The organism is Vibrio sp. CK2-1, from assembly GCF_021726515.1.
Lineage (GTDB): Bacteria > Pseudomonadota > Gammaproteobacteria > Enterobacterales > Vibrionaceae > Vibrio.
The window spans coordinates 747,735-805,405 of sequence record NZ_JAKKCJ010000002.1; the positions used below are offsets into that span (position 1 = coordinate 747,735).

The 57,671-nt window shown below is 42.1% G+C and carries 54 protein-coding genes and 1 tRNA gene (2 of these 55 cut by a window edge); 34 read left to right on the top strand and 21 right to left on the bottom strand.

From position 1 onward, the window contains the following. On the bottom strand, positions 1-864 hold the 5' portion of the coding sequence (gene mnmC, locus L3V25_RS08370) for a bifunctional tRNA (5-methylaminomethyl-2-thiouridine)(34)-methyltransferase MnmD/FAD-dependent 5-carboxymethylaminomethyl-2-thiouridine(34) oxidoreductase MnmC (protein ID WP_237294913.1). Its footprint begins 1,221 nt before the window's first position; 864 of the gene's 2,085 nt are visible here — the first part of the coding sequence; the start codon lies at positions 862-864; its stop codon lies off the left edge, out of view. Between the two features lie 295 nt (positions 865-1,159). On the opposite strand from mnmC, the gene fabB reads away from it, so the two are divergent. From fabB to purF, 10 genes are all read left to right on the top strand, one after another. Beyond that, positions 1,160-2,383, top strand: coding sequence for a beta-ketoacyl-ACP synthase I (gene fabB / locus L3V25_RS08375; RefSeq protein ID WP_237294914.1), 1,224 nt, complete (start codon positions 1,160-1,162; stop codon positions 2,381-2,383). A gap of 92 nt (positions 2,384-2,475) precedes the next feature. Then, positions 2,476-3,642 carry a 4-phosphoerythronate dehydrogenase gene (locus L3V25_RS08380; protein ID WP_237294915.1) on the top strand — a complete coding sequence of 389 codons (1,167 nt, stop codon included), beginning with the start codon at positions 2,476-2,478 and terminating at the stop codon, positions 3,640-3,642. Between the two features lie 49 nt (positions 3,643-3,691). Continuing rightward, a complete protein-coding gene (locus L3V25_RS08385; RefSeq protein ID WP_237294916.1) occupies positions 3,692-4,705 on the top strand; it encodes an aspartate-semialdehyde dehydrogenase in 1,014 nt (337 codons plus the stop codon). Positions 4,706-4,947: 242 nt separating this feature from the next. Next, positions 4,948-6,609: a FimV/HubP family polar landmark protein gene (locus L3V25_RS08390; protein ID WP_237294917.1), complete on the top strand. Its 1,662-nt coding sequence runs from the start codon at positions 4,948-4,950 to the stop codon at positions 6,607-6,609. An 81-nt stretch (positions 6,610-6,690) separates the two neighbouring features. Next, a complete protein-coding gene (truA, locus tag L3V25_RS08395; RefSeq protein ID WP_237294918.1) occupies positions 6,691-7,479 on the top strand; it encodes a tRNA pseudouridine(38-40) synthase TruA in 789 nt (262 codons plus the stop codon). A gap of 287 nt (positions 7,480-7,766) precedes the next feature. After that, positions 7,767-8,681 (top strand): acetyl-CoA carboxylase, carboxyltransferase subunit beta, encoded by a 915-nt coding sequence (accD, locus tag L3V25_RS08400; RefSeq protein WP_237294919.1) that lies wholly within the window; start codon positions 7,767-7,769, stop codon positions 8,679-8,681. Positions 8,682-8,823: 142 nt separating this feature from the next. After that, positions 8,824-10,098: a bifunctional tetrahydrofolate synthase/dihydrofolate synthase gene (gene folC, locus L3V25_RS08405; RefSeq protein ID WP_237294920.1), complete on the top strand. Its 1,275-nt coding sequence runs from the start codon at positions 8,824-8,826 to the stop codon at positions 10,096-10,098. A gap of 20 nt (positions 10,099-10,118) precedes the next feature. Then, entirely contained in the window at positions 10,119-10,727 is a 609-nt protein-coding gene (locus tag L3V25_RS08410) for an SPOR domain-containing protein (RefSeq protein ID WP_237294921.1), read from the top strand. A gap of 61 nt (positions 10,728-10,788) precedes the next feature. Continuing rightward, on the top strand, positions 10,789-11,283 hold the full coding sequence (locus L3V25_RS08415; protein ID WP_237294922.1) for a CvpA family protein: 495 nt from the start codon (positions 10,789-10,791) through the stop codon (positions 11,281-11,283). Positions 11,284-11,326: 43 nt separating this feature from the next. Next, positions 11,327-12,844, top strand: a complete 1,518-nt coding sequence (purF, locus tag L3V25_RS08420) for an amidophosphoribosyltransferase (RefSeq protein WP_237294923.1) — start codon at positions 11,327-11,329, stop codon at positions 12,842-12,844. 92 nt (positions 12,845-12,936) lie between these two features. Here the strand turns inward: purF and L3V25_RS08425 are convergent, their stop codons facing one another. Then, on the bottom strand, positions 12,937-13,812 hold the full coding sequence (locus L3V25_RS08425; protein ID WP_237294924.1) for a LysR family transcriptional regulator: 876 nt from the start codon (positions 13,810-13,812) through the stop codon (positions 12,937-12,939). A 371-nt stretch (positions 13,813-14,183) separates the two neighbouring features. Here L3V25_RS08425 and L3V25_RS08430 point away from each other — a divergent pair, with 371 nt between their 5' ends. From L3V25_RS08430 to recR, 7 genes are all read left to right on the top strand, one after another. Further along, positions 14,184-15,299 (top strand): response regulator, encoded by a 1,116-nt coding sequence (locus L3V25_RS08430; RefSeq protein WP_237294925.1) that lies wholly within the window; start codon positions 14,184-14,186, stop codon positions 15,297-15,299. Positions 15,300-15,426: 127 nt separating this feature from the next. Further along, positions 15,427-15,549, top strand: a complete 123-nt coding sequence (locus L3V25_RS16510) for a hypothetical protein (protein WP_027697393.1) — start codon at positions 15,427-15,429, stop codon at positions 15,547-15,549. Between the two features lie 44 nt (positions 15,550-15,593). Then, positions 15,594-15,980, top strand: coding sequence for a YbaN family protein (locus tag L3V25_RS08435; RefSeq protein WP_144388551.1), 387 nt, complete (start codon positions 15,594-15,596; stop codon positions 15,978-15,980). A 113-nt stretch (positions 15,981-16,093) separates the two neighbouring features. Next, on the top strand, positions 16,094-16,639 hold the full coding sequence (gene apt / locus L3V25_RS08440; protein WP_089122601.1) for an adenine phosphoribosyltransferase: 546 nt from the start codon (positions 16,094-16,096) through the stop codon (positions 16,637-16,639). Between the two features lie 69 nt (positions 16,640-16,708). Continuing rightward, the gene (dnaX, locus tag L3V25_RS08445) at positions 16,709-18,883 is read left to right on the top strand and encodes a DNA polymerase III subunit gamma/tau (RefSeq protein ID WP_237294996.1); all 2,175 of its coding nucleotides are present in this window, start codon (positions 16,709-16,711) and stop codon (positions 18,881-18,883) included. Between the two features lie 132 nt (positions 18,884-19,015). Next, the gene (locus L3V25_RS08450; RefSeq protein WP_027697389.1) at positions 19,016-19,345 is read left to right on the top strand and encodes a YbaB/EbfC family nucleoid-associated protein; all 330 of its coding nucleotides are present in this window, start codon (positions 19,016-19,018) and stop codon (positions 19,343-19,345) included. Between the two features lie 22 nt (positions 19,346-19,367). Then, positions 19,368-19,967 carry a recombination mediator RecR gene (gene recR, locus L3V25_RS08455; protein WP_237294926.1) on the top strand — a complete coding sequence of 200 codons (600 nt, stop codon included), beginning with the start codon at positions 19,368-19,370 and terminating at the stop codon, positions 19,965-19,967. A 112-nt stretch (positions 19,968-20,079) separates the two neighbouring features. Here the strand turns inward: recR and L3V25_RS08460 are convergent, their stop codons facing one another. Beyond that, the gene (locus tag L3V25_RS08460) at positions 20,080-20,328 is read right to left on the bottom strand and encodes a YkgJ family cysteine cluster protein (RefSeq protein WP_144388549.1); all 249 of its coding nucleotides are present in this window, start codon (positions 20,326-20,328) and stop codon (positions 20,080-20,082) included. Between the two features lie 139 nt (positions 20,329-20,467). On the opposite strand from L3V25_RS08460, the gene L3V25_RS08465 reads away from it, so the two are divergent. Next, a complete protein-coding gene (locus L3V25_RS08465) occupies positions 20,468-20,905 on the top strand; it encodes a YcgN family cysteine cluster protein (RefSeq protein WP_237294927.1) in 438 nt (145 codons plus the stop codon). A 246-nt stretch (positions 20,906-21,151) separates the two neighbouring features. Beyond that, positions 21,152-22,465 carry a diguanylate cyclase gene (locus tag L3V25_RS08470; protein WP_237294928.1) on the top strand — a complete coding sequence of 438 codons (1,314 nt, stop codon included), beginning with the start codon at positions 21,152-21,154 and terminating at the stop codon, positions 22,463-22,465. A gap of 64 nt (positions 22,466-22,529) precedes the next feature. On the opposite strand, the gene L3V25_RS08475 is transcribed toward L3V25_RS08470, so the two are convergent. Beyond that, a complete protein-coding gene (locus L3V25_RS08475; protein WP_237294929.1) occupies positions 22,530-23,486 on the bottom strand; it encodes a ChaN family lipoprotein in 957 nt (318 codons plus the stop codon). A 169-nt stretch (positions 23,487-23,655) separates the two neighbouring features. Here L3V25_RS08475 and L3V25_RS08480 point away from each other — a divergent pair, with 169 nt between their 5' ends. Next, positions 23,656-24,405 carry an endonuclease gene (locus L3V25_RS08480; RefSeq protein ID WP_237294930.1) on the top strand — a complete coding sequence of 250 codons (750 nt, stop codon included), beginning with the start codon at positions 23,656-23,658 and terminating at the stop codon, positions 24,403-24,405. Positions 24,406-24,427: 22 nt separating this feature from the next. Here L3V25_RS08480 and rlmA read toward each other — a convergent pair whose 3' ends face one another. The 3 genes from rlmA to gap form a co-directional block, all read right to left on the bottom strand. Then, a complete protein-coding gene (gene rlmA / locus L3V25_RS08485; protein ID WP_237294931.1) occupies positions 24,428-25,255 on the bottom strand; it encodes a 23S rRNA (guanine(745)-N(1))-methyltransferase in 828 nt (275 codons plus the stop codon). 115 nt (positions 25,256-25,370) lie between these two features. Further along, positions 25,371-26,255, bottom strand: coding sequence for a D-hexose-6-phosphate mutarotase (locus tag L3V25_RS08490; RefSeq protein ID WP_237294932.1), 885 nt, complete (start codon positions 26,253-26,255; stop codon positions 25,371-25,373). 160 nt (positions 26,256-26,415) lie between these two features. After that, positions 26,416-27,411, bottom strand: coding sequence for a type I glyceraldehyde-3-phosphate dehydrogenase (gene gap / locus L3V25_RS08495; RefSeq protein ID WP_237294933.1), 996 nt, complete (start codon positions 27,409-27,411; stop codon positions 26,416-26,418). Positions 27,412-27,790: 379 nt separating this feature from the next. On the opposite strand from gap, the gene msrB reads away from it, so the two are divergent. Then, positions 27,791-28,174, top strand: coding sequence for a peptide-methionine (R)-S-oxide reductase MsrB (gene msrB / locus L3V25_RS08500; protein WP_237294934.1), 384 nt, complete (start codon positions 27,791-27,793; stop codon positions 28,172-28,174). A 59-nt stretch (positions 28,175-28,233) separates the two neighbouring features. Further along, positions 28,234-28,515, top strand: coding sequence for a DUF1315 family protein (locus tag L3V25_RS08505; protein ID WP_237294935.1), 282 nt, complete (start codon positions 28,234-28,236; stop codon positions 28,513-28,515). Positions 28,516-28,623: 108 nt separating this feature from the next. On the opposite strand, the gene ansA is transcribed toward L3V25_RS08505, so the two are convergent. Further along, complete coding sequence (gene ansA, locus L3V25_RS08510) at positions 28,624-29,637, bottom strand: asparaginase (protein ID WP_237294936.1); 1,014 nt, start codon at positions 29,635-29,637, stop codon at positions 28,624-28,626. Between the two features lie 32 nt (positions 29,638-29,669). Here ansA and L3V25_RS08515 point away from each other — a divergent pair, with 32 nt between their 5' ends. Then, positions 29,670-29,810 (top strand): hypothetical protein, encoded by a 141-nt coding sequence (locus L3V25_RS08515; RefSeq protein ID WP_237294937.1) that lies wholly within the window; start codon positions 29,670-29,672, stop codon positions 29,808-29,810. On the opposite strand, the gene sppA is transcribed toward L3V25_RS08515, so the two are convergent. After that, complete coding sequence (sppA, locus tag L3V25_RS08520) at positions 29,807-31,666, bottom strand: signal peptide peptidase SppA (protein WP_237294938.1); 1,860 nt, start codon at positions 31,664-31,666, stop codon at positions 29,807-29,809. The genes L3V25_RS08515 and sppA overlap by 4 nt on opposite strands. 270 nt (positions 31,667-31,936) lie before the next feature. On the opposite strand from sppA, the gene L3V25_RS08525 reads away from it, so the two are divergent. From L3V25_RS08525 to L3V25_RS08545, 5 genes are all read left to right on the top strand, one after another. Then, complete coding sequence (locus L3V25_RS08525) at positions 31,937-33,940, top strand: NADPH-dependent 2,4-dienoyl-CoA reductase (protein ID WP_237294939.1); 2,004 nt, start codon at positions 31,937-31,939, stop codon at positions 33,938-33,940. A 109-nt stretch (positions 33,941-34,049) separates the two neighbouring features. After that, positions 34,050-34,598 (top strand): NAD(P)H nitroreductase, encoded by a 549-nt coding sequence (locus L3V25_RS08530; protein ID WP_237294940.1) that lies wholly within the window; start codon positions 34,050-34,052, stop codon positions 34,596-34,598. A 100-nt stretch (positions 34,599-34,698) separates the two neighbouring features. Next, complete coding sequence (locus L3V25_RS08535) at positions 34,699-36,666, top strand: DNA topoisomerase III (RefSeq protein ID WP_237294997.1); 1,968 nt, start codon at positions 34,699-34,701, stop codon at positions 36,664-36,666. A 70-nt stretch (positions 36,667-36,736) separates the two neighbouring features. Next, entirely contained in the window at positions 36,737-37,717 is a 981-nt protein-coding gene (locus L3V25_RS08540; RefSeq protein ID WP_237294941.1) for a glycosyl transferase family protein, read from the top strand. 107 nt (positions 37,718-37,824) lie between these two features. Continuing rightward, on the top strand, positions 37,825-39,276 hold the full coding sequence (locus L3V25_RS08545; RefSeq protein ID WP_237294942.1) for an MDR family MFS transporter: 1,452 nt from the start codon (positions 37,825-37,827) through the stop codon (positions 39,274-39,276). Positions 39,277-39,473: 197 nt separating this feature from the next. On the opposite strand, the gene L3V25_RS08550 is transcribed toward L3V25_RS08545, so the two are convergent. The 3 genes from L3V25_RS08550 to aguB are packed head-to-tail and all read right to left on the bottom strand — an operon-like array spanning position 39,474 to position 42,860. Next, a complete protein-coding gene (locus tag L3V25_RS08550) occupies positions 39,474-40,877 on the bottom strand; it encodes an APC family permease (RefSeq protein WP_237294943.1) in 1,404 nt (467 codons plus the stop codon). 10 nt (positions 40,878-40,887) lie between these two features. Beyond that, the gene (gene aguA / locus L3V25_RS08555) at positions 40,888-41,970 is read right to left on the bottom strand and encodes an agmatine deiminase (RefSeq protein ID WP_237294944.1); all 1,083 of its coding nucleotides are present in this window, start codon (positions 41,968-41,970) and stop codon (positions 40,888-40,890) included. After that, positions 41,970-42,860, bottom strand: a complete 891-nt coding sequence (aguB, locus tag L3V25_RS08560) for an N-carbamoylputrescine amidase (protein ID WP_237294945.1) — start codon at positions 42,858-42,860, stop codon at positions 41,970-41,972. Before aguB ends, aguA begins: the two co-directional genes overlap by 1 nt. 101 nt (positions 42,861-42,961) lie before the next feature. On the opposite strand from aguB, the gene L3V25_RS16555 reads away from it, so the two are divergent. Beyond that, positions 42,962-43,858, top strand: a complete 897-nt coding sequence (locus L3V25_RS16555) for a LysR family transcriptional regulator (RefSeq protein WP_237294946.1) — start codon at positions 42,962-42,964, stop codon at positions 43,856-43,858. On the opposite strand, the gene L3V25_RS08570 is transcribed toward L3V25_RS16555, so the two are convergent. The 4 genes from L3V25_RS08570 to L3V25_RS08585 form a co-directional block, all read right to left on the bottom strand. Further along, on the bottom strand, positions 43,801-44,178 hold the full coding sequence (locus L3V25_RS08570; protein WP_237294947.1) for a hypothetical protein: 378 nt from the start codon (positions 44,176-44,178) through the stop codon (positions 43,801-43,803). The genes L3V25_RS16555 and L3V25_RS08570 overlap by 58 nt on opposite strands. Positions 44,179-44,254: 76 nt before the next feature. After that, a tRNA-Ser gene (locus L3V25_RS08575) sits at positions 44,255-44,345 on the bottom strand. 146 nt (positions 44,346-44,491) lie between these two features. Further along, positions 44,492-46,309, bottom strand: a complete 1,818-nt coding sequence (locus L3V25_RS08580) for a DUF3413 domain-containing protein (RefSeq protein WP_237294948.1) — start codon at positions 46,307-46,309, stop codon at positions 44,492-44,494. Between the two features lie 41 nt (positions 46,310-46,350). After that, on the bottom strand, positions 46,351-46,566 hold the full coding sequence (locus L3V25_RS08585; RefSeq protein WP_027697369.1) for a YejL family protein: 216 nt from the start codon (positions 46,564-46,566) through the stop codon (positions 46,351-46,353). 171 nt (positions 46,567-46,737) lie between these two features. Between L3V25_RS08585 and yejK the strand changes: the two genes are divergently transcribed. Further along, positions 46,738-47,739, top strand: a complete 1,002-nt coding sequence (gene yejK, locus L3V25_RS08590; RefSeq protein WP_237294949.1) for a nucleoid-associated protein YejK — start codon at positions 46,738-46,740, stop codon at positions 47,737-47,739. Between the two features lie 166 nt (positions 47,740-47,905). Next, complete coding sequence (gene asd, locus L3V25_RS08595; protein WP_237294950.1) at positions 47,906-49,021, top strand: aspartate-semialdehyde dehydrogenase; 1,116 nt, start codon at positions 47,906-47,908, stop codon at positions 49,019-49,021. A gap of 133 nt (positions 49,022-49,154) precedes the next feature. On the opposite strand, the gene L3V25_RS08600 is transcribed toward asd, so the two are convergent. Together L3V25_RS08600 and L3V25_RS08605 are read right to left on the bottom strand one after the other, a co-directional pair. Beyond that, a complete protein-coding gene (locus L3V25_RS08600) occupies positions 49,155-50,012 on the bottom strand; it encodes an ion transporter (protein WP_237294951.1) in 858 nt (285 codons plus the stop codon). A gap of 19 nt (positions 50,013-50,031) precedes the next feature. After that, positions 50,032-50,673 (bottom strand): YchE family NAAT transporter, encoded by a 642-nt coding sequence (locus L3V25_RS08605; protein ID WP_237294952.1) that lies wholly within the window; start codon positions 50,671-50,673, stop codon positions 50,032-50,034. A gap of 811 nt (positions 50,674-51,484) precedes the next feature. Here L3V25_RS08605 and adhE point away from each other — a divergent pair. After that, entirely contained in the window at positions 51,485-54,154 is a 2,670-nt protein-coding gene (gene adhE / locus L3V25_RS08610) for a bifunctional acetaldehyde-CoA/alcohol dehydrogenase (protein ID WP_237294953.1), read from the top strand. Between the two features lie 133 nt (positions 54,155-54,287). Here adhE and L3V25_RS08615 read toward each other — a convergent pair whose 3' ends face one another. Beyond that, the gene (locus L3V25_RS08615; protein WP_237294954.1) at positions 54,288-54,950 is read right to left on the bottom strand and encodes an SDR family oxidoreductase; all 663 of its coding nucleotides are present in this window, start codon (positions 54,948-54,950) and stop codon (positions 54,288-54,290) included. A 326-nt stretch (positions 54,951-55,276) separates the two neighbouring features. Then, positions 55,277-55,861 carry a superoxide dismutase [Fe] gene (gene sodB / locus L3V25_RS08620; protein WP_027697362.1) on the bottom strand — a complete coding sequence of 195 codons (585 nt, stop codon included), beginning with the start codon at positions 55,859-55,861 and terminating at the stop codon, positions 55,277-55,279. Positions 55,862-56,279: 418 nt separating this feature from the next. Between sodB and L3V25_RS08625 the strand changes: the two genes are divergently transcribed. Continuing rightward, the gene (locus L3V25_RS08625; RefSeq protein WP_027697361.1) at positions 56,280-56,615 is read left to right on the top strand and encodes a Grx4 family monothiol glutaredoxin; all 336 of its coding nucleotides are present in this window, start codon (positions 56,280-56,282) and stop codon (positions 56,613-56,615) included. A 72-nt stretch (positions 56,616-56,687) separates the two neighbouring features. Further along, positions 56,688-57,353, top strand: coding sequence for a DsbA family protein (locus L3V25_RS08630; RefSeq protein ID WP_237294998.1), 666 nt, complete (start codon positions 56,688-56,690; stop codon positions 57,351-57,353). Between the two features lie 80 nt (positions 57,354-57,433). Here the strand turns inward: L3V25_RS08630 and L3V25_RS08635 are convergent, their stop codons facing one another. Then, positions 57,434-57,671, bottom strand: the 3' end of a protein-coding gene (locus tag L3V25_RS08635; protein ID WP_237294955.1) for a Na+/H+ antiporter family protein. The gene runs 1,082 nt beyond the window's last position; the window shows 238 of its 1,320 coding nt (coding positions 1,083-1,320); its start codon lies off the right edge, out of view — the gene reads right to left on this strand; the stop codon is at positions 57,434-57,436.

Genomic DNA, 57,671 nt, shown 5'->3' on the forward strand with positions numbered 1-57,671 from the left:
ACTAGCGACCCCACCACCGATAATTGCGGTTGGTTTCTGGCGATCAAATTGCTCAATAGGGTAGCGTTGAAACCAAGGAGCAAAAGAGTTTTTGGTTAACGACTGTTGTTTGGCTAATGACGGCTGTAATGTACCAGCAATCATTTCACGTTTGGTGCCAAAGCCTTTGACTTTTTTCATGTCAAATCCAGCTTCAATTAACCCACGACGAACAAATCCTGCCGCCGTAAAGGTTGCACAAGTCCCTTCCGCTTTAGTTAAGCGTGCCATGTGTTGAAATAAGGCATCATTCCACATGTCTTGGTTTTTACTGGGCGCGAAGCCATCTAAGAACCAAGCATCCACAAGACCTGCTTCGGTTTGCGCCAGTTTCGGCAAGCTGTTATGAATATCACCAAACCATAAATCTAATGTGATCATGCCATCGGCGAGGACTAAACGATGACATTCTGGTACCGCAATCGGGTAGTGTGCTTGGAGTTGTTTTGCGTAATCAGCCAGTTCTGGCCAAGCGGCATGTGCTTTAATGAGATCATCAATATGCACAGGAAACTTTTCGAAACTAATAAAGTGCAATTGAGTTAATGGCGAGTCAGGCTGGCTTTGTTTAAATGTTTCAAACTCTTTCCAAACCGCGAGAAAATTCAGCCCAGTACCAAATCCGGTTTCAGCAATCACAAAACGAGATTGCGATGCTTGCTGCCAGCGCGTAGGTAGATGATTTTGCTGGATGAATACATAGCGGCTTTCTTCTAATCCATTGGCATTAGAGAAATAAACATCATCAAATTGGTGGGAAACGGGAGTACCGGATTCATTCCAATCCAGTTGGGCATTTTTGATCACGCGGATATTACCTGTCATTTTGTATCAATTTGGGGCTATTATATACCCAAGTGAGCTTAAAATGCAGAGTAGTTGGTGTTCTATTGATATAAGCAATGAAGCGTTGAGTTAAACTCAGCTTTCATCATGTCACGCTTTTCGTTAGCATGGCGATCAAGATCAATATACACCTTGAATCGGTTCGATAAGCTGAAAGTAATTTAACCGATAGTGAATAAATTTACTCACGAGAGTTAGGGTATCAAGGAAAGCTGACCACTTATTTTGTTAAGTCAGTTATCATTAAGCGATTTTTGAATTATAGGAACGTCACATGAAACGAGCCGTCATCACTGGCCTAGGCATTGTATCTAGTATTGGTAATAACGTAGAAGAAGTTTTAGCCTCTTTAAAAACAGGTAAATCTGGCATCACAGGTTCAGAGCAATTTAAAGAAGCGGGTCTACGCTCTCAAGTTTGGGGTGAATTAAAAATCAATCCAAGTGAGCATATCGATCGTAAACAAATGCGCTTTATGGGTGATACAGCCTCATTCGCCTACCTAGCTATGCAGCAAGCGATTGAAGATTCTAAGCTAACAGAAGAGCAAGTCTCAAATGACCGCACTGGTCTAGTTGCTGGTTCTGGTGGTATTTCTTCTCAAAACCAAGTGGTTTCTGTCGATACTCTGCGTGAAAAAGGCGTTAAGCGTATTGGTCCATACATGGTTCCACGCACCATGGCATCATCAGTTTCTGCATGTCTTGCTACACCATTTAAAATTCGCGGTGTTAACTACAGCATCAGTTCTGCTTGTGCGACATCAGCACACTGTATCGGTCACGCGATGGAGCTTATTCAATTGGGCAAACAAGATGTTGTGTTTGCTGGTGGTGGTGAAGAGCTTCACTGGTCATCTGCAATGATGTTTGATGCGATGGGCGCACTTTCTACTAAGTATAATGAAACACCAGATCGTGCTTCTCGTACTTATGATGCAGACCGCGATGGTTTTGTTATCTCTGGTGGCGGCGGTATGGTCGTTATCGAAGAATTAGAGCATGCACTTGCTCGTGGCGCAAAAATCTACGGCGAAATCGTAGGTTACGGTGCGACTTCTGATGGCTACGACATGGTAGCACCATCAGGTGAAGGCGCTGTACGTTGTATGAAAATGGCAATGCAAAATGTAGATGCTATCGATTACGTAAATACGCACGGCACTTCAACGCCAGTTGGTGATGTGAAAGAACTTGGCGCAATCCAAGAAGTATTTGGTAAAGACAGCGGCGGCAAATGCCCTGCGATTTCTGCAACCAAAGCAATGACGGGTCACGCACTAGGTGCGGCAGGCGTTCATGAAGCAATCTACTCAACGCTAATGCTTGAGAATAACTTCATTGCACCAAGCATTAACGTAGAAACGTTAGATCCAGCAGCGGAAGGTCTAGATATCGTAACTGCACCACGTGAGCAAGAGTTGAAGACAGTCATGTCAAACAGCTTTGGTTTCGGTGGTACTAACGCAACGCTAGTGATTAAAAAATACGAAGCTTAATTCGTTATTTTTAATCAAAGAATAAATAATCCTCGGCTTAGGTCGGGGATTTTTTTATCATTAAAGAAATTAGTTGTTTATGAGTGTAAAAAATGAAAATAGTCATTGATGAGAATATGCCTTACGCCGAAGCCTTGTTTAGCCAACTAGGGGAGGTTGAGATGAAATCTGGGCGCAATATAAGCGCTGATGATTTAATCGGGGTAGACGCATTAATGATTCGCTCTGTGACCAAAGTGAATGCTGCATTATTAGCCAAAGCGGATCGTTTGAAGTTTGTCGGCACCGCGACTGCTGGTATGGATCATGTAGACCAAGAATTGCTAGCTAGCAAAGGCATTACGTTCAGCGCGGCACCCGGTTGCAATAAAGTTGGGGTGGCAGAATATGTCATTAGTTCTTTATTGGTGATTGCTCAGCAACAAGGTTTCTCTGTATTCGATAAAACGGTAGGAATCATCGGTGCAGGTCAAGTGGGCAGTTATCTGGCGCAATGTCTGCAGGCTATTGGCATTAAAGTGCTACTCAATGATCCACCAAAACAAGCCCAAGGTGATGCGCGTGAGTTTGTTGATTTAGATACTATACTCGAACAATCTGATGTTATTTCACTTCATACCCCGATCACTCAAACGGGGCCGTGGCCAACACATCATCTTCTTGGTGAGCTAGAATTAAACCAATTACGTGGCGATCAAATTTTAATTAATGCTGCTCGTGGCCCCGTGGTGGATAACCAAGCTTTAAAAGTACGCTTGCAACAAGCCGATGGTTTTACCGCGGTTTTGGATGTGTTTGAACCAGAGCCGAATGTAGATCTAGAGCTGTTGCCTTTGCTGACTTTTGCGACCCCACACATTGCAGGCTATGGGCTGGAAGGGAAAGCGCGTGGCACCACGATGATCTTTAATCGTTTTTGCGAGTTTCTTGGGCTAAATAACCGAGCCAATCCAGATGAGTTATTACCAACTGCTCCAGTGCCTATGGTGAATTTATCAGCGGGCTGGACAGAAGAGGGTAAGAAAAACCAAGCATTACTGCACAATTTAACTCAGTTGATTTATGATGTGCGCCATGATGATGCGGTTTTTCGTCGAGAGATTGCTCAAGCCGATCCAGCAATACAGGCTCAAGCCTTTGATGCCATGAGAAAAGACTACTGGGATCGCCGCGAATACAGCGCGATAACGTTAGCTATGCATCAAGAATCGAACGTCGAACTGACGCCTTTTTATCATTTAGGGTTTAAACACGCTTAATTGAGTGTATTAAGCCTTCAATATGCTCCATATTTAAATTGAGGTTTTCATGAGTCAAGAATTTAACGTTGCTATCTTTGGTGCAACTGGTGCCGTTGGCGAAGCTATGCTTGAAGTATTACAAGAGCGTAAGTTTCCAGTAGGTGATCTTTATTTACTCGCCAGTGAGCGTAGTGAAGGGAAAACTTATCGCTTCAATGGTAAAACGATTCGCGTTCAAAATGTCGAAGACTTTGATTGGTCACAAGTGCATATCGCTTTATTTTCAGCCGGTGGTGAGTTATCAGCAAAATGGGCACCTATCGCAGCTGATGAAGGGGTTGTTGTGATTGATAACACTTCTGAGTTCCGTTATGAATTTGATGTACCACTTGTTGTGCCAGAAGTGAACCCTGAAGCGATTGCGGAATTTAGAAACCGTAATATTATTGCCAACCCGAACTGCTCTACTATCCAAATGTTAGTGGCGTTAAAGCCAATACATGATGCAGTTGGCATTGAGCGTATTAATGTTGCAACCTATCAGTCAGTTTCTGGTGCAGGTAAAAAAGGTATCGATGAATTGGCAGGCCAAACCGCTAAATTATTAAATGGTTTACCCGTTGAGAAAGATGCCTTCACTCAACAAATCGCGTTTAACTGTATCCCGCAAATTGATGTGATGATGGAAAATGGCTACACCAAAGAAGAAATGAAAATGGTGTGGGAAACGCAAAAAATCTTTAATGATCCATCTATTCAAGTGAACCCAACTTGTGTTCGCGTACCTGTATTTTATGGTCATGCTGAATCTCTACATATTGAAACTCAAGCACCAATTGATGCTGAGCAAGTGATGGATATGCTAGAGCAAATGGAAGGCGTAGAAGTATTCCGCGGGATCGACTACCCAACTCAAGTTCGTGATGCAGGTGGTAAAGACACGGTAATGATTGGACGTGTGCGCAATGATATCAGCCACCACAGTGGTATTAATATGTGGGTTGTTGCCGATAACGTACGTAAAGGTGCGGCAACCAACGCAGTACAAATTGCTGAAGTGCTGATTCGAGATTACTTCTAAGAGTGATACTCAAGTAATATCAAGGCACAACATTGAATTGAGCCCTATGCTGAGAAGTGTAGGGCTTTTTTGATCTCGCTATCAGTAATGTTCCTTTAATGCTTGAATTTGACCGTGAGATCATTTTATTCGATAAAAAACAGTAAGAAATGAAGGATTTTTATCAGCAACACTACCCGAATGGGGTTATTATCCTATATATTTAAATTTATTGATTAAACCTTTGGATTAGCCGAATTTTTATGCGCCGTACATTCAAACATTTCATCGCTCCCGTCACGCTACTTTTGGTAACCCCAATTTCGGTTGCTTGTGCTGATGACAGCAGAGTCACAATGGAGCCATCAAATCATGTACCTGCGCAATCCACTTCGGATGTAGCGGCATTTGAATCGACGGAAGATATCGCATCAATCTATGGCCCGACAGGCGAAGATGAAACCTTATGGTCAATTGCCAAAGGTTATCGTCCTAGCAAAACTGTTTCGGTCGCCCAAACCGTATTAGCGACGTATAAGCTGAACCAGAAAGCGTTTGAAGACCAAAATATACATGGCTTAATCCCTGGCAGTGTATTGCGTTTACCGACACTTGAGCTGATAGAAAAAGAGTCAACTCAAGAAGCAGTCGATATTATTCAGCGTGATAAGTTGCGACCAGTTCCATCACAAGTAGATGAATCGATCCAACCTCCAAAACCGGCAACATTAGCAGACTACCCATCAGCACAACCTTCTTCAGATTTATCTAATAGCGATAATGCGAAAACGTTGAATGAGAATAAGCAAGTAACCTCTGATGAACAATCAGAATCGACTGCTCCGGTTGATGCTCAAGCGAGCACTGAATCTCAACAGGGCACTGAATCACAGCAGGCTATTAACTCACAACAGACATTGGATATTCAAACGGATGCTGAGCAGGTTGAACTGACTCAAGTTGAAGCGATGAATGACCGCCTCACTTCAGAGTTAGATAAAATACAGCAACAGCTCAATGAACTGAAAACCTCGTTGAAAGCAGATGAGCAAAATCGTCTGCAAATTAATGAAGCAGAAGCGCAATCTACGTCCATTGATACTCCTCAAGCATTTATACGTATAGCCAATCAGCATCCGTGGTTGTGGTTCATTATTTTATTACCACTAGTGTTAATCCTATTTATTATTCGTCTATTGTTTACTCGCCAGCCTAAGCGTAGCGAGGAATTAGAGCGTCTAGTCGCACCGCAAGAAAAAATTGAACCAGCAAGGCTAGTGGTTGACACAGCACCGATACAACCACAAGTTTCCTCAGAAACAGAAACAGAAACAGAAACAGAAACAGAAACAGAAACAGAAACAGAAACAGAAACAGAAACAGAAACGTTTGAGTTTTCTGATGATGAATTACCTGAATATGGTGAGGAAGAAGCACGTCACGATGCAGATACAGAGCCCCAAGCTTTTGAAGCGGATATCCCGACCGTAGATGACCGTATTATTGAAGATGACATCGCTAACCATAAGTTCGACGATGTACTGGTGTTTGACCTTAATAGCGCTGAAGCGACCACTAGTGAAGATGACGCTGACGTAACTGAAAATAACCCTGTTGAAGCGGCAGTTTCTTCTCATGCAGAACACCAACCCGCACAAGATCTTGAACATATCGATTCAGAAAATATAGACCAACAAGAAGAGCCAGATCTTGATGTTGGGCTGGATGATTTCCCTGATGTACTCGGCGATGTGAATGATTTTGATGTTGATATCAATGCAGAAATGAATAGTAACCTTGATTTAGCCAAAGTCTTTCTTGAAATGGGTGATGAGCGCACCGCGATTAAGTTATTAAAAACGGTGATTTCAAAAGGTGATGAAGCATTGAAGGCTGAGGCAAATAAGCTGTTATCTTCAATTTAAGTAAAGTGATAAATTGCACCGGTAATAGGCTAGGGTATATACTTTGCGGCCGTTTTATTTGTGGATTAAGAGTGATTTCAGATGCGTATTGCGTTAGGTGTTGAATACGATGGCAGCAAGTTATTCGGCTGGCAAAGACAAAAAGATGTGCCTAGTGTGCAAGAGCATTTGGAAAAAGCGCTTTCGGTTGTCGCGAATCATCCTGTAGAAGTCCAATGTGCTGGCCGTACCGATGCTGGTGTTCATGGTACAGGGCAAGTTGTCCACTTTGATACTACAGCTTCAAGAAAGCTGGTCGCTTGGACGATGGGCGTTAATGCCAATCTACCTAGTAATATTGCGGTGAGATGGGCTCATGAAGTGTCTGATGACTTTCATGCGCGTTTTAGCGCTACGGCACGTCGTTACCGCTACATTATCTTTAATAACGCCTTTCGACCTGGAATCTTACATTCTGGAGTAAGCCATTATCACAATCCTCTAGATGAAGAAAAAATGCATCAAGCCGGTCAGTTTCTGCTGGGCGAAAATGACTTCACTTCTTTTAGAGCAGTTCATTGCCAGTCACGAAGTCCTTGGCGAAACGTGATGCATTTGAATGTATCTAGAATGGGCCAATATGTGATCGTCGATATTAAAGCCAATGCTTTTGTTCACCACATGGTACGTAATATTGTGGGTAGCTTAATCAAAGTGGGAACTGGTGATGAGAATCCTGAATGGATCGCTTGGCTACTTGAACAAAAAGATCGCAGCCTAGCAGGGGCAACCGCTAAAGCGGAAGGTTTGTATCTGGTCGATGTCGACTACCCTGAAAGCTTTAACTTACCTAATGTTGCCATTGGTCCGCTATTTTTACCGGCTGACTAACTATACTGGGGTATATACCAAGTAACCTCATATAGATTAGGGTGGATTTTTTTCACATTATTATTACACTAGCGTTAATCAGTACTTATATATTGATATCTTTAGTGCACAAAAGCTTGAATGCTTTAATTTTCATCAAAAGTTGATGCTTATTTCGGCGGCTAAATATAGGTACAACCAGTTTTTTATCTACAGTGCGGGTATTATGTGTTTTAATCTCCCCCGCATTTATTTCTCAAATTCTCATCCTTTGCATACAGCGAGGGATCTAGCTAAAAGGTCTTCCCATGAGTTGGCTTGAAAAAATTTTTACAACTACAAATATTGTTAATACACGTAAAGCGTCTATTCCTGAAGGGATCTGGACCAAATGTACTTCTTGTGAGCAAGTATTATATCAAGCGGAAGTAGAACGTAATTTAGAAGTTTGCCCGAAGTGTGACCATCATATGCGTATGAAAGGTCGCCGTCGTTTAGAGACATTTTTAGATCAAGGTACAACAGTTGAAATCGGCCAGGAATTTGAGCCGAAAGATAAACTGAAGTTTAAAGATTCTAAGCGTTATAAAGACCGTATCACTGCCGCTCAAAAATCAAGTGGCGAAACTGAAGCGTTAATTGCCATGAAAGGTGAGCTTTTAGGTATGCCTTTGGTTGCTTGTGCGTTTGAGTTCTCGTTTATGGGCGGCTCAATGGGTTCGGTTGTCGGTGCGCGTTTTGTTCGTGCGGTTGATGAAGCGATTGCGAATAACTGTGGTTTAGTGTGTTTTTCTGCCAGTGGTGGTGCCCGCATGCAAGAGGCATTAATGTCTTTGATGCAAATGGCAAAAACCAGTGCAGCACTTGAGCGTTTATCGCAAAAAGGCTTACCGTTTATTTCGGTAATGACTGACCCGACTTATGGTGGCGTATCAGCAAGTTTAGCCATGCTAGGTGATATTAATATCGGTGAGCCAAAAGCCATTATTGGTTTTGCTGGTCGTCGTGTTATCGAGCAAACTGTTCGTGAAAACTTACCTCAAGACTTCCAAACGAGTGAGTTCTTACTCGATCATGGCGCAATTGATATGATTGTTGATCGCCGTGAAATGCGTCAGCGCATCGCAGGTCTTGTTGCTAAGATGACAAATTATCAATCGCCATTAGTGGTTTCGGTTGATGATGAACCATCTTACGAAGTACCCGTTGCCGATAAGAAATAATCCTCATTAAGGTTACTGGTCTATACCCAAGTAACGTCAAGGTGCAATTAAATGGATTGCTGCCGATAGGTTTAGTGCCAAGGCAGCAAATAAATGATACCTTATCTTTACTTAAGTGAAGATGTAATGAGTCATGCGTTTAATGAGTAAACATAATTCTCCAGAAGCCACATCACCTTTGTCGATGTGGCTTCATTATTTAGAAAATATCCACACCAGTGCTATCGATCTTGGCCTAGATCGAGTAAGCAAAGTCGCTCAATCTGCAAATTTAACCAAACCTGCTCCTAAAGTTATCACCGTTGCTGGAACCAATGGCAAAGGGTCGACCTGTGCATTGATGGAAGCGATCTTACTTGATGCAGGCTATCGTGTTGGCGTCTACAGTTCTCCTCATCTCATCAATTATAATGAACGTGTACGCATTAACGGCCATGATGTGAGTGATGATCTCTTAACTCAATCCTTTGATTTTATTGAGCGCAGCCGCAAAGATATCAGCTTGAGCTTTTTTGAGTTTGGAACACTTGCCGCTTTGCGAGTTTTTCAAACTGAACAGGTCGATGTTGTCTTGCTTGAGGTAGGACTCGGTGGTCGATTAGATGCCACTAATGTGGTTGAGCATGATGTATCGGTGATCACTAGCTTAGCCATCGATCATGTTGATTGGTTAGGTAGTGATATTAACGTTATCGGCTTTGAGAAAGCAGGTATCTTCCGTTCTGGTAAACCGGCAATTTGTGGCCAGCCAAAATCACCTCCGACGGTTGCCGCGCATGCTGATGATATTGGTGCAGAGTTTTATCAAGTTGGATTACAGTTTAACTACCAAGTTACCGATGAAGCTCGTCAATTATGGCGTTGGCAATCGGGTGGCTTTGATTTGGATGAGTTGCCTGTTCCTTCTTTGCCGTTAGCCAATGCGGCGACCGCGTTAATGGCGCTGAGCGCATCGGGATTAGAATTAACGGATATCAATGTCGTTAATGGATTAAAGGCTGCCCGTCTAGCAGGTCGCATGCAATTATTGTCTTCGCAGCCAACCGTTTTATTGGATGTTGCGCATAATCCGCATTCTGCACAGTATCTAGTAGAGCAGCTAGCAAAACAGTATCCAGCTAAATCGGTACGAGCAGTCGTAGCGATGCTACACGATAAAGATATTACTAGCACATTGCAGACGCTGGCACCTGTGGTAAAACATTGGTATCCGGCTTCATTGCAAGGTCCTCGTGCCGCAACCGTAGATGAACTTATTGAGCATTTAGCTTGTTATGAAGGCCGCTATGAAACGCCTGTAGACGCTTTTATTCAAGCGTATGAACACGTTACAGAAGATGAAGTATTGCTTGTAGTCGGCTCTTTCCATACGGTAGGGGAAGTTCTTAATTACTGGCAACAAAAAAATGATAACTAAACAAATAAGAGGAAGTCAAAATGGCGAGTAAATTTCAAAGCCGTTTGATTGGTACCGTGATTCTTGTCGCGATTGGTGTCATTGTTTTGCCTGATGTTTTTGATGGGCAGAAAGAACATTATAAAGAAGAGTTTGCGGCAATTCCGATTAAACCTACTGATGATGTAAGTCAGGCTTCAGCTTCGCAAGATGTGAAAAAGCCGGTTGAACTTGATGTCGCTTTGCCGGAAGAGCCCGTGACGGTCACCGTCGATGAAGCGCCAAAATCAGAACCAATCAAATCTGTCACTGTACAAGCTGAGCCTGAAACTAAGCCACAGCCAGAAGTAAAACCGCAACCTAAGCCGGTAGTCACCAAGCCTGCGCCAGTTCGCGAGAAAAACCAATATAGCGATAGCGCATGGATCATTCAGCTGGTGGCGCTTAGTAATAAAGATAATGCCCAAAAGTTGGTGGCTGATTTACAAAAACGCGGATTTCAAGCACATCTAAAACAAGATGGTAAGCTATCTCGAGTGATTATTGGTCCTGATGTTTCTAAAGAAAAGATGGAACAACAGATTGATAAGCTGCAAGAAATTACAAGTTTAAAAGGTCAATTGCAGACTTTTAAGCCACTTAACCAATAAGAAAACGTTTGCGTCGCGCATTTTTCTGGTAAAATGCGCGCCAACTTAAGATGTAAATTTTATGATTTGGATAGATTTTGTCATTTTAGGGGTGATCGGCTTTTCCGCTTTGATCAGCTTAGTTCGTGGTTTCGTTAAAGAAGCTCTGTCTTTAGTGATTTGGTGTGGTGCATTTTATATCTCCACCCATTATTACCTAAAGCTTGCTGCGTACTTTACCAATATTGAAAATGACATGGTTCGAAATGGAGCCGCTCTAGGGGCTTTGTTTGTTGCGACACTGATTGTCGGAGCGGTAGTGAACTATGTTATTAGCCAACTTGTGGTGAAAACCGGTTTATCTGGTACTGATAGGGTATTAGGTGTGGTTTTTGGGGCATTGCGTGGCGTGTTGATCATTGCAGTCGTGTTATTTTTTATGGATGCGTTTACCGCGTTTCCAAATTCAGAGTGGTGGAAATCGTCGCAGTTGATCCCGCAATTTAGCCGAATCATTGCCCCGTTTTTTGATCACTTAAAACAGACTTCAAGCTTTTTATCTGGCGCGCCTTTGTAATTGAACTGGAGGCGCCAGTTCTCCACCAACCGAGGATTAAGACATGTGTGGTATTGTTGGAATCGTAGGTGTAACGCCTGTCAATCAATCGATTTATGATGCTTTAACGGTATTGCAGCATCGTGGCCAAGATGCCGCAGGTATTATTACCATAGATAGCAATCGTTTTCGTCTGCGTAAAGCCAATGGTTTAGTGAAGGATGTGTTTGAAATTAAACACATGAAACGACTACAAGGTAACGTTGGTATCGGCCATGTTCGTTACCCAACAGCAGGCAGTTCTAGCGCTTCAGAGGCTCAGCCATTTTATGTAAACTCACCTTATGGGATTACCTTGGCGCACAACGGTAACTTGACTAATGCTCACGACATTCGCCAATGGCTGTTTGAGCAAGGTCGTCGCCATATTAACACCACCTCCGATTCTGAAGTATTACTCAACATTCTTGCCCAAGAAATTGACCTTTCTGAAAACTATCCACTGACTCAAGCTGATGTGTTTGGCGCAATTAAAAAAGTGCACAAGATCGTTAAAGGTGCCTATGCGGTTGCTGCGATGATTATCGGTCATGGCATGGTGGCATTCCGTGATCCAAACGGTATTCGTCCATTATGTTTAGGTAAGCGTGAAGTCGAAGGTCGTACCGAATATATGGTGGCATCGGAATCCGTCGCTTTGGATGCAGTTGGTTTTGATTTTGTACGTGACGTTGCTCCCGGTGAAGCAATTTATGCCACTTTTGATGGACAGCTATTCAGTGAACAATGTGCTGAGCAGCCAACGTTGAATCCATGTATTTTTGAGTTTGTTTATTTTGCTCGCCCAGATTCATTTATCGATAAAATTTCGGTTTACAGTGCGCGTGTTGAAATGGGTAAAAAGCTAGGTGAAAAAATTAAACGTGAATGGGATGATCTTGATATCGATGTCGTGATCCCAATTCCTGAAACCTCGTGTGATATCGCCTTAGAAATCGCTCAGTTGATTGATAAGCCATATCGTCAAGGGTTTGTGAAAAACCGTTACGTTGGCCGTACCTTTATCATGCCAGGTCAGCAACAACGTAAGAAATCAGTACGTCGTAAACTGAATGCGATTCGTTCTGAATTTAAAGGCAAAAACGTACTGCTGGTTGATGATTCAATTGTTCGTGGTACTACGTCTGAACAAATCATCGAAATGGCTCGTGATTCTGGTGCTAAAAATGTTTATATGGTGTCGGCAGCGCCTGAAGTTCGATTCCCGAATGTTTATGGTATCGACATGCCAAGCGCCAATGAGTTAATTGCGCATGGCCGTGAAACCGATGAAATTTGTAAGATGATTGGCGCTGATGCTTTGATGTTCCAAGACCTTGAAGATTTGGTAGCTGCCGTTGGCCTAGGTAATCCTAGCATTACTGAGTTTGAAACCTCTGTGTTTAGTGGCCAGTATGTGACTGGTGATATTGACCAAGCATACCTAGATCATATCGATTCTTTACGTAATGATGACGCAAAATTAGAGCGTGATATGCAGGTTGATTTAGCTAACTTAGAAATGCATAACGAAGGCGCGTAAGCTTTTATTCGCTGTTGAAATTGAAAAGCCAGAGTTTTAATCAACTCTGGCTTTTTTACGACTAGTGTTATTGAGTGGCTGATAGTGCGGAGTTAAAGCACTTCATGTTGCGCGATAAAGTCGATTAATAAACGGACTTTTTCTGGCTGATGGTTCTTGTGATTATAAAGCATGTAGATATCGCGAGAATTGGCACTCCAATCATCAAGTACACGGACTAAACGACCCTCACGTAAATAAGCCTCAATCATCACATCCGGCATTAAACTGATACCTAAGCCATGGGTACAAGCTTTACGCACTACATTTAACTCACTCGCCTCTAAGCGGCCTTTTTCATTGATAGTGACCGTTTCACCTTGTGAGTTGGTTAATTGCCACTTCACCAGTGGTAAACCTTTCAACAAAGCATGGTGGCGTAAATCATCAGCATGGTGTAGATCGCCACAGTCTGCCAAGTATTTAGGGCTGGCGACGAGCACATCTTTGACTTCGTTGATTTTGCGAGCAATTAAGGTTGAATCACGCTGAGGGCCAACACGGAAAATAACATCCCATTCAGTTGGGTCCAGTCGATCAGCGTAGTTGGTCATTAATAACTCAATACGAATATCAGGGTACTTTGCCATGAACTCATTAAGCATTGGCATGATAATGCGTTTGGCGGTATTGGCTGGCGCTGAAATACGTAGCTTGCCTGATGCGCCTCGGCATTCATCAGAAATGGTCTCTGTGGTTTCTGTTAAGTGTTTCAGCAGTGGAGAACATTCATCGTAAAATCGCTGCCCAGCTTCGGTTAAAGAGAGCTTACGAGCATTACGGTTAAGTAGGCGTAGATTTAATCCTTCTTCCAAAGCTTGGATACGACGAGTAATTGTTGCCACAGGTATAGCTGTTTTACGGGAAGTAGCCGTGTAGCTACCATTATCCACAACCAGTCGGAATAAATTCAAATCATCAAGTTTCATTGTACGAGCACTTATTTATACTACGAGTAGAGGGTAGTGTAGCGGAACATTAAGTAAGATGGTTGTTTAACATCAAACATTATTGTTATTTGATATCACCATAACTTGTATTCATGTCAATTTCAGTAAATTTGTCTTCTTTCTTGAGGGGAGAGAGCTATCTATATTGATGGTTTGTAATTGTTTTTACAAAGAATATAGCTGAGTCATCGGAACCTTGTGAAAGTTCACCCGGAGATGGCGTTTTGGGATCAAGGCATAATATTCATCACAGTAATTTGAATTTAAAACTTTTAATAACTACCTTTTAAATGGTTTTATGATAAGTCACGTTGAATTCTTGCACTGAGTCGTATTAAGAGGTTCCCAATATGCATAAATCTGTTTCTCAAGTGCAGAACGTAAAAATGGCACTCGAAAGTGCAAGACAAACCATTATGTTGGTGGATGATGATCCTATTTTTCGCAGCATGATTGCCTCATATCTCAAAAAACTTAATTTTGAAGTCACCGAAGCGGAAGACGGGCTTGATGCGCTACGACTACTACGTCATCAAGTGCCTGATCTGATGATTTGCGACTTAAACATGCCGATCATGAGTGGCATTGAACTGGTTGAAGAAGTCAGCTGGCAGTTCCCTATGTTGCCAATGATTGTGGTGTCTGCCACTGAGGATATGGGAGATGTCGCGCGAGTACTACGCTTTGGCATTAAAGACTTTCTCACCAAACCGATTACCCATTTAGACCACTTTACTTCCGCTATAAAAAGTACCTTGGAAGAGTCGCAGGCGAACCCGAGTGTCGTGCGTGATTTTTCCAGCCAATGGTTTCAGTTAGATCATTCCGGTCAAGTTGATGAAGAGAAGGAATTATACTGGCACTTAAATCACCTCAAAGATAACGTCGTAACCTCACGAGATTTACTGCACGCCCTACAACCTGAGCGAGATACTCAGCAAGGGGACTGGAAATGCAGTTACCATGTTCTGCAACCATCAGAAATGATGCCACTGGTATTCGATTATGCTTGGTTGATGGACGGTCGTTTTGCTTTTTATCTTGTCGATTCATCGGATGGAGGCGAGAACGGTGTCGGGACCGCTTTGTTGATCCGAGCCTTGTTTAATGACTTTTTAAGAACCCGCAAGCGTTGCCACTCTGATTTGAAAGACTTAGCGGACGCAGTAGAGAAAGGCATTAGCTGCACAAAATGTTCAGAGCCGATTAATGCGTTATTTGGTATTGCCGATATGGTAGAAGGGACGATCTCTATTTTGCCGGCTGGCCTGAAAAGCAATTGGCTATTTGACCGCTCGACTAAAAATCACTCAACTCAAGCCATCGAGAAGGGCATTAAGCTAGGTGAAGGTTGTACTAAAAACTTTGTAACTAGTCACCTACCAATGAAGAAAGGTGGTGAGCTTGTATTAAGCGAACTAGGGGTGCGCAGTTTTAAATTAACGATTAAAAATGTGACGCAATAAAGTTCAGCTCTTTGATGTGAATTCTGTGAGCTACCTGACAGCTTTGTAATAACCTTGAGTTTTGTCGGTTTTTGTTTGTCCGACTTTCTCCTATATTTTGCCCTCAATTTTATACGAGGGACCGAAAATGGCAGATGAAAACTTTAATGAACCATTCAATCTATTTTACTTTTTAGGCGTGATTGTCGCTTTACTTTTACCTACTCTTCCTGCAACACTTACATGGATTAATCTTTTAAGCCAAAATTAGCGCTTAACCGTCTGTTGTAAGGAATCCAAACCATCATCCGTAAAATGTTACTCAATGCCGTTGGTGGTTTATCTCTGGTGCTCGGTGTGCTTGGGATCTTTCTTCCTTTACTTCCAACCACCCCATTTCTTCTGCTTGCTAGTGCATGTTTTATGCGTAGTAATGAGAAATTTCATTACTGGATCCATCACCATCCGCATTTAGGTCCAATTATTGATAACTGGAATCAGCATCGAGCAGTGAGTGCTGCTATGAAAAAAAGAGGCTATGTGCTATTAGCAATGAGTTTTACTTTCTCATTTGTGATGGTTCCACACTGGTGGCTCAAGCTAGGACTGGTGTTTGGCTTTGCGATTTTGTTTTTTTGCTTCCACCGCTTACCGGTTCATGAGCCAACTTCAAATGTTGCTGATCCTAGTGAAAATCACTAACATACTTGCCATATCCAGCAACGACTTTTTCTGCTGAAGTTATATTAATAATTACCCCAAGCTTTAGTGATGTTATTATCAAGCTAAAGTTTACCTAAGATAAGAATTCTATAATGACTACTGATACTCAATCACTTATTCAAGCGAGCATTAAAACCATTCCTGACTACCCTAAAAAAGGGATATTATTTCGTGACGTAACGAGTTTGATGGAAGACCCGCAAGCTTATCAAGCTACGATCCAGTTGTTGGTTGAAAAATATCAATCAATGGGTTTTACCAAAGTAGTAGGTACGGAAGCTCGAGGATTTTTATTTGGCGCCCCATTAGCGTTGGAGTTAGGTCTTGGTTTTGTGCCTGTTCGCAAACCAGGTAAATTGCCACGTGAAACCGTTTCTCAATCTTATGAGTTAGAGTATGGAACAGATGTTCTTGAAATTCATACCGATGCGATTAAAGCCGGCGATAAAGTATTAGTGGTTGATGATTTGCTTGCAACTGGCGGAACCATTGAGGCGACCGTTAAACTGATTCGCCAATTAGGTGGTGAAGTAACTGATGCAGCTTTTGTGATTAATTTGCCGGAAATCGGCGGTGAAGAAAAATTGAAAGCACTAGGCTTAAATGTGTATAGCATTTGTGAGTTTGCAGGTCACTAAAACCTGAGTGGGGAATATTCTTAATAAACCCACTATTTAACAGTCGGAATGATTGAACCGGAAGATTTGATGAGTTATTTAGCGTTAGCAAGAAAGTGGCGACCAACTAAGTTTGAAAATGTGGTTGGCCAAGGTCATGTAATTACTGCTTTAGAGAATGCCTTAAAGCAGAACCGACTGCATCACGCCTATTTATTCAGCGGAACTCGTGGTGTTGGTAAAACATCGATCGGCCGACTGTTTGCCAAAGGCTTGAATTGTGAAACCGGTATTACCGACAACCCATGTGGTGTGTGTGATAGCTGTGTTGAAATCGATCAAGGTCGTTATGTTGACCTATTGGAAATTGATGCGGCATCTCGTACTAAGGTAGAAGATACCCGTGAGTTACTCGATAACGTTCAATATAAGCCAGCACGTGGGCGCTTTAAAGTGTACCTGATTGATGAAGTACACATGTTATCTCGTCATAGTTTCAATGCATTATTAAAAACACTGGAAGAGCCGCCAGAGTACGTTAAATTCTTATTAGCAACGACCGATCCTCAGAAGCTACCAGTGACGATTCTTTCTCGTTGTTTGCAGTTCCATTTAAAACCGATTAGTTCAGATCAAATTCATGAACAATTAGATTTTGTGTTAGGTGAAGAAAACATCACCTCAGAACCTAGAGCATTAAGTTTGATTGCTCATGCGGCTGATGGAAGTATGCGTGATGCATTAAGTTTATCTGATCAGGCGATTGCCTTAGGAAATGGGCATATTGATAGTGCGACCGTTTCGAACATGCTAGGCACACTGGATACTGAACAAGCGATCTATTTACTTGAGGCGATCAGCAGTAAGCAACCACAAACAGCGATGAACTGCCTTGAGCAACTGGCCGAAAATGGTATTGATTGGGATGGCTTATTTAAAGAGTTAAGTAGTCAGTTACACCGCATTGCTATGTATCAAGCATTACCAGCAAGCTTAAATAAAGAGCAACCTGATGCGGAAAGAGTTGAGCTTTTGAGCCAATCTTTAACGCCTCAAGATGTACAACTTTACTACCAGATGACTTTGAAAGGTCGTCAAGATTTACCATTGTCTCCGAGCGAGAAAATGGCTGCGGAAATGTTAGTGTTGAGAATGCTGGCTTTTAGGCCGGTACAAGCGGCATCTGGTAATTCGATTGTGGCTCCAGCTGCGCAAGCGAAAAGCATTCCGGTGGTTGAATCTGCACCTAGAAATGTGAGTGGAGCACAACACTCTATACCTCAATCGACAACGGATCAGTCTGCGCGTAGTCAGCCAGTAAGCCCACCAGCAGCATCAAGTGTCCCTGTAGCAAATCAAATGGGGGATAGTGATCACTCCGCTGCCAGCCAACCAGCAGCGGAACAACCAAGATACCAACCATCAGGACATCCACAATCAGCCGTTGACAATACTGAGGCATCACAGCAAGCACCTCAAACTCAGCAGCAGTCAGCAGCATCCGCATCCGCTTCACCGTTAACCGGATTGAGACATCAGCTGCGTAGTAAACGTGAAAACTTACGCACTACGCCTACAACTGGGAATGTCCCAACAAAAAAGACTGAAGCGACGTCTGTTAAACCAGTGAAAACATCGGTACTTGACCGTATTGCAAGTAAGCATACGGCCGCCGCGGTTGAAGCTGTGCAGGGGTCGCCAATATCACCAAATGGTACGCCAATCTCTGGAGCTGCAAAACCAGACGATTCGAATGAACCCTATCAGTGGAAGCCAACTCAACCTCAGTCATCGCAGCAAGAAGGCCAAGAGCTAACGCCGACTCAAGTTAAGAAAGCGCTAGAGCATATTAAAACGCCAGAGATGGCAGAAAAACTATTGCATGAAAGTATTGAGCAAAATGAGTGGGCGGCGATCATCGATCAACTCAATACGGCGAAATTGGTACAGCAGCTGGCATTAAACTCCACTTATAGCAAAAATGATCATGTCATTACGTTAGGCTTACGTGCTGAGCAAGCACATTTGAATACCCCAAAGGCGCAAGAGGAGTTGACGGAAGTCTTGTCGCAACATTTTCAGCAAAGTTGCGAATTAGTTATCCAAAATAGCGCTGACGGTATTACGCCGCTTGAACTAAGGGAAAAGCTTTATCAAGAAAAGCTACAGCAAGCATTTGAAAGTCTAGATACTGATCCTAATATCCAATTCTTGCAAAAGCGTTTCGCAGCAGAAATAGATAAAGACAGCGTTAGGCCGATTTAGCGGTCAAATCATGTGCAATTAATTAACAAAACACATTATTAGCTAGAATAGCGAGTTGATTTTTTATCGGTTCGACCCAATAAACTAATAATATCCACAATCATTCTATTTAGATAACAAGCGAGAATAAGCATGTTTGGTAAAGGCGGAATGGGCAACATGATGAAGCAAGCCCAGCAGATGCAAGAGCGTATGCAAAAGCTTCAAGAAGAAATCGCAAATATGGAAATCACTGGTGAATCTGGTGCAGGCCTTGTAAAAGTGACCATTACTGGTAGCCACAGCGTGCGTCGTGTGGAAATCGATGAAAGCTTGATGGAAGACGATAAAGAAATGCTAGAAGATTTGATCGCAGCTGCATTTAATGATGCTGCTCGTCGTGTCGAAGAAACACAAAAAGAAAAAATGGCTTCAGTGACTGGCGGTATGCAATTACCACCAGGTATGAAAATGCCATTTTAATTGAACCAGTAGAGAGACATACATGCGCACAAGCAGTATGCTGGAACAATTAATGGAGGCCTTACGTTGCTTACCTGGGGTTGGCCCCAAGTCGGCTCAGCGTATGGCCTTTCATTTATTGCAGCGTAATAGAAAGGGCGGTTTGCAATTAGCCGAAGCTTTATCTCAAGCAATGACAGAGATCGGTCACTGCGATCAATGCCGAACTTTTACCGAGCAAGATACCTGCCATGTCTGTACCAATCCTAAGCGTCAAGCAAATGGGCAGATCTGTGTAGTAGAAACGCCTGCTGATATTGCTGCAATTGAAGCAACTGGACAATATTCTGGTCGTTATTTTGTTCTGATGGGGCACTTATCGCCACTTGATGGAATTGGACCTAGTGATATTGGTTTAGATTTGCTCGACTACCGCTTAAGTATCGGTGATGTTGAAGAAGTGATTCTTGCGACTAACCCGACTGTAGAAGGGGAAGCGACCGCACATTATATTGCTCAGTTGTGTAGGGCTCATGGCGTTAATGCTAGCCGCATTGCTCATGGTGTGCCTATGGGCGGTGAACTAGAGTTAGTCGATGGCACCACGCTATCTCACTCATTACTTGGTCGACAAAAGTTATAGATTAAATGTAATACTTAAATTCGAAGCTTGATTTTAATGTTGGTGATATCAATATTTTTCGAGTTTCGAGTTTCGAGTTTCGAGTTTCGAGTTTCGAGTTTCGAGTTTCGAGTTACGTCTGATGTTCTAATTCAGTGATAATCTGAAGTGCTTCTTGATTATCATTGCCACAAATCGATATCTCAGCTTTAAATGCATGACATACCTTAGGTCTTTCAGGTTTACCAAACAGCTTGCATAAATTATCTTCATTTAATTGAATACACCGAACACCAGCAGGTTTACCTTTCGGCATACCCGGGATAGGTGATGATATGCTAGGTGCAATGCAACAAGCACCACATCCAAGACGACATTCCATAAAATACATCTCTGTAGTTCAAAAATTGGTCGCAGATAGTAGCAAAATACCCATACAGAAAATAGCATAACTTGAATTTTGTCGGTGATCAGCGTATAAAACGCAGCCTAGATTCTATACAAGTTTAAGCAGGCATATTATGACAACTCCATTTTGGCAAACTAAGTCACTACAACAAATGAGTGAGCAAGAATGGGAGTCACTATGTGATGGTTGCGGTAAATGTTGCCTGCATAAGTTGATGGATGAAGATAGTGATGAAGTTTATTACACCAACGTTGCTTGCAGCTGGCTCAATAGTAAAACATGTGGTTGCAAAGATTACCCAAATCGTTTTGAGTCTGGAGAGGAATGCTTAAAGCTGACTCGTGACAAAATCGATGAGTTTAACTGGTTACCAGAAACCTGTTCATATCGCTTACTCGCAGAAAATAAACCTCTACCTGAGTGGCATCCACTTATTACCGGCTCGAAGTCTGCCATGCATGCAGCAGGGGAAAGTGTACGTAATAAAGTGGTTTATGAAATTGATGTAGTGGACTGGGAAGACCACATTTTGAATCATCCTAATAGATAGCTACCACATATCAATTTCACCTATACATTTATATTTCACATCTTTGTATAGGTTAATATTGCTTTAGATCATTAAATGTTGAGTTTATTTTAAAATAAATTAATTCACCTGAGAGCAATAGCGATTTCTGTTATAATCCCGTCCCCTTATTTATATTCAAGGTTTGCTTGCTAATACTAACTGGTTGTTAGATTTTTAGTCGTGCAGATTTCATGCGTTATATTAAAAAATTGTAGGTATACATTTGTGACAATTAAAAAGAAGCTGACATTATTGCTCAGCGTTATATTCTTATTTTCCTTCTTAAACCTTGGTGTGGTTTATTTATTAGAAGGTAAAAACGCACAAGCATCAGAAGCGGTTACGCATACCAACAAGGTATTATCTACAACTCAAGATCTAATGATTTCCTTACTTGATGTCGAAACGGGCGAGCGTGGATTTCTAGTAACGAAAAATAAGCTCTACTTAGCCCCGTACTTTAGAGCGGTAAAACAGGTAAATGAGCATTTAACTACCTTAGAAAAGAATGTCACAACTGGTGTAGGAGTCGGGCAAGTAAAGTTACTTGAAAACCTACGTACAGCGATTAATAGAAAACTAGAACTCACAAAGCAATCGGTCGATTTAGCTCAATCTGATCCTAAGCAAGCATTGGTTTTAATCAATGGTAACGAAGCAAAAGATCTTATGGATGATATTCGTACTTATTTAACGCGTTTATCTACACAAGAAACTTTAATTCTTGAGCAGCATAAAGCGGATCACCGTGAAGCTAATGCTTATATTAATACCATTATGATTGTTGAGTTTTTAGTACTGGTATTTTTTGCGATTGCGACTTTCTCTGTAGTAAACAAGAGCTTATTTGATCCATTAATTAAATTAGTGAATGCTACTAAGAAAATTGAATCAGGCGAGCGCCAAGTTATTTCTGATTTTCTACCAAAAGATGAAATTGGCTATTTAATGTCAAGCTTTTATGAAATGAGTGAAGTGATCATTGATAGACATGAGCAGTTAGAAGAAAAAGCCAATACCGATGAACTCACTAAAGTAAATAACCGCCTTGGTTTATATAAAGATATTGAATTATCCATTGCGGAATCGAATGTCGAAAATGCAAGCTTGGTTTTATGCTTTATCGATTTAGATGAATTTAAGCAGATGAACGATCGTCTAGGTCATGATTGCGGTGATGAAATGCTTAAAGTAGTCGCAAATCGTTTAAAAGACGCGCTTAGAACCACAGATGCTATTTACCGCTATGGTGGTGATGAGTTTATCGTACTCATGAAAGGGGTGACGAGTGTAGCAACCGCTCACCAGGTGGTCGCAAGATTAATGGAAACCGTTTCTCAGCCTTTCCTATATCAAGGTGAAAAGCTGCCAGTTAACTTTAGTCTTGGTTATGCATTATCACCAGAGCAAGCTACCGATCCGGAAACTTTGATTAGGTATGCTGATACTGCAATGTATCACTCCAAGCGTGAGCGTAAGCAGCAAGCGAAATTCTTTGATGCAAGCATGTTGACTGCTGAAGATCTTAAGAAAAGCTAATTTATTAAGCTAACGATTAAAACATCAATACCTCTGCCCGAAAGCAGGGGTATTTTTTTGCTTGTTACGAACAGTCCGGTTCAGATCTATTTTTAAAGAGTTCGCTAAATGCAGCTTGTTGGTTTTCAGGTTTGATATATCTCACTGGCGGGCTGAGTACTTCGAGTTGGTAATCGTGGCTGTCTTTTACGATAGCATCTACCGGAGTCACAATGACGATATTTAAACTAGGATCAAGCTGCTTTATTTGCGCGGCAGTACCTAGGCCACCTTCGGTATGAAATTTCCCAGCGATATGCACAACGGTCATTTGAGGATGAGCATGTTTATAGCTGACGATACTTTCGGCCATGGTGGCATCCCACGTTAGCTGAGAGGCATACATATTTAAATGCTGACTTGGCTCACCATGATGCATCGAAGCCATAAATTTTTGTTTATAAGGCGAATCACCTAAGTCGATATTGGTTGCCACATAGGTTCGCTTATCTTGAGGTAGTTTCGCTAAGTAGTCTAAGCCATGTTTGCTAATGCAACGAACCATTGGTTTAGGTGCATTGGCGGCAATAATATCTAATTGATTACTTTTCGCCAGTTCGACTAATGGGCGGTAGTCACTCTCATAATTTGGCCATGCTGTGGCTTGCTTGATCAGTGTTTGTTCGCCTATTTCATCATTTAAGTACGAATTAACAACTAACTGGCTATCACGACTAAATTGCTCCATTGATAGTGCGACACTTTGTTTATCTTGAATGAGTTGCTTGAGCGTATCGGTCTGAAACCTGTGGATCCCGGCATGTGTATGCCATTCACCAATTAAGAGCACATCGGCTGTTTGGATATTTTCAGCCCATTGTGACAGTGAAATGTTGTCACCTTGTGGAGTATAGAGCTGATAATCGTAAAAACTGCTGACACTAGTTGAATCATTTTGTGAAGCGGTGAGTGAGCTGCAACCACTGATGAGTGCCAGAGTAAGTAAGCTGAATGCGGATGTCTTTAATCGTTTAGGTAACATGATGATCTCCAATTGATTCCGCATAGTATCGGACAATTTACCTCTCATCAATATTAATGATAATTATTCGTAACTACGGCCGCGTTTTTATTGAGCAATTTAATGATAAATAGTATGAAAAAAGTATTAGAAGAGACGTAGAATAGGGGCTTCAATTAGGAAGTCTCAAATGAAAAAATGGCCATTAGTAGCGTGTGTGTTGTTTTCGCCGATATTGTTTACCAATGTGGCCTCTGCAACGCAGAACACGCAAATAGATTCGTTTTCAAAAGCAAAGCGCTTGCTGATGCAAAACGTTTATAACAAGACAGATATGCGTAATACGGTTTACTGTGACGCAAAGTTTGATGAAAAAAAGCAAGTAACACTACCCCAAGGATTTAATGATTCCTTGTATACCTCACGATCTAAGCGAGTTGAATTCGAGCATATCGTACCGGCTGAAAACTTTGGCCGTGCATTTAAAGAATGGCGAGAAGGGGATGGTCAGTGCGTGAGTAGTAAAGGCAAGCAGTATAAAGGCCGTAAATGTGCAGAAAAAGTGAACCATGAATATCGCTTAATGCAGGCCGATGGCTATAACCTATTTGCGGCAATCGGCAGTGTTAACGCCTACCGTTCTAATTATAATTTTCAGATGATGTCTGGCACCCAAAGTGATTTTGGATCGTGTGATTTTCATGTTGAAGATAGAAAGGCTCAGCCACCGCAACAAGCTCGCGGTTTAATCGCTCGTACTTATTTATATTTTGATGTGACCTACTCACAGTTTCGTTTGAGTAAGCAACAAAAGCAGTTATTTACCGCTTGGGATAAGCAATATCCGGTGAGTGTGTTTGAATGTCAAAAAGCTGAAATAGTAAAAAGCTATCAGCACAACAGTAACCCTATATTAGAAGAGCGTTGTGCTGCTTTGTAGGCCTTAACGTTATTGACGCTAGTTAATCTTGTTTGCGGTAAACTCGTAAAATAAAATCGGCCTCACAGCCAAACTGTGGGGCATTTTTTAATTGTGCTTTTATTTCTTCTGAAGCCTTCCAAGCAAACGGTGTCATCTGGAGTAAATCTTCCGCTTCACTACCTGTCATTGCCATTTCATAATGCAGCTTTTGCTCTTCTAGTAGCGTAAAGCCTGCAATGTTTTCTGGTGACTCATCATGCAATCTCACGTCTTGATAAACCAGTTCTCGCAACTGATATAAATGGCGAGCAGCGGGGGTAACGGTAATGACTAATCCACGGTCTGTCGTCGTTCGTTGCAGCTCTTGATGATCACATGGCGCGTAGATACGTAAAATGGCATCGAGAGAGTGATCCGCAAAGGGTAATCGATGGCTAGAGGCAACACAAAATTGCATTGTTTGATTGCTGTAGCGTTTTGCAGCGTAGCGAATGGCCACTTTAGAAATATCTAACCCATAACAAGTCGCTGCTGAGTTTTGTTGCTGAAGCTGTTGTGCAATGTAATGAGTGTAATAGCCTTCACCGCAACCTATGTCTAGTAATTGATGAGAAGTCTCGACTAGGTGCTTTTGACACAATGCAGCGACCGCTTCACGCATCGGGTGGTATTGCTCAGATGCTAAAAAGCGACGTCTGGCTTGCATCATTTCTGCATTATCACCCGGCTGCTTAGAACGTTTATGCTGTACCGGCATTAGATTTACGTAGCCTTCCTTCGCACGATCAAACTGATGGTTATTAGTGCAAGTAAACCCATTCTGAGTAGCGTTTAGAGTGTGATGGCAAAGAGGGCATTGATAGGTCATACAGGGTCAGTCTTGTTTGTAATTTGGATGCGGAGTATGGCATGGAGTGAATGGGGAAAAAAGGACTAGGCTGAAAAAGTTCCTAGTCCCTAGTTTTTAGTTACTAGATAGAGTCCTACGCTTTCAAGCCTATCTTAGTACTTAGCAAATAACTTTCACCGGGCTCAAGCGTGTGGCCATCTTCAAGCGTTTCAGCATATAAAGTTGACTCTACACATACCATATTGGCATAAGCCTCATCTTTCATGTCTGTCATGCCTTGGGCAAGTTCCCACGGGTTCCAGATGACGGCAGCAGTATCACCTTGATTCTCAACGCTGATAGTACGTTGATTCTGAGGATCTGAAATACAAACTTGTTCGGTTGGGTGGGTGTAAACGCGGTCGACACCGGAAGTGATAGCTAGTGTATCCCCACCTAAGCACATTTTTCCATCTTGTAGTTTGTCGATGTAATGCTCACCCATACCAGTGATTTGTGTGTCTAAGATATTGGCAATGTTGAAGTAGCTGTGCAGAGCACCAGAAAATGCCCATGCATGATCATCGGTATTTTTAATTTCCAGAGTAACTTTAAGTTGCTCTGATACTTCTACATCAAGAAAGGCAGCAAATTGATGAGGCCAAATCGCCAATGTTTCTTTAGAAGGACGAAGACCGAGTCTTAATATGACGCCTTGCTCATTTTCACGGTGTTCAACTAGTTCCCATTCCGATGTGCGACAAAAACCATGTGCAGGTTTAGCAATGCGAGCAAACCATGGCCAACAAACAGGAATGCCGCCACGTAGAGGGGTTTTGCCATCAAAAACAGCATCTTCGCTAGTCCAAATCAGCTCTTCTGAATTCAGAGGTTTAAATGAAATAACATGACCACCAAACAAAGAAATTGCCGCTTCCGCTTTAGCATGTTGAATGCGGATGATTTTTGCTTGGTCTTTTTGGACTACAGTGACGCAGTCTGAGAGAGTACTGATGATAGGTAAATGGGTTAGGTTCATGAATCTGGTCCTCGTAACTAGGGTTTCGTTTCTCGAATGGGCAGTTAACACAGCTCGAGATACGAGCTTTCGATATTCCGAGCAACGTAAAATCAAAAAAGGCGACACAATGGCCGCCTTTTTTATTAGCTTATCTTCAAAAGAAGATCTTGCTTAATGCTTACTTAGAGATGTGAGCGATTAGGTCAAGAACTTTGTTTGAGTAGCCGATTTCGTTGTCGTACCAAGATACAACTTTAACGAATTTGTCGTTAAGTGCGATACCAGCAGCTGCATCGAATACAGAAGTGTTAGTTTCGCCGATGAAATCTTGAGAAACAACAGCATCTTCAGTGTAACCAAGAACGCCAGCTAGTTCGTTTTCAGAAGCACGCTTCATTTCAGCACAGATGTCTGCGTAAGAAGCAGCTTTTTCTAGGTTAACTGTTAGGTCAACTACAGAAACGTTAGCAGTTGGTACGCGGAAAGCCATACCAGTTAGTTTGCCTTGTACTTCAGGAAGTACAACGCCTACTGCTTTAGCAGCACCAGTTGAAGATGGGATGATGTTTTGAGAAGCACCACGACCACCACGCCAGTCTTTCGCAGAAGGACCATCTACAGTTTTTTGAGTCGCTGTAGTTGCGTGAACAGTAGTCATAAGACCAGAGTCAATGCCCCACTTGTCGTTAAGTACTTTAGCGATAGGCGCAAGACAGTTAGTAGTACAAGAAGCGTTAGAAACGATATCTTGACCAGCGTAAGTAGCGTGGTTAACGCCCATTACGAACATTGGAGTTGCGTCTTTAGAAGGACCTGTAAGAACAACTTTCTTAGCACCAGCAGTGATGTGCTTACGTGCAGTCTCGTCAGTTAGGAAAAGACCAGTTGCTTCAGCTACAACGTCAACGTTGATTTCGTTCCACTTAAGATCTTCTGGGTTACGTTCAGCTGTAACACGTACAGTTTTACCGTTAACGATTAGGTTACCGTCTTTTACTTCAACAGTACCGTTGAAACGACCGTGAGTTGAATCGTACTTAAGCATGTATGCCATGTACTCAACATCGATAAGGTCGTTGATGCCAACAACTTCGATGTTGTCACGCTCAACAGAAGCACGGAAAACGAAACGTCCAATACGGCCAAAACCGTTAATACCTACTTTGATAGTCATTGTAGTTGCTCCACAACTTAATTTCAGATTAAAGATAACTGGTAGTAAAATTACAGAAGCCAGTTACATCCTGCAAGGCATAATCGGTGTTTACTTGTTTAAAGTCAAAAAAAAGAGTTACTTTCTTTCTGAATTCTCGTAAATCGATTAATTCATACCCAGTAGGTATGTTTCTGATTCCATTACGACCAATTTGGAAACATTGAGACTATGAACCATAGTTTCCCGTGATTCAAGTCACTATTTTAAACTGTGGGAAAGTATGTGCCACATTATGGGTAATTGGCAAGTTTTTGTTCAAAACAATCAATGGTAAAGTAGTGTAATAATTTTGCTTTAATGATGATTGACTTTTGCAGTGAATAATAATGAGGTCGTTGTGAAAAAGACGGATAAAGAATGGAAAACATCCCTAACAGAAGAACAATATAGAGTCTGTCGTCTTGGGGGAACGGAAGCGCCATACTCAGGTACTTTGCTTCATAATAAAGAAACAGGCACTTATCAGTGTACTTGTTGCCAAGCCGATTTATTTGCCTCGGATGATAAATTTGATTCTGGCTGTGGTTGGCCAAGTTTTGATAAACCTATCTCAAAAAACGCGATTAAATATTTAAAAGACAATAGTCATGGAATGATTCGAACTGAAATCCGTTGTGCGCAATGTGATAGTCATTTAGGACATGTGTTTTTAGATGGTCCTCAAGAAACAACCGGTCAGCGTTTTTGTGTGAATTCGGTATCGTTGGTTTTTAATCGTTAAGCTGTATTTAAGCGAAGGCACTAGATATGTTGTCGCTACAATTCGAAAGGAATAAGAATATGAATGTTGAACAGTTGCTGAATGCGATGACACCGGAAGTGTTCGAGCGTTTAAACTATGCCATTGAAACAGGCCGCTGGTTAGACGGCTCGCCAATCACCAAAGAGCAGCGCGATTCATGTATGCAAGCGGTGATGCTATATCAATCAAAGCACAACCATGATTCCCAACATATGTCGGTCGCCGCAGGCGGTGAAGTGACGTTCAAATCGAAAGCCGAACTTAAAAAGCAGTTTTCAGAAGCGGAAGAAGATATTTTGCGAGTGAAGGTGGAGAATTAGTATAAGTTCCTAGTTTTGAAGGAGCCGGGGCTCGTTTCTCGGGCGCTTTACTTCTCGTTGCTCGAATTATCTTTTCCGAGCAACGAGTAACGAGAACCCGAGTGACGCTTATAAACTCATCTCACCACGCAATACTTGCTTCATCTGAGATTTAATTTCTTCGTAGCTTAGTTCTTTACTCAGTAGGTAGTGTAGTTTCGCTAGAGCTGCTTCATGTGTCATGTCATAACCACTAATCACACCTGCTTCCGCTAAAGATACACCAGTCGCGTAACCATCCATATTTACTTTGCCAGTTAAACACTGAGTTAGGTTCACGACTATCACACCACGCTCTGATGCTTCTTTTAGATGACCGAGCATTTCTTTGTTTTGTGGAGCGTTGCCCACACCGAAGGTTAATAAGATCATCGCATTAACAGGTTGACGCAACGTGTTGCGAATCACTTCATGCGAGATCCCAGGGTACATGGTGATCACGCCAATCGGCTGTGGCGTGATGGTGTGCACTCTAAATTCACCTTCTGGTTTTTTATCAATTAAGTCTGGATTACTGACTTGAATGTTGATCCCTGCCTCAAGCAAATGCGGCATATTCGGTGATGTGAAAGCATTAAAGCCATCAGCACGCGATTTAGTACTGCGGTTACCGCGCATCAACTGGTTATTAAAGAATAACGTCACTTCATTGATTGGGTAGTTTGCCGCAATGTGCAGGGCATTTAATAAGTTGGCTTGGCCATCTGAACGCAGCTCTGCTAATGGAATTTGAGAGCCGGTGACAATGACTGGCTTGCCAAGGTTTTCAAACATGAAAGATAAAGCCGAAGCCGTGTATGCCATGGTATCGGTGCCGTGCAGAATCACGAAACCATCGTATTTGTCATAGTTGGCTTTAATGTCATCAGCGATATGTTGCCAGTCATTTGGCGTCATATCCGAAGAATCCATTAGTGGAGAATATTCATGTACGGTGAAAAGCGGCATTTCTTCGCGGTGGAACTCTGGCATGGCTTGTAGCTGTTGAGTCATAAAGCCATCGGCAGGAATATAGCCATGAGAAGAACGCTTCATGCCGATTGTGCCGCCAGTGTAGGCGATGTAGATATGTTTTCTAGTCATAATTTTAGGGTATCGTTTGTAGGAACAGACAGGTGGCGGATTATAGCGATAATTCACTGCATACCCAAGCGACTTCCATTGGTCGAGAATTAGAAATTGTATATAGAGAAATGAAAAAACCAGCGATAGGTCATCGCTGGTTTTGGGTTGATGAGTACTTTAAAAGTCGTTAGTTAGCTTGGCAAGTTAAACAAAACGAATAGTAACCTTTCGGATCGTTTAAGCTATTTAGCAGGTCAGCACTTTGCGCCATTTGTGCTGCCGCTGGTTTGAGTGAATCTGGCAGCCATTTGTTTAATGGGTTACCAATTGATGCATCCATTGAGCTAAACAGATCTTGCAACATTTGCTGTGTTGGCGTTAGAGGCTTATCTATCCAAGTTAATTTATAGCTATCAATCTTCGCCAGTTTTGCGGCTTCATTAATGGCATCATCAAAATCGCCCATTTGATCGACTAAGCCACGTTTCATCGCATCTTGCCCAGTCCATACTCGGCCTTGAGCAATTTTATCGACATCGGCAACTTTAATACCGCGGTTCTTACCAACGAGTGAAATAAAGCGATGGTAACCATGTTCAATTCCCATTTGCATGGCTTCAGAAGCGCCTTTCGATAAACCATTGGTCAGGCCAACACCAGAGAATGGACTCGTGCCGATACCATCTGTATTGACGCCAAGTTTACTTAAGCCTTTTTCAAAGGTAGTGATAATGCCAAAAATACCAATGGAACCGGTAAGGGTAGTTGGCTGGGCAATGATTTTATCTGCGCTCATTGAGATCCAGTAACCGCCAGAAGCTGCAAGGCTAGACATAGAAACCACAACCGGTTTACCCGCTTGCTTTAACGCTTCAATTTCATTACGAATAATCTCAGAGGCAAAGGCGCTACCACCTGGGCTGTCTACACGTAATACAACCGCTTTAATATTGTCGTCTAGGCGAGCTTGTCGTAATAGGCGCGCCATGGAATCTCCACCAACACTACCTTTAGGTTGGTCGCCATCTAAAATCGTGCCGCTTGCGACCACGACTGCCACTTTATCAGCGGTAGTGACGATAGGCTGTGTGACTTTTTCTTTATAGCGATAATAGCTAATGCCGTTATAGCCATTTTTCTCTGTGCCACCGAATTTAGAACGCATGAAGCTCATCGCTTGTTGGCGAGTCATCAATTGATCGACTAAGCCGACTTGTTTCGATAGTTTCGCTAAATCGCCATCAACACTTTTCATCTTCGCCAAAAACTCATCCATGCTTGGAGTTATAGCTTTAGCATCGATTTTTCTATTGTGCGAAACATCATCAATATAAGCCCCCCATAATTGGGTTAACCATGCAGTTGCTGATTCTTTGGCTGCCGGTGACATATCATTACGAATGAAAGGTTCTACCGCCGATTTGTAAGTCCCTACGCGGAAAACATGGGTGGTGACATCCAGCTTTTCTAATAGATCTTTATAATAAAGCGTATAAGCGCCATAGCCTTTAAGAAGAACCGCACCGTCTGGAGAAAGGAACACTTTATCGGCATAGCTCGCTAGGTAGTACTGGCTTTGATTGTAAAAGTCACCATAAGCATAAATAGGCTTGCCAGTTGCTTTAAATTCGCTAATCGCTTTGGCGATGTACCTAAGCTTGGTGAGATTGGTTTCTGGCATTTGTTTTAGGTTCAGCACTAAGCCAGGCACAGAATTGTCCGCAGCAGCAAAGCGAATGGTTGAAACGATATCGTAGAGTACGTTCTCTTTCGGTAGGTCTTTATCAAACAAAGTGCCCGATAAGGAATCAAAAGGGTTAACGTAAGAACGTTGTTCGACAATCGGCCCTTCTAAATTGAGCACCAATGCCTCTTTTTTAGGCGTGTCTGCTTGCTCTGAAGTTGGATCTTGTTGTGGGAAAAAAGAGAAGTAGGCAAGAACCAAAACACCAATAAATAAAAGGTTGAGTAAGGCGACACGTAGGAAGGAGATAAACTTCCATAAGCCTTTAAAGATCGCCGCAATAAAGCAAAATAGTTTTTTCATATTTCTGTCCAGTTAAACATGATCAATAACTTATCGGAGCAATGTACCATAAGCTGAACTAAGAGTGTTGTCTCATCATTTGTTAAACACAAGATTCATCTAAAATTTTTCTGAGCATCATCAGTTTTTTCGTAGCTACATCTATTTTAAGAAATAAGATGCGGAAAATTGAGCTAGGTTGCAAAAATGTAAACAGATGTTTGAATGCTGGTGTTAGAGGCGATAGTGTGGTCGGACCATATAATAACAACTAGACTCACAGGTGAGAGCATGTACCCACATTTATTAGCGCCACTAGACCTTGGATTTACTCAATTACGTAATCGCGTATTAATGGGCTCAATGCATACTGGCTTAGAAGAAGAGCGTGGCGAGCTAAAAAAACTCGCGGCCTTCTATGAAGAACGTGCGAAAGGTGGTGTGGGTTTAATTGTGACTGGTGGGTTCTCACCAAACTTAAGAGGTCGCTTAGCACCGTTTAGTGCCCAATTAAGCACCTCGTCTCATGCTAAAAAACACCGTGTTGTTACCGAAGCCGTTCATAAGCACGGTGGTAAAATCGCGCTGCAAATTCTTCATGCGGGTCGTTATGCAATGCACCCGTTTTCACAAAGTGCTACAGCTACTCGTGCGCCTATCTCTAAATTTACTCCGTGTAAAATGAGCGCTAGGCAAATTCGTAATACCATTGATGATTTTGCTAACACCGCCTATCTAGCCCAAACCGCTGGTTATGATGGCGTGGAAGTTATGGGTTCGGAAGGCTATTTAATCAATCAGTTCATTTGCCAGAGAACAAACCAACGTGGTGATGAATGGGGCGGCAGTTACCAAAACCGTATTCGTTTCGCTTTGGAAATTGTGAAATCGATTAGAGAAAAAGTCGGTAGTGAATTCATTATCATCTTTCGTTTATCCATGCTGGATTTAGTTGAGCAAGGCAGTACGTTTGATGAAGTTGTCGAGCTTGCCAAGGCATTAGAACAAGCGGGCGTTACTTTAATTAATACCGGCATTGGTTGGCATGAAGCTCGTATTCCAACTATTGCAACTCAGGTACCTCGCGCGGCATTTAGCTGGGTAACTGAAAAAGTTAAACCGCATTTATCGATTCCAGTGATCACCTGTAACCGGATTAATACCCCAGAAGTGGCGGAGAATATTCTGTCTCAAGGGCATGCCGATATGGTGTCGATGGCACGTCCTTTCTTAGCCGATCCTGACTTTGTAAATAAAGCTGCTGAGCAGAAATCCAAGCTGATTAATACCTGTATTGGCTGTAACCAAGCCTGTCTTGATAATATTTTCAAAGGAAAAACGGCGAGCTGCCTAGTTAACCCAAGAGCTTGCCATGAAACTGAAATGCCAATTATAGCGACCACAACCCAAAAGCGTGTCGCGGTGATTGGTGCAGGGCCTGCCGGTTTAGCATGTGCAACCATTGCGGCAGAGCGTGGTCATCAAGTGGATTTATTTGAGAAAAATGATCGAATTGGTGGCCAGTTCCGTCTGGCGATGCAAATTCCCGGTAAAGAAGAATTTCGAGAAACGATTCGTTATTTTGCCAACCGAATAGAAGAAACCGGCGTGAACTTAAAGCTCGATACTGAAGTAAGTTTTGATGATATTGCCGACTACGATGAAGTGGTTATGGCCTCTGGCGTTAAACCAAGAGTGCTGGATTTAGAAGGGATGAAAGATAATCCAAAAGTTATCGACTACCAAACCTTGATCCGTGAAAAAACAGCACTAGGCGATAAAGTGGCGATCATTGGTGCTGGTGGTATTGGCGTGGATGTCGCGAGCATGATCACCGAGCCAGAGCAGCATAGCATCAGCGATTGGTTGGATGATTGGGGCATTGATCAAAATCTTAAAATGGCGGGTGGTTTAATGCCATTACCAGAAAGCCTTAGTGATAAAGAAGTGTGGTTAATGCAACGTCGTCAAGGCCGTGTCGGCAAGGGGCCGGGGAAAACCACAGGTTGGATCCACCGTGCTACGTTGCAAAAACGCGGCGTTAACTTGATGGGGGGCGTTGCTTATCAAAAAGTCAGTGAGCAAGGCTTGCACATTACGCTAAATGAAAAAGAAACCTTACTTGATGCAGATAATATTATTGTTTGCGCAGGGCAAGTCTCGGTACGCCCATTTGAAGAACAGTGGCAATTACTCAATGGTAAATTACATGTAATTGGTGGCGCAGACGTTGCAGGTGAATTAGATGCGGTACGCGCGATTCGTCAAGGGACTAAGGTTGCGATGTCATTATAATTTAGTTTTTCTGCCTACATGAATTGTTGAAATTGTAATGAGAATCATAGCCAAGTCATGACGATTTGATTATGATTCTCATTCTTTATATCAAGCCGTAGGGATAGTTATGCAAGCATTGGATTTATTATTAGAGCGCCGTTCAATTGCTAATCTCGTAGAACCAGCACCGGAAGGGAAAGCGTTAGAAAACATTATTAAAGCAGGGCTGAGAGCGCCGGATCATGGCAACCTGACACCTTGGCGTTTTGTGATTGCTCAAGGTGAAGGTTTACGTAAATTAGCCGATATTCTGGTTCATGCTGCTGAAGTGAATCAAAGCTCTGATGCGGTGATTGAAAAATTAAAGAAAGCGCCATTTCGTGCACCTATGGTGATCACTGTGATCGCTAAAGTGAAAGAGCATGAAAAAGTGCCAGCGTTAGAACAATATTTATCGGCAGGTTGCGCTGCACAAGCAATGCAAATGGCTGCTGTTGCACAAGGCTTTCAAGGATTTTGGCGTTCGGGCGAATGGATGTTCCACCAAGAAGTTCATCAAGCATTTGGTTTAGAAGGTGAAGATCAAATCGTTGGTTTTTTATACTTAGGTACGCCAGGTTGCTCTGCGATGAAAGTGCCAGAGCGCAACATCGGTGATTATGTTTCATACCTATAAACGCACCATAGGTTAAATACTGTATAAATTAACAGTTTTTGGTTGATTTTTAAGGGCGACATTCGATAATGTGGCCCTTTGTTTTTGGTGATACGGAAAAATTGTGCGTTTATTTATTGCGGAAAAACCAAGCCTAGGGCGAGCGATAGCCTCAGCGTTACCTAAACCTCATAAAAATGAGCAAGGTTATATCCGCTGCGGCAATGGTGATATTGTCACTTGGTGTATTGGTCACTTGCTCGAACAAGTTGAGCCGGATGCCTACGATGACCGCTATAAAAAATGGAACCTTGCCGATTTACCGATAATTCCTGAACAGTGGCAACTGCGTCCTCGTGCAGCAGCTAAAAAACAACTCTCGGTTATCAAACAACTCTTTAAGCAAAAGCCAGATTTAGTCAATGCGGGCGATCCGGATCGAGAAGGGCAATTACTGGTGGATGAAGTAATTGACTACCTCAAAGCCAGCAAAGCACAAAAACAAACCGCGCAACGCTTATTGGTTAATGATTTGAACTTACCCGCGGTAAAACGCGCATTAACTCAAATGCGTTCTAACCAAGAATTCATTCCACTTTCCATTTCTGCTTTGGCGCGCTCTCGTGCCGATTGGCTATATGGCATGAATATGTCTCGCGCTTATACCTTACTTGGGCAAAAAGCCGGCTATCAAGGCGTATTATCGGTTGGTCGAGTACAAACGCCAGTCTTGGGTTTAGTAGTGCGTCGAGATGAAGAAATTGAGAATTTTATTCCACGAGATTATTTCTCTCTGCATGCTTTAATTCCATATCAAAATGGAGCAGATTCATTTGATATTCGCGCCAAGTGGAAGCCAAGTGAAGCAATTAAACCTTGGCAAGATGAAGAAGGCCGAGTGCTTAATCGTAAGTTGGTCGAAAATGTTGCTGAGCGAATAAAAGGTCAGCCAGCAACCGTAAAAAACTCCGAGCAAAAACAAACCAAACAAGCGCCTCCTTTGCCTTATTCGTTATCCGCATTGCAAATAGATGCCGCTCGTCGCTTTCAAATGAGTGCTCAAGATGTCTTGAATGTATGTCAGTCTTTGTATGAAAAGCACAAACTGATCACGTATCCACGTTCAGATAGCCGATACTTACCGAAAGAGCATTTCGCGCAAGCTCCGGCGGTAACAGCTGCGATTAGTCAAAATGATAAGCAGTTGGCAAGTGCCGTTGATAATGCGGATTTAACCCTAAAATCTAAAGCATGGAATGACAGTAAAGTGGATGCTCACCACGCGATTATTCCGACACCGAAAAAGATGTCGAGCAATGGTTTATCCGGGCATGAAGCGAAAATCTACCAATTGATCGCAAGGCAATATTTAATGCAGTTTTATCCTGCTGCCGTCTATGCTGAATCAAAACTAGAGTTTGATATTGCTGGTGGTTTATTTATCGCAAAAGGTCGAGTACTCGTCTCCGCAGGCTGGAAAAGCCTACTGCCCGCGGGGAAAGCTGCTCAAGTTGAAGAGGATGAGGCCGACCTTGTACCTGCATTACAACAAGGTGAAGTACTCACTTGTCGTGAAGGTGAAATAAAAGATCATAAAACCGAGCCGCCTCGTCATTTCACCGAATCCACATTACTACAAGCAATGACTGGAATAGCGCGCTTTGTCGCGGATAAAAACTTAAAGAAAATACTGCGTGAAACGGATGGCCTAGGAACGGAAGCCACACGAGCTGGCATATTAGATACCTTATTTAAAAGGCAGTTGTTAGTACGTCAAGGGCGAAATATTCTAAGCAGTGAGGCGGGTAGAGGGTTAATCCATGCTTTGCCATCAGAGTCGACTTATCCTGATATGACCGCTCATTGGGAGCACCAACTCCAAGCGATGGCTGAAAAACAGCAACCTTATGCGCCTTTTATGCAAAGTTTAGAGCAGCAGATCAGCACGATTATCAATAAAGTTCAAAACTCTGGCGTGCCATCTTCATTGCGAGATCTACCACAAGTCGAGCGGAAACCATTTAAAAAGCGTAGTTTTAGAAAATCACCCACCAAGAAAACGGCTTCGAAAAAGCCAAGCGGGAAGTAAAGCGTTCTGATATAACTATTATTAGTAATGGTTGGTATTAAATGATTGAGCATAAGTAACAAGGATGGATATGAGTATTATTTTAGAATGCATTCGCACCGTTGGACGTGGAGAACGCGGTCGAAAACCACTTTCAGAGCAACAAGCTTTTGAGGTGATGGATGCATATTTAACCAGTAAGGAAACTGGCGATGATTCGGTAGGTGATGATCAAATGGCAATGCTATTGATGTTGATCCGTGTGCAAAATGAAACCAATGAAGAAATTGCCGGTTTCGTGAAAGCGTTTCAATCACGCATGCCATCGTTAGGCGCTGATATTGACTGGCCTTGCTATGCTGGTAAACGTAAAAACGAAGAAGGCACAGGCTTACCTTGGCATGGCTTAGCAGCGAAGATATTGTCGCTTAACGGTTATAAAGTCTTGTTACATGGCTACAAGGATGATGCAAGTGGCCGTATACATATTCAAGATTACTTATCTCAATTAGACATTTCTCAGGCTAATGATCTTGAGCAAGCTCAATCCTTTCTACAACGAAATAATATTACCTATCTTTCATTAGATACCTTTGCACCGATTGCGAAATCCATGATGAGTTGGAAAAACCGTTATGGTTTGCGTACACCAATTAATACCGTCGTTCGTGCGTTAAATCCGGGTGCTGCACGTATTGGTGTCAGAGGCAGTTTTCATCCAGGCTTTCAACAATTGCATGCTGAAATCGATCAGCAAATTGATCGTAAAAGTTTATCGGTAGTCTCTTATAAAGGCCAAAATGGTGAATCTGAATATAACCCTAAGGTTAGTCAAACTGTATGGCTTAGTGATGAAAAGGGGGTGAGTGAACATTATTGGTCTGCTAATGTGAACAATGACTTGCCGCTATTACAGAATAACCCGTTTGATGTGTCAGAGCACAATATGCTCCAACTAATGAGCCACGCTGTAGTGACTAGTATGACAGCCGCGTTATTTGCAGAAAACAAAGACTATACATCAGCTTATGCGACTGCTTGTCGTTTCTGGCAGTCATATTGTGAAAATTAACGCTTTGTTGTAAAGGTTTGTCAGTTTGCTCGGCATCGGCGATTAATTATTGAATAATCGTCGAATGCTTATTCAAACTTTAATGTAAAAGACCCTATTCAATACTTATGTCTAATCTTAATGCTGCAACTCACTTTTCGGCTCAAGAAGTAAATAAAAAAGATTTCATTCGAATTTTTACTATCGTGTTTTTACCTATGTTTTTGGCCGCGATAGATCAAACTTTACTTGCCGCTGCAACTCCAGCCATCGCCCGTGATCTTGGCGGTATTCAAACAGCTTCTTGGATCGCGATAGGTTACCTATTAGCCGGTGCTGCCTCAGTACCTATTCATGGTTGGTTAGGCGATTTATATGGTCGACGTAATGTTCTCATTGTTGCCTTAATCATCTTTTCTATTGGTTCTGTTGTCGCTGCATTAGCACCATCAATGGGAATGCTAATTGCTGGGCGGGTCATTCAAGGTATCGGTGGTGGTGGCTTGATGAGCTTATCGCAAGCCTTAATAGGTGAACTAGTTCCACCACGTCAACGGGCTAAATTCCAAGGCTATTTTGCTTCCATGTTTGCATTGGCGAGTGTGTCAGGCCCTGTTGTGGGCGGTTTAGTGGTGAGTTACTTTACCTGGCATTGGCTCTTTTGGGCAAACTTACCGATTGCGATATTTGCTATCTATAAATTATTGGCTTTAGAGTCACCAGAGTTAGTTAAATCAACGCGTAAAGTCGATTGGTGGGGGTTATTACTGTTCCCAACGACAACGACTATTATCATTTACTGGTTATCTTCAGGAGGTCATGAGTTTGCTTGGGAGTCAGTGACCAGTATTCAGTTATTAATTTCGATGGCAATTTTGTCTGTGGTCTTTATTTTCCAACAATCGAGAACCAAAGATTCGTTTCTACCATTGGCCTTATTAGCCCGTAAAGAAATTCACATCCCATTATTGTCATCATTCTTATTTGCGGCTTGTATGTTCGCTCTAGTTTTCTTTTTGCCAATTTATTTGCAATTAGGATTAGGGGCTAATGCGGCTATGTCAGGGCTATTATTATTGCCATTAACCGCCGGGATCATCACGGGTTCCTACATTACAGGTAAAACCATCGCAAAAACCGGCGTACCAAAGTGGATACCTGTGATTGGCATGTCGATAACCACTTGTGGGTTCTTATTGTTAGGATTATTAGAACCCTCAAAGTATATGACAGGCATGTTTGGGTTAATCTGTGGCTTAGGTCTAGGTACAGTGATGCCATCGACACAAGTGTTGATTCAAACGGTAGGTGGAAAACCAAATCTAGGGCGAGTTACCGCAATGGCAAGTTTATGTCGCTCATTAGGCGCATCAGTGGGAACCGCATTATTTGGTACATTAACGTATTCGTTAATCCCAGGCTTTACGGCAGATAGCACTATCACTGACTTAATGACAGGCCCAAAAGATATAATTATTGAAGCGTTCCAAACTGGCTATTTAGTCGCTGCTGCAATTGCATTTATTACGGTAATGAATGCTGCAAGAGCACCGAAAATTCATTTAGATGATTATTCGTAAGTCGGTTAACTGTCTCAGAGATAAACGATAGGTGTAAAAAAAGCCAGCTGAGTTAGCGGGCTTTCTAATGTGGCGGAGGAATTTGAAAACTACAAAATGATTATTTTCTATTAAAGACCTCTTCTTCAAGTAGAGTAGGTATCACTAGCATGGACTAGTGATACCATACACTTCAAGTCTAAACAGTTTTACTAATTTTAAATTACTTGTTGTTCAGATGGTAACTCTGTTACTTGCGATTTGTTTCTGCGATAGATTCCCCATTCACCTAGAACTAAGGCAATAAAGACCCCAGTCCCAACTTGAGCTAAGAACTCGCTATCTACACCATCTAAAGGATGCCAGAAGAAGGTGACCACGCCTAGGACAAGGAATAGTGTTGGTACGTAACATGCTAATCGCACCACAGCATTACCGCCTTTCATTTTATATACACGTGGTGTTTTATCCACCTGACGTAGCTTCAAGAAAGCTGGGAACATAATGATGTAAGACAATAGTAAGGTAATCGCACCAAGGCTGAATACGTTCCAGAATAGATCTTCGTTACCACCAACTGTTGCAATTACAGCGTAGCCAATCATTACAACAGTAGAGACAACACCGTTCCACAAGGCTGCGCCTTTAGCAACGCCATGTTTGTTCTCAGATTTAAAGCTGGCTGGCATATCATTGTTTAAAGCGGCATAACGAGCGACGTAATTAACGCCTACCGACCAGTTAACAATATTAGACACTAGAGTGAATAAAAACAGTACAGCTAATGCTTTCACTAATAGTCCAAGAGTACCTTCCGTTCCAAACAGAATCGCCAGTGATTCATATAAGCCGGCACTTGGGTTTATCTCATCCATTGGGATCACTGCCAGAATGCCAAAGCTTGAAATTAGGTAGAAAAACGCGATCAGCACGCCGCCTAACATAGTCGCTCTTGGAATGTCTTTTGACGGGTTTTTCAAGGCACCAGCTGCACCGCCAACCACTTCAAAACCAACCAAACCAAACAGGGCTACAGAGATCAAGGTCAAACCAGTATTAATATCAGGTACAAAATCAGATAAGGTGATTGGATTTGCGCTGACATTGCCAGTGGCGATGTGATAAATACCGGCAAAGCCTACAGTCCCCATTACTGTCACTTTGCAAATCGCGCCAGCCGTGGATACCCAGTTTGCATCTGCAACAGGCTTTAGAGAAAGGTACACTGCCACCCAACTCATTACGATAGAGATCGCGGCGATTTCAATTGGGCTAAATTCGACACCAATCAATTGACCAAATACCACTGCAAAGAGATAGTAAACCGCTGGGATCCATAATGCGAAGTTAATCCAGTAGATCCATGCGGTTCTCGCCCCCCAGTTACGACCAAATGCTCGTTTGACCCAGTCATAGATACCGCCATCTTGCGGGAAGGTTGTCGACAGCTCTGCCGTAACAAGGCCATAAGGTAAGAAGAAGCACAATAAAATAATACCCCACCACACAAAACCACCGGGCCCGGCCGCCGCCGATGCTGCCACTGTGTCAATCACAAGAACTGTACACACCCCAAACAATACTGTTTCAAATAAACCGAGCTTTTTCTCTTTCATGTCCATATGCACATCTCTAAATTAATGGGATTTGTTGAGTGATGCAGTGAATATTGCCACCACCTAATAAAATATCGCGAGCAGGGATCCCCACAATTTTATGCTCTGGGAATATCGCTTGTAATTCACGCTGTGCTTGTGTATCCGATTGTTCACAAAGCATCGGGAATAGCACCAATCCATTAGTGATTAGGAAGTTGGCATAGCTTGCCGCCATGCGGGTACCTGTTTCACGAACCATACCTTCACATGCATCAAAACCTAGTCCTTCAGATGGTGCAATATGCAGGGGCTTTGGTAATGTCAACTTATGGACTTCGATATTACGCCCTTTGGCATCAGTACTACTTTGTAGCAGTTCCAGTGCGTGTTGAGATATAGCATACTGAGGATCATTCTTATCTTCAGTCCAACTCAATACAATCTCACCCGGTCTTGCAACATGCATAATGTTATCTACATGACCATTGGTGTCATCATCGGCATATAGACCTAGCTCAAGCCAGATCACCTTCTCAGCACCAAGAAACTGCTTGAGATAATCTTCAATTTGATCTTGGCTTAAGTCAGGGTTGCGACTAGGGTGTAACAGACACTCTTTGGTTGTATAGATCGTGCCTTCACCATCGCTGTGAATAGAGCCACCTTCTAAGACAAATGGCGCTCGATAAATACTATCACGGTACGAGTTCGTGATTTTTCCCGCCACGGCGTCGTCTTTATCCCATGGAAAGTAAAGGCCATCTAGCAAACCACCCCAAGCATTAAATTGCCAATCAACCCCACGACGCTCTCCCTGACCATTTACTAGATAGGTAGGTCCTGTATCTCTAAACCATGAGTCATTCATACTCATTTCTAATACACGGACATTATTATTCAACTGCTGCCGAGCGTTATCGTATTGCTGAGCGGATACACATACCGTCACTTTGGTAAACTCAACGATGGTGTTAGCGACATTAGCGAATGCCATTTGCGCAGGTTTTGCACCCCAAGGCCACGTGTCGGTTCGTTCTGGCCAACCTAGCCAGACTTCTTCTTGTGGCTCGTGCTCTCCGGGCATATAAAATCCATCATTTTTAGGTATCGTAAGCATTATCGACCCTCCTCAACAACACCATCCATCGTCATCACTCTGCGATAAGCGTTCGGCACTCGATCACGGAAAATACCCCAACTGCCACGTTCAGCATCAATGGCTTTAAGATCAAACACATGGCACGCATATCCTTCAGATGAACGATCAAGTTCTTGTACTTTTTCACCCGTATTGTCTGTAATAAACGACGAACCAAAAAAGGTGATCTCAGTCTCCGATGAAGTACCTTTCTCTAAACCAACTCGGTTAGAGGCAATCACAGGGATCTGGTTTGCGGCTGAGTGACCTTGCATAACTCGTTGCCAATGTGGCATTGAGTCCATTTCAGGTTGTTTAGGCTCACTGCCAATCGCGGTAGGATAAAGAAGTAACTCTGCTCCTTGCAGCGTCATGTCACGAGCAGCTTCTGGGAACCACTGATCCCAACAAATACCCACACCAATCTTAGCGTACTTGGTATTCCACACCTTAAATCCAGTATCGCCTGGGCTGAAATAGTATTTTTCTAAATAACCATCGGTATCAGGGATGTGAGTTTTACGATAGACACCTAATACCTCACCATCTGCGTCAATAATCGCGATTGAATTAAATCGAACCGTGCCAGCACGCTCATAGAAACTGATCGGTAGCACCACTTCCAATTCTTTAGCCACATTGCGAAAGTGCTGAATAGCTGGGTTAGTGGCAACATCAGTGGCGAGGCTGAAATGCTCTAGGTTGATGTCGATACAAAAATATGGGGTTTCAAATAACTCTTGTAGCAAAATCACCTGTGCGCCTTCGCTTGCTGCAGCGCGAACCAGCTGTTCTGCTTTATGGATATTATTTTGTGCATCCCAACTGCACGCCATTTGGGTAATGGCTACCTTAATCTTATTGTTCATATTGACACTCCTTGCGTTGAGTTCAATCTACGCCAGTTACCATTATTTTAAAAATGCTATATCATCATTAAATCATGAGCTAAATTCATAATGGTGGGTAAGTGAATATCGACTTAAATCAACTTAAGATCTTGATTGCATTAGATGATGAAAGGAACATCACCCGAGCAGCGAAAAAACTGTTTATTAGTCAGTCAGCGGCAAGTCATGCGTTGGCGAAACTTAGGGAACGTTTCAATGACCCTCTTTTTCTTCGTACTAGTGGTGGCATGATCCCCACCCAATTCACTAGCAATATGCTACCTGTACTTAGACAAGGTATGTCGACTATTGAGAGATCAGTTAGAACAGAAAAAAAGTTCAACCCTAGTTCTGATTCGCACACATTCTATATTGGTGCTTGCGACTATTTTGAGTTCATAGCGATGCCTGAACTCGCTACACGGTTTAAGACACACGCTCCGAATATTCGAATTTCTATTGATATCAACTCTGAACATGTGAAAATGGAACGTGTTGAAAGTGGTCGACTTGATTTGTACGTGGGGGTCGATGACATTCAAAAAGTGCCGCAAAACTTTAATAAGTATCCATGGATTAAGGATAAATACGTCGCCGTCGTTCCTAAATGGCGAGAACTTCCGAACAAATTATCTGTTATCGAGTTTGCGGCGCAAAGCCAAGTCCACCTGCCGATCACCAGCAGTGGTTCTGATGTGATCGATAACTGGTTACAAGATCAAAAGCTGTACCGTAATATACAAATGATCGCGCAAAGCTATGCCGTGGGTGGGTTGATTAGTGCTAAAAGTGGTCTCTTATTTTGTACGCCTTACAACGTTGCGAAGCAACTGGTCGAAATGCTGCCTCTCAAGATCGTTGAATTACCAGACGATGTACCTCACTTAAGCTTGAGCATCCTTGCACACAAGCTCTACGATTACCATGATTCAGCGAAATGGATGATTAGCGAGATATTAAAAATCAAAGGTGTATAAAGGGAATATTGTTTTTGGTAAGCGACATTAACTGACTTCCTACCTGAAAAATAACCATTCTGGCGCACATTTTCGACACGACTATCGAGTCCGCTGTTAAATTGGCGGAAGGGTAGAGGGGAATCATTAATGCGCGGCAATTGCTCATGCAATAATTGCTTAATTAGGGCGGAAATATGCAGGTTACGAAGCGAGGCCGTATGGCGATCTTTGGTGAGTAAACAGGCTTTGATATCGAAGGGATAACCTAGGCGTACCAAGGCTTTGGGACAACAAATGCGGGTATAGTAAACGGAGTTGGCTTGCTTGATTAAGTACATTGTCTCACCTGTTTGATTCGGTGATCTGCTGTACCCTATAAAAGAAAAAACGCCTGACAAGTCAGGCGTTTAAAAGTGGCGGAGGGATAGGGATTTGAACCCTAGAAGAGCTATTAACCCTTGCCGGTTTTCAAGACCGGTGCTTTCGACCACTCAGCCATCCCTCCGAATTGCGATAAATGATATATACAGCTTAAGTTTTTGTAAACCCTTAATTTTAATTATTTGTCTGCTTTTTGAGCAAATAAACAGGGTTGAAATTCAAATATAAAAAAGGAAGCCGAAGCTCCCTTAATTTTTGTTGTTTTCGTGATTAGTCACTTTGACGATAGAAGCGTTTCAGCTCTGAAAGCCCTTGTAATACGATGGAAAGTTTAGGTTTTGCATCGTTATTACGTTGATAGTTTTTATCATATACCTTGTAGTTACCAAACTCATCGACCACCGTGGTTGTCTCATTGGTGATTAAAGCGATGTTGTCACTATCACCCGCTAAAATCCATGGACGAGATGAGGCATTAAATAAGTTTTTACCACTACCGTAGTCATACGGGTTAGAGGATGACTGGAAAAGATCTTGCATTATAGTCGCTGAGAAATCTAAGTGGCTGGTTTTATGCTGATACAGTTCAGGAGCTTTACCCGGCCAATGAATCACCATAGGTACTTGTAACTGGTAACGGCTAAAGTTGCTGTTTGAGCCCCAGCTATTGTTTTTGGTTTCATTAAACTCAGTACCATGATTCGACGTGATTACCACAATGGTATTGTCTAGCAATTGCTTACTTTCTAACTGAGTGAGAATCTTATTCACTTTCTGGTCAGCAGAAAACGAAGCTGATTTATATTGTGCAATTAACTTCTCAAAAGGAGCTTTTGAGTCAGTTTTAAAGCGAGGTAAAACATTTGGAGTCTCTTCAAATTGTTCTACTTCTGAAAGTTCAATATAACTGAACCAAGGTTGATTTGGTGACTCGCTTATCCATTGAGTCCATTCTGAAACGGCACTTTGATCTGGGCTGTTCTGGCTTTGCTCAGAATTTGCGGCATCAATCGGTGCAAAAATTTCATCATAAAATGCCGTATCACTAAATCGTTGACTGCCAAATGCAGCCATAGAGTAGTCGCGATCATTCATAGTTGAAATGAATAGAGGCGGAGTGTCTTGTGACTTTATACTTGCGGAGTAACTGCTTGGTAAACCATAGAACAATCCAAATACACCATAGGTGTTATTGCTCGCACTGTAATGATTAATAAAGTTCTGATTGTTTTTGGCAAACTGATAGGTCATCGGCATGACTTCTTCTGTCAGCATATCACTGCGTAAGTTATCAACCATTACCATCAATACATTGTACTTTTTACCACGACCATCAAATTTAAGTGTTTCAAGCGGGTAGTTAACGACTTCACTTGCTTCACCATTTTGCTCTAGGCGTTCAAGGTATTCATCTTTATCCAGTAAGCCATGCTTTTCCATGAAAGATTTTGCCGTCATTGGATAAGACAATGGGAAGTTGGCTTTCTGGCTAGTAATTGGATTATAGAAAAAGGCATCCGCCCAGATATAAACCAGGTGACTACTTACAAAACATAAGAAGAAAACAATGGTGGCAGGTTTACCAATGCGCTTGCGCGATAATTTACGCTGCTTTTTCCAAATCCATTCTGAAATGGCTATTTGTAGCAGGAAAATAACCGGTACTGCTGCAAACAGGTATTGCCACTCTGCATTGAATGAAGTTTTTTCTTTGCTGAGTAATAACTCCCAGACGACGGGGTTTAAATGGAGGTGTAGTCGTTCATAGGCTTGAGTATCTAACAAAAGCAGAGTTAAACAAATGGTTGCAAAACATACGCTTAATAAACGTAATAACTTTCGAGAAGGTATAATGAAGGTGAGCGGAAATAAAATAAGAATATAAAGCGCGAACACTAGAAAGCTAAAGTGACCTACCCAAGACACAATGAGGTAGGCTTGCCCAAGGAAAGTCTCTGGCCATGGCGATTGGGTGACAAAGCTCGTACCAATTAGCATGGCCAAGATGATATTAAAGAAGGAGAACCAATGCCCCCAACTTACCAGTCGAGAGACACGCTCTCCGTATGAATTTCCGCTATCAACCATTTAAAATATCGTTCTAACTCAATTTGGTTTAAGAATACATTTTAGTCATCAATTGATGATAAAAGAGCCTGAGAAAATTTATCTGCAATGAGTTTACGTTGAGATTTTGGCACATTTGAGTTCAATATGTTAGTAACCATATTACCCGCAATCATTAAGCTTAAATCAGGATTTGCATCATGCTTTTTTAATACGGCAGCAATTTCTGCCAGGATTTGTTCAATTTTTTGGTCGCTGTATTTAGAATTAATAGGCATAACGGTTTTAAATAACTTCCTAGATTCAATAAATGATAATGCTTAATTGCTCTGTGTTATTACTAATTAACATGTTGTTTCAGAGAATTTTTAAGTCACTTGGGTATATAAAGCGGCTTATGATAACCTAGTCTTCCTCACAACTGAAACATCAACTGAAACTAATTTACCATGAGCTTAGATATTTCCAACGTTATACTGCATAAATTGACCAAAAATAATCAAGATGAACTCGTTGTCAGCTTGAGAGATTCCGCGTTATCCAATGATGAAGTAACGGAACAATTGGTAGCAGAGTTACATCGTACTTTCAGTGCTAAAGCAGGCAAAGGCTTTGGTGTTTATAAAGAAGACAGTGAATTTCAATCTTGGATGAAGCAGTTGCGTCAAGGTGAGTTGAATTTTTATGACTTTTCGCAACAATCGGCTGAACGATTAAAATCAGAATTATCTAAATATCCTTTTGCAGAAGAAGGTGTGCTGGTGTTAGCTGAGTATCAATCTTTAGCGACCGACTACCTTTTCATCGCTTTACTGCCATCGAATCAAAGTCTAAAAGTCAATGAGGCGTTGGACATCAGCGGCACCGATTATCTCGATATTAATAAAATGGATATTGCGGTGCGTATTGACTTGTCTCGTTATGAAACCGATCCAGACTCTAACCGCTATTTAAGCTACATCAAAGGTCGTGTTGGTCGTAAAGTGGCGGATTTCTTCCTAGATTTCTTACAAGCAGAAGTCGGATTAGATACTAAAAAGCAAAACCAAGTGTTAATGCAAGCGGTCGATGATTATTGTGTCGATGCGCAACTTAATAAAGAAGAAACCGTTGCATGCCGCAAGCAGGTTCATGATTTTTGTAACGAACAGTTAAAGTCTGGCGATGAAGTGACCATTCAGGAATTATCGGGTGAGTTAAGTGGTGCAGGACACCATGATAATTTTGCTGAGTTTACCCAAAAGCAAGGTTATGAGTTAGAAGATAGCTTCCCTGTTGATCGCTCAACCATCCGTAAGCTTGCCAAGTATGTAGGGGCTGGCGGCGGCTTGTCGATTAACTTTGATAGCATGTTATTAGGTGAGCGAGTCTTTTATGATCCGGAAACCGATACGTTGACTATCAAAGGGATCCCGCCAAATCTGAAAGATCAATTAACGCGCCATTCATAAGCGTTAGCCTATCCATTGTCTTTGAATATACCTCAGTCACTTGGGGATAAATTCTAAATCGGATTTGAAGATTGACGGCAGCAATGAGATAGTAGAGGAAGAATAATGATTGGTGGTCGGTATTGACCACCTGTTTATAATTTTAATTCATGGAGAGGATGAAAGAATGAGAGTAGGTTTAGTCGGATGGCGTGGCATGGTTGGTTCTGTACTGATGCAACGCATGGTGGAAGAGAAGGACTTCGACCTTATTGAACCAGTATTTTACAGCACTTCACAAGTGGGTATTCCCGCTCCCAACCTAGGTAAAGATGCAGGCATGCTACAAGATGCCTTTGATCTTGAAAGCCTAAAGCAGCTTGATGCGATTATTACTTGTCAGGGTGGTTCATATACTGAAAAAGTTTACCCAGCACTTCGTCAAGCAGGCTGGAAAGGCTACTGGATTGATGCCGCTTCAACATTGCGTATGAAAGATGATGCCATCATTGCTCTAGACCCAGTTAACCTGAACCAAATTCAACAAGGTATCCATTCTGGTACCAACACATTCGTGGGTGGTAACTGTACGGTTAGCCTTATGCTGATGGGCCTTGGTGGTCTATATGAAAAAGGCATGATTGAATGGATGAGCGCGATGACTTATCAAGCAGCTTCTGGTGCTGGCGCGAAAAATATGCGTGAATTAATTTCCCAAATGGGTGTAATTAATCAATCGGTTAGTGCTGAAATGGCCGATCCTGCAAGTTCAATTCTCGATATTGACCGTAAAGTAGCGGAAACGATTCGTTCAAGTGACTACCCAACCAGTGAGTTTGGTTCACCACTAGCGGGTTCGTTGATCCCTTGGATTGATGTGAAGCGTGATAATGGTCAGAGTAAAGAAGAATGGAAAGGCACGGTAGAAACTAACAAGATCTTAGGTCTTGATGGCGCTAACGCAGTTCCAATCGATGGTACTTGTGTACGAATTGGTGCAATGCGTTGTCACTCACAAGCTCTAACGATTAAATTGAAGCAAAATGTGCCAATGGATGAAATTGAAGAGATCATCGCAACTCATAATGATTGGGTGAAAGTGATCCCGAATGAGCGTGATATTACCACTCAAGAACTTTCTCCAGCTAAAGTAACAGGCACGCTTTCTGTACCAGTAGGTCGCTTACGTAAGATGGCGATGGGTGATACTTTCTTGAATGCTTTCACTGTTGGTGATCAGCTATTGTGGGGTGCCGCAGAGCCGCTACGTCGTACATTACGAATCATTCTAGAAAACCGCTAAGCTTATTTCGATAAAATAAAAGCTTACAGCTAATACTAAAAAGTCCGCATTATTTAATGCGGACTTTTTTGTGGGTATAGATTTATTGCATAGCTTTATTAAATGACCAGCCTTATCAAATAACGATGTGTTCTTAAGTTGGTTCATCCGGTTTAGGAACCGGCACGACACGTTTATCTGGCTCAGCTAATTCACCACCGCAATGTTTGCAGTAAAGCGCGTCGGTTTCATGGCCACCTTTGGTACAGTTTGGACATAATACTAGAGTACGGTGGGCTTTCATTTCTTGATTGAGTTCGGCGGTAATGATCCCGGTGGGAACCGCTAAAATTGAATAACCGAGTAGCATTGTCAGCGCCGCGACACCTTGCCCTAGTGGCGTCTTCGGAACCACATCGCCATAACCTACCGTCGTAATCGTGATGATTGCCCAGTAAATCCCGCGAGGAATACTAGTAAAGCCATTTTCAGGTCCTTCTATCACATACATTAGCGCGCCAAAAATCGTCACAAGAATGGCAACGGCGCTGAAAAATATCAAAATTTTACGTTGAGACATTGCCAGCGTACGAACGAGTAGGTTGGAATCTTGTAAAAAACGTACCAGTTTGAGAATTCGGAAAATTCGCATGACTCGTAATAAACGAATAATTCCGATGAAGCTTGCTGAAGGGAAGAGGAATGCAAGGTAAGTTGGAAGTATCGCGAGTAAATCTATGATGCCATAAAAGCTTTTGGCATAGGCTTTAGGTTTTGGTGAGCAATATAAGCGCAATAGATATTCAATGGTAAATAGGCCAGTAAAAAAATATTCCAGAATATCGAATTCTTGTTGCCACTTTGCAGCGAAGATAGGAACCGAGTCTAAGATCAACACCGCGAGTGAACTAATGATTGCTACGATCAGCAATATATCAAAACGGCGTCCTGCCGGAGTGTGCGTGCCAAAAATGATGACATAAAGCTTATGCTTAAACGTCTCTTCGCTCATAAATAGATTCCTTTATTTCCTATCCCATTAAACCAGGGAAGAGGTTTCGTACGCCATTTGCAATAAATTCGACACCTAATGCCGCTAATATTAAACCCATAATACGAGTGATAACGTTAATCCCTGTTTGCCCTAAGAACCGAACAATGAGTGGTGCTGAGCGAAATAGTAACCATGAACAAAAACAAAAAACACCAATGGTCGCAATAATTCCAGCCGTTTCTATCAGAGTGGGGTAGCGAGATCCATAGACAATAGTTGAACTGATTGCTCCGGGGCCAGCCATAAGAGGCATGGCTAAAGGTACAACACCAATTTGTTCACGGCTTATCGACTCTGTGCGTTCTTGCTTATTTTGTTTATCCTCACCAAGTTTACCGCTCATCATTGAAAAAGCGATGCTCATCAGCAGTAGGCCACCTGCAATGCGGAATGAATCAAGAGAGATAGTAAACATATCAAGTAGAAGTTGCCCACAGAGTAGTGAGACAACCAAGATGACACCTACAGCAATATTGGCCGTTTTAGCCGTTTTACTTTTTTCTTCTGGAGACATGTGACCTGTCAGTGAAACAAAGACTGGCATGATTCCAATCGGGTTAACCGCAGCGACAAGCCCGAGGAAGAATTGTAAATAGATGGCAAATTCAATGGAAGCCATAGTGTGATCTCAGATAGTAAATAGAAGGTGAGTATACCTAGGGGCACTGCATCTTTCGAGGCTAAATTACTTTATAGGTAAAAGTGGCACTTTAACTGACTTGAGCTAGGCTAATTGTTGGTTAACTCTATAGAAAATAAGGTATACCCAAGTGACTTCAAGATGCAGAATTCAGATCTATCATCCAAACCTTTAAGCAAGGAAGATTGTCGAAGGAATGTAGGCACCTTTCAAACCAATCTGACGCGGCATAAAGGTTTGAATGAAGCTCCCGAAGGGCAAGTTAAAACAAGCTTTATGCTGCGTTAAATCGAATAGAGATAGAATAACTATGATCATATTCAATTTGTCTTGCCTAAAGCTTGTTTTATTCTTGCTGAAACTCGGATCTTGAAGTTACTTGGGTATAAAACTTAACTCCAAAGTATTACGTTCTTTGTGAGATTGCGTATACTCGTTGTAGCACAATACTCACGTACTTGTTTTGTAGGTGAATTACTGAAATAAATTTACGAGTATTGTGCTTTTGGGGTGAGTTTAAAATACTATCTTGGATATTTTTCACTTAATGAAATAATTTAAATTTCTTTTTAAAACAGTATCTTACTGTGTTTGACTTTGTTGTACTACTGCTTTGGTGGTATTTAGGCTTCAGGAACTGATCTACATCAATATTTTTAATATTTGAAAGCATATACTCAGTTTTGAAAGCGATTTACTAAGGTGGATTTTAGGTTCGGTTGGCACGCTTTACGGATACCAAATAGTCTTACTAAATAGTTTTTAATTTTTAAATCTTAGGAGATTCATTATGCCTGTAACTAACTTAGCTGAACTAGATGCTCTTGTCGCACGCGTTCAAGCAGCACAACAGGAATTTGCTACTTTTTCTCAAGAACAAGTAGATAAAATTTTCCGCGCAGCATCTTTAGCAGCTAACCAAGCACGTATTCCTCTAGCACAACAAGCGGTAGCGGAATCTGGCATGGGTATCATTGAAGATAAGGTTATCAAAAACCACTTCGCTTCAGAATTTATCTACAACAAATACCGCGATGAAAAAACATGTGGCATCCTTGAAGAAGGCACTGACACAATCACTATCGCTGAACCAGTTGGTATCATCTGTGGTATCGTTCCAACGACTAACCCAACATCAACTGCGATTTTCAAATCTCTTATTTCTTTGAAAACTCGTAACGGTATCATCTTCTCTCCACACCCACGTGCGAAAAACTCAACTAACGATGCTGCAAAACTAGTACTAGACGCTGCAGTTGCTGCGGGTGCTCCTAAAGACATCATCGGCTGGATTGACCAACCTTCAGTTGAACTATCTAATGCACTGATGAAGCATGACGGTATCAACCTTATCCTTGCAACTGGTGGTCCAGGCATGGTTAAAGCAGCATACTCTTCAGGTAAGCCAGCTATCGGTGTAGGTGCAGGTAACGTTCCTGTTGTTATCGATGAAACGGCTGACATCAAGCGTGCAGTTGCTTCTGTTCTTATGTCTAAAACATTCGATAACGGTGTAGTTTGTGCATCAGAGCAAGCTGTAATCGTTATGGATGAAGTATACGAAGAAGTGAAAGAGCGTTTTGCTTCTCACAAAGGTTACGTTTTATCAAAAGCTGAAGCAGATAAAGTACGTAAAGTTCTGTTAATCAACGGCAACCTAAACGCTGATATCGTAGGTCAACCTGCGGTTAAAATTGCTGAGTTAGCGGGTGTTAAAGTTCCTGCAGATACGAAAGTATTAATCGGTGAAGGTGGCGTTGTAAGCCATGACGACGAGTTCGCTCACGAGAAACTATCTCCAACGCTAGGTATGTTCCGCGCATCTTCTTTTGAAAATGCAGTAGAGCAAGCGGTAACTATGGTTGAAATCGGTGGTATCGGTCATACCTCTGGTCTTTACACTAACCAAGATACTAACGCTGACCGTATCAAATACTTCGGCGACAAACTAAAAACAGCTCGTATTCTTGTGAATATCCCAACGACTCACGGTGGTATCGGTGACTTGTACAACTTCAACGTTGCACCATCACTAACACTAGGTTGTGGTTCATGGGGTGGTAACTCTATCTCTGAAAACGTAGGTCCTAAACACTTAATCAACAAGAAAACTGTTGCTAAGCGAGCTGAGAATATGTTGTGGCATAAACTTCCAAAATCAATCTACTTCCGTCGTGGCAGCCTACCTGTTGCATTGACTGACCTAGAAGGCAAAAAACGTGCATTCCTAGTCACTGACCGTTTCCTATTCAACAACGGTTACGCTGATGAAATCGTAAGCCTATTGAAATCTCAAGGTATGGAAGTTCAAACTTTCTTTGACGTAGAAGCGGATCCAACGCTATCTGTTGTTGAAAAAGGCGCAGCACAAATGCAAAGCTACCAACCAGATGTCATCATTGCTCTAGGCGGTGGTTCACCAATGGATGCAGCGAAAATCATGTGGGTTATGTACGAGCACCCAGAAACGCACTTTGAAGAACTATCAATGCGCTTCATGGATATCCGTAAACGTATCTACAAGTTCCCTAAAATGGGTGCAAAAGCTGAACTAGTATGTGTAACAACAACTTCTGGTACAGGTTCTGAAGTAACACCATTCGCGGTTGTAACTGATGACCGTACTGGCGCGAAATACCCATTAGCGGATTACGAGCTAACGCCTAACATGGCTATCGTTGATGCGAACCTTGTTATGAACATGCCTAAGTCTCTAACGGCATTTGGTGGTTACGATGCGATTACTCACGCACTAGAAGCTTACGTTTCAGTTCTTGCTAACGAGTACTCAGATGGCCACGCTCTACAAGCTCTTAAGATGCTTAAAGAGTACCTACCATCTAGCTACCAAAATGGCGCAGCCGACCCAATCGCTCGTGAGAAAGTACATAACGCTGCCACTATCGCTGGTATGTCATTTGCGAACGCATTCCTAGGTGTATGTCACTCAATTGCACACAAAATTGGTGCAGAGTTCCACATCCCACACGGTCTTGCTAACGCATTAATGATCTCTAACGTTATCCGTTTCAACGCTAACGATAACCCAACTAAACAAACTGCATTCTCTCAATACGACCGCCCACAAGCACGTCGTCGTTATGCTGAAGTTGCTGACCACCTAGGCCTAAGCCAAGAAGGTGACCGCACTGCACAGAAAATTGAGCGTCTATTAACTTGGTTAGATGAAGTGAAGAAAGACTTGGATATCCCAATGTCTATCCAAGCGGCTGGTGTTAACGAAGCTGATTTCCTAGCGAAACTAGATGACTTAGCGGTAGATGCGTTTGATGACCAATGTACAGGTGCTAACCCACGTTACCCTCTAATTTCTGAGCTTAAAGAAGTTCTGAAAGCGGCTTACTACGGTACAGCTTACATCGAAGGTGAAACGTTCGAAGGCACAACAGTTATCAAAAAAACTGAAGAGCCAGTAAAAAAAGCAGCTAAGAAAAAATAACCTTAGTCTGAAATAATGAAAGCCCTGCTTATTGATGTAAGCAGGGCTTTTTTACGTTTTGAAGCCTTTGGTTTGAAGCTTTTTGATTTTGAAGTTTTAATGATAGGCGACTAAATTGGGCGTTCTACTTCGATTAATATGAATCTAAAATACGACCATTAAAGTACTCATTTTCCACAATGTACTCAGTGTTTCTGATCAGCTCATCATGGCTCTTTGCCCAGCCACGATGTTTAGTGTGTCGCTCAGCGCGGCTTGGTAGAATTCCTCCCACCCGAATATTAAAGGGCATTAATTCTTTAGCCCAATTCTGAGTAAACTCGGAGATTAAAGAAGAGGGTTGGGAAAAACTATCTTGCTCTTGACTTGATAAGTTAACAATCACACCACGTTTCTGATTATGCAGCATTTGTCTGGCGGCCAATTTACTAAAGCAAAGCATAGTCGTTGCCAGTTTTGAGTATTGACGGCTGTAGCTGTCGATCTGTTCGTCCTTGATGAGTGAGGGGGATGGTAGGCTAGGGTATAGGTTAATTAAGACATCAATACCTTTGTCAAATTGTTGGTTAATAGAAGAAAACAAAGGTTGGACACTTTCAAAACTTTCATCATCGAGAAGATATTGGAACACATTGGAAGAGTACGGCTGACAATGATGTAAAGCTTGATTTAGCGATGCTTCGTTGTTATCAACGAGAATGACGTTAGCATTTAGAGAAAGAAAGTGTTGAGCTAAATTTTGACCTAAATGAGAGCCTGCTGATGTGATTACCACGACGGAGTTTTGTATGTTCATATAGCACCTCATTGGTATCAAATAAAAAATACCTAATGCCCTTAAACACAAAGCCATGAATGGCGTTACCGATTACCTCCAAGGTGTCTATGGGCCTTAGATACTAATAATGGTAGTAAAACGTGTAAAGATCCTGTGAATAACATCAAAGAACTGAAATGAAATAATGAAAACTACTAATCTATAAGGGAAAGAGGTGTGAATAAAATATTTTTTATTTTCTGTGTATAACCACACCAAATGATTAAACAGGAAGGCCAGAACATAAAAAAGACCAGCCGAAGCCAGTCTTTTTAGTATCAAATGATTTCTCGACGGATCGGGAATTATTTGATTAGGTTTTCTTCTACGAAAGACCAGTTAACTAGTGCCCAGAAACCATTCATGTAATCTGGACGAACGTTACGGTAATCGATGTAGTATGCGTGTTCCCACAGGTCAACAGTAAGAAGTGGAGTAACGCCTTCTTCTGTTAGTGGAGTCGCTGCATTAGACGTGTTGATGATGTCTAGAGAGCCATCTGCTTTTTTCACTAACCAAGTCCAAGAAGAACCGAAGTTGTTGATTGCAGAATCAGTGAATTTTGCTTTGAACTCATCGAATGAGCCAAATTGTTGTTTGATTGCTTCTGCAACAGCACCTGTTGGTTCGCCGCCAGCGTTTGGAGCTAGGCAGTGCCAGTAGAAAGTGTGGTTCCAGATTTGTGCTGCGTTGTTAAAGATGCCACCTGTTGAAGTCTTAACGATTTCTTCAAGAGACTTACCTTCAAACTCAGTACCAGGGATTAGACCATTCAGCTTAACCACGTATGTGTTGTGGTGTTTGCCGTGGTGGTAATCTAAAGTTTCTGCTGAGATGTGTGGTTCTAGTGCATCTTTTTCGTAAGGCAGGGCTGGTAATTCAAATGCCATTGCTCAAATCTCCATGTGTTAGAAAGGGACTTTCTTGTGTTCTAAATAGAACAGCTTCCGATTTTTTGTAATCATACTAACTGATGATGCCATTTCCATGACAGTGAAACATCAATCGTCTTGTTTAAACAATGAAATGATTAAGTGACAATTGTTAAGCATCAGTTTGAGCCATTAACGACTAAGCTCAGTTTAGCAAGTTTTTACTTTATTAAAAGACTTGGATCCAAAAATTTCTTATGCATCACTTATTTGTACATGAGCGTTAGGCTAGTGAATGTTCCAAATCGCGCAACAATACGGTGCATAAATACGGCAATTAGAATACCCTTACAAATAATGCCTTTTTATTCTGTTATAGATACAAGTAGAATGGACTAACAACTTAGAGCGATGCTTAAATCCTAGAGAGGAAGTAATGGAAACTATCGATAAAATTAAACAACAGATTTCTGAAAACACAATTCTGTTATACATGAAAGGTTCACCGAAACTACCAAGCTGTGGTTTCTCTTCTCAAGCTTCACAAGCTTTGATGTCATGTGGTGAGAAGTTTGCTTATGTAGATATTCTACAAAACCCAGACATCCGTGCTGAATTACCAAAATACGCTCAATGGCCAACATTCCCACAATTATGGGTTGAAGGCGAGCTAGTTGGTGGTTGTGACATCATCATCGAGATGTTCCAAAAGGGTGAATTGCAAACCTTGATCAAAGAAGCGGCAGCCCGTGCGCCGGCTAGTGAAGAATAAAATTATTTTTTACTGAAAGAAAAAGAGCCAATTGCGGCTCTTTTTTTATACCTGAAATAGAGAGAGTTAATGATGAAAGGGATTTTGTATTATATTCACGATCCTATGTGCAGTTGGTGCTGGGGCTACAAACCGACATGGGATAAATTAAAATCGGCGTTACCTGAAGATATCCAAGTGGAATATTTGCTTGGTGGGCTTGCTCCAGATAATCATGAGCCTATGCCACAAGAGATGCGAGTAATGTTGCAGCAAACGTGGAAGCGAATTGAAAGCCAGTTAGGGACTCAATTTAATTATGATTATTGGACATTAGCCAAGCCTGTGAGAACAACCTATCCCGCTTGTCGTGCTGTGATTGCCGCTCAACAGCAAGGAGCAGGAGAGGCGATGAATCAGGCCATTCAACAGGCTTATTATTTACGAGCGATGACGCCGCATACCGAGTCAACTCACGTTCAATTAGCCGAGGAGCTTAATCTTGATGTTGAACGATTTACTCATGACCGTAAAAGCGCTGAAGTAGAGCAGGAGTTTGATCGTCAACGTGAGTTTTGTCAGTTGCTCGGAGTTCATTCTTTCCCAAGTTTAGTGTTACAACTTGGCGAAAAATATTACGTAGTGAAATTGGATTATGCTTCTGAACTCACCAGCTTGAAAGATATCGAGCAACGTATGAAGTGGGCGAATAGTATTGAAACCACGAAACGTTGGGTTGGATTAAAACCGAAAGACTAAGAGTATTTAGCTTCAGCTACAAAAAAGCGCATGTTTCGATTAAACGAAGCATGCGCTTTTTATTTAACTTGAGGTAATGATTACAGAACCATTGCCGCAATCCAACCAAACACGATAAGCGGTAGGTTGTAGTGTAGGAATGTTGGGATCACAGAGTCTTTAATGTGATCGTGCTGTCCGTCTGCATTTAAGCCCGATGTTGGACCTAAGGTTGAATCTGACGCTGGAGAACCGGCATCACCCAGCGCAGCTGCAGTACCAACCAGTGCAATGGTTGCCGCTGGTGAGAAACCAAATGAAATCGCAAGAGGAACATAG

Excerpts from the sequence above, each read along its gene's own strand:
- yejK (WP_237294949.1), top strand. The coding sequence starts at position 46,738 with ATGAGCTTAGATATTTCCAACGTTATACTGCATAAATTGACCAAAAAT.
- L3V25_RS08615 (WP_237294954.1), bottom strand. The coding sequence starts at position 54,950 with ATGAACATACAAAACTCCGTCGTGGTAATCACATCAGCAGGCTCTCAT.
- L3V25_RS08450 (WP_027697389.1), top strand. The coding sequence starts at position 19,016 with ATGTTTGGTAAAGGCGGAATGGGCAACATGATGAAGCAAGCCCAGCAG.
- L3V25_RS08410 (WP_237294921.1), top strand. The coding sequence starts at position 10,119 with ATGGCGAGTAAATTTCAAAGCCGTTTGATTGGTACCGTGATTCTTGTC.
- L3V25_RS08425 (WP_237294924.1), bottom strand. The coding sequence starts at position 13,812 with ATGAAACTTGATGATTTGAATTTATTCCGACTGGTTGTGGATAATGGT.
- L3V25_RS16510 (WP_027697393.1), top strand. The coding sequence starts at position 15,427 with ATGGCAGATGAAAACTTTAATGAACCATTCAATCTATTTTACTTTTTA.
- L3V25_RS08630 (WP_237294998.1), top strand. The coding sequence starts at position 56,688 with ATGAAAGGGATTTTGTATTATATTCACGATCCTATGTGCAGTTGGTGC.
- recR (WP_237294926.1), top strand. The coding sequence starts at position 19,368 with ATGCGCACAAGCAGTATGCTGGAACAATTAATGGAGGCCTTACGTTGC.
- L3V25_RS08475 (WP_237294929.1), bottom strand. The coding sequence starts at position 23,486 with ATGTTACCTAAACGATTAAAGACATCCGCATTCAGCTTACTTACTCTG.
- L3V25_RS08490 (WP_237294932.1), bottom strand. The coding sequence starts at position 26,255 with ATGAACCTAACCCATTTACCTATCATCAGTACTCTCTCAGACTGCGTC.
- L3V25_RS08385 (WP_237294916.1), top strand. The coding sequence starts at position 3,692 with ATGAGTCAAGAATTTAACGTTGCTATCTTTGGTGCAACTGGTGCCGTT.
- L3V25_RS08505 (WP_237294935.1), top strand. The coding sequence starts at position 28,234 with ATGAATGTTGAACAGTTGCTGAATGCGATGACACCGGAAGTGTTCGAG.
- L3V25_RS08465 (WP_237294927.1), top strand. The coding sequence starts at position 20,468 with ATGACAACTCCATTTTGGCAAACTAAGTCACTACAACAAATGAGTGAG.
- L3V25_RS08460 (WP_144388549.1), bottom strand. The coding sequence starts at position 20,328 with ATGGAATGTCGTCTTGGATGTGGTGCTTGTTGCATTGCACCTAGCATA.
- apt (WP_089122601.1), top strand. The coding sequence starts at position 16,094 with ATGACTACTGATACTCAATCACTTATTCAAGCGAGCATTAAAACCATT.
- dnaX (WP_237294996.1), top strand. The coding sequence starts at position 16,709 with ATGAGTTATTTAGCGTTAGCAAGAAAGTGGCGACCAACTAAGTTTGAA.
- aguA (WP_237294944.1), bottom strand. The coding sequence starts at position 41,970 with ATGCTTACGATACCTAAAAATGATGGATTTTATATGCCCGGAGAGCAC.
- L3V25_RS08430 (WP_237294925.1), top strand. The coding sequence starts at position 14,184 with ATGCATAAATCTGTTTCTCAAGTGCAGAACGTAAAAATGGCACTCGAA.
- L3V25_RS08545 (WP_237294942.1), top strand. The coding sequence starts at position 37,825 with ATGTCTAATCTTAATGCTGCAACTCACTTTTCGGCTCAAGAAGTAAAT.
- aguB (WP_237294945.1), bottom strand. The coding sequence starts at position 42,860 with ATGAACAATAAGATTAAGGTAGCCATTACCCAAATGGCGTGCAGTTGG.
- L3V25_RS08530 (WP_237294940.1), top strand. The coding sequence starts at position 34,050 with ATGCAAGCATTGGATTTATTATTAGAGCGCCGTTCAATTGCTAATCTC.
- L3V25_RS08415 (WP_237294922.1), top strand. The coding sequence starts at position 10,789 with ATGATTTGGATAGATTTTGTCATTTTAGGGGTGATCGGCTTTTCCGCT.
- sppA (WP_237294938.1), bottom strand. The coding sequence starts at position 31,666 with ATGAAAAAACTATTTTGCTTTATTGCGGCGATCTTTAAAGGCTTATGG.
- adhE (WP_237294953.1), top strand. The coding sequence starts at position 51,485 with ATGCCTGTAACTAACTTAGCTGAACTAGATGCTCTTGTCGCACGCGTT.
- L3V25_RS08625 (WP_027697361.1), top strand. The coding sequence starts at position 56,280 with ATGGAAACTATCGATAAAATTAAACAACAGATTTCTGAAAACACAATT.
- folC (WP_237294920.1), top strand. The coding sequence starts at position 8,824 with ATGAGTAAACATAATTCTCCAGAAGCCACATCACCTTTGTCGATGTGG.
- purF (WP_237294923.1), top strand. The coding sequence starts at position 11,327 with ATGTGTGGTATTGTTGGAATCGTAGGTGTAACGCCTGTCAATCAATCG.
- L3V25_RS08570 (WP_237294947.1), bottom strand. The coding sequence starts at position 44,178 with ATGTACTTAATCAAGCAAGCCAACTCCGTTTACTATACCCGCATTTGT.
- rlmA (WP_237294931.1), bottom strand. The coding sequence starts at position 25,255 with ATGACCTATCAATGCCCTCTTTGCCATCACACTCTAAACGCTACTCAG.
- gap (WP_237294933.1), bottom strand. The coding sequence starts at position 27,411 with ATGACTATCAAAGTAGGTATTAACGGTTTTGGCCGTATTGGACGTTTC.
- truA (WP_237294918.1), top strand. The coding sequence starts at position 6,691 with ATGCGTATTGCGTTAGGTGTTGAATACGATGGCAGCAAGTTATTCGGC.
- fabB (WP_237294914.1), top strand. The coding sequence starts at position 1,160 with ATGAAACGAGCCGTCATCACTGGCCTAGGCATTGTATCTAGTATTGGT.
- L3V25_RS08435 (WP_144388551.1), top strand. The coding sequence starts at position 15,594 with ATGTTACTCAATGCCGTTGGTGGTTTATCTCTGGTGCTCGGTGTGCTT.
- L3V25_RS08380 (WP_237294915.1), top strand. The coding sequence starts at position 2,476 with ATGAAAATAGTCATTGATGAGAATATGCCTTACGCCGAAGCCTTGTTT.
- L3V25_RS08605 (WP_237294952.1), bottom strand. The coding sequence starts at position 50,673 with ATGGCTTCCATTGAATTTGCCATCTATTTACAATTCTTCCTCGGGCTT.
- L3V25_RS08585 (WP_027697369.1), bottom strand. The coding sequence starts at position 46,566 with ATGCCTATTAATTCTAAATACAGCGACCAAAAAATTGAACAAATCCTG.
- L3V25_RS08480 (WP_237294930.1), top strand. The coding sequence starts at position 23,656 with ATGAAAAAATGGCCATTAGTAGCGTGTGTGTTGTTTTCGCCGATATTG.
- sodB (WP_027697362.1), bottom strand. The coding sequence starts at position 55,861 with ATGGCATTTGAATTACCAGCCCTGCCTTACGAAAAAGATGCACTAGAA.
- L3V25_RS08600 (WP_237294951.1), bottom strand. The coding sequence starts at position 50,012 with ATGAGCGAAGAGACGTTTAAGCATAAGCTTTATGTCATCATTTTTGGC.
- ansA (WP_237294936.1), bottom strand. The coding sequence starts at position 29,637 with ATGACTAGAAAACATATCTACATCGCCTACACTGGCGGCACAATCGGC.
- L3V25_RS08540 (WP_237294941.1), top strand. The coding sequence starts at position 36,737 with ATGAGTATTATTTTAGAATGCATTCGCACCGTTGGACGTGGAGAACGC.
- L3V25_RS08525 (WP_237294939.1), top strand. The coding sequence starts at position 31,937 with ATGTACCCACATTTATTAGCGCCACTAGACCTTGGATTTACTCAATTA.
- L3V25_RS08580 (WP_237294948.1), bottom strand. The coding sequence starts at position 46,309 with ATGGTTGATAGCGGAAATTCATACGGAGAGCGTGTCTCTCGACTGGTA.
- L3V25_RS08550 (WP_237294943.1), bottom strand. The coding sequence starts at position 40,877 with ATGGACATGAAAGAGAAAAAGCTCGGTTTATTTGAAACAGTATTGTTT.
- L3V25_RS08390 (WP_237294917.1), top strand. The coding sequence starts at position 4,948 with ATGCGCCGTACATTCAAACATTTCATCGCTCCCGTCACGCTACTTTTG.
- accD (WP_237294919.1), top strand. The coding sequence starts at position 7,767 with ATGAGTTGGCTTGAAAAAATTTTTACAACTACAAATATTGTTAATACA.
- asd (WP_237294950.1), top strand. The coding sequence starts at position 47,906 with ATGAGAGTAGGTTTAGTCGGATGGCGTGGCATGGTTGGTTCTGTACTG.